The organism is Deltaproteobacteria bacterium (assembly GCA_019912665.1).
Taxonomy (GTDB): Bacteria; Desulfobacterota; GWC2-55-46; order GWC2-55-46; family GWC2-55-46; genus UBA5799.
Genome location: JAIOIE010000018.1, coordinates 458,609 through 516,153 on the forward strand (window position 1 = coordinate 458,609; position 57,545 = coordinate 516,153).

Here is a 57,545-nt window from a genome sequence, read left to right on the forward strand (position 1 = left end):
GGCCTTGTAGATGTTCTGCTCGTCGGCCTTGGCCTTCTTTTCGTCAAAGAGGTCTTTCTCTATCTGCTCGGAGGTCAGGGGATCTGCCTCACCCGGTTTCGCTGTCCCTGGATTACGCAAGCGCTCTTCAAAGAGGCCGGCCATTGAAAGCGTAAAGTGAGGGTTCTTTTTGAGCGCCTCGACAAGGAACGGCTTCATCGAGAGTAAATCGATATCCTCTGAAATCGCGGCCACGACCTCTTCCGGCCCTGTCTCGGCGAGAGACTTAAGGGTTTCGTCGTCGGTGCCCGGGTTAAGGGCGGCCATTATCCGGAGCGAATCGTCGTCCCTCAAATCGAGCACCTTCTTTATGACAAGAGGGTCGAGCTTTTGCTCAAGCGCCTTTATGAGGCCGTCTAGCGGGTACTCGCCGAGGCTCTTTTTCGCCGCATCGGACACGGCCGGGTCCTTGTCAAAGCCCAGGACAAAAAGGACCGTAACCTCGTCGGAGGGAGTTAGCGTATCGTCTCCGGCCCTTTTGGCCAGCGCGAGACGCCCCTCGGCTGGCATCTTGAAATACTTAAGCAACTCCTGACGGACCTTCATTCCCTCACTCCGACTTTTCCTTTTCCGGCCTGTGCGCGGCTATTATCTTCTGGCTCAAGTAAGTCGGCACCTCCTCGTAGTGCGAGAACTCCATCGTGAATATGCCCCTGTCGCCGGTCATGCCACGGAGGTCGGTAGCGTAGGTTATGACCTCGGCCATGGGCACGAGGGCCCTTATGGTCTGGCTCCCTGCCTTGGGTTCGGCCCCGAGTATCTTTCCGCGCCTCGAGTTCACGTCGCCGATGATATCTCCGAGCTTTTCCTCGGGCACGCTTATCTCCATCCTCATTACCGGCTCGAGGAGCACCGGGTTCGCTTCCTCAAGCCCCCTCTTGAAACCCATCGACCCGGCTATCTTGAAGGCCATCTCGGACGAATCGACCGTGTGGTACGTGCCGTCATAAAGCGCAACCCTCACGTCCACGACCGGGAACCCGGCAAGCACCCCGTGCCTCATGGCCTCGACTATACCCTTTTCGACTGCGGGTATGTATTGCCTCGGAATCGCGCCACCGGTTATCTGGTCTACGAACTCGAATCCCGTGCCCCTTGGGAGCGGGCTTATGTCGAGCCATGTGTCCCCGTACTGCCCCCTGCCGCCCGACTGCTTCTTGTATTTCCCCTGCACCTTCACATGGGACCTTATGGTCTCCTTGTAGGGCACCATCGGGGTCTTAAGCTCCACCTCGCACCCGAACTTCCTCTTTAGCTTTTCGACCGAAACCTCGATGTGCACCTGCCCCACGCCGGAAAGGAGGAACTCGTGCGTCTCCTCCTCCATCCTGAAATCCAGGCTCGGGTCCTCTTCCATAAGCTTTGCTATGGCGAGCGGCGCCTTGTCCTCGTCCGCCTTGGTCTTCGGGTGTATGGCATAGGAAAGAGATGGCACGACAGGCGGAAACTGCGGGAACCTCACGGGCTCGGCGACGTCCGATAGAGTGTCGCCTATGTGGGTGTCCTTCAATTTCGATACGGCCGCTATGTCACCGGCCTCTACCCTCCCTACCTCCTTTAGCTTCTTCCCCTCCATGAGGTACAGGTGGCTTATCTTCTCTTTGGCGTCCCTGGTGGGGTTCAGGACAGTCGAATCGGCGTGGAGAGAGCCGGAGAAGACCCTGAATATGGAGAGCTTCCCGGTGTAGGGGTCGATGAGCGACTTGAAGACGAACGCGGAAAAGGGCTCCTCGACCCTGGGCTCCCGCTCTATCTCCTCCCCTGTCCTCGGGTCTATGCCCCTTATGTGCCCCCGGATAGCCCCCTTGTCGAGCGGCGAAGGCAGGTTTCCGTTAACCGCATCCATCAATAAGTTCACGCCCATGTTCTTGAGCGCAGAGCCCAGGTAGACCGGGATGAACCTCCTTGTGAGGACCCCTTCCCTTATGGCCTTAAGTAGCTCCTCTATTGATATCTCCTCGCCGTTCAGGTACTTCTCCGTAAGCGCCTCGTCGGATTCGGCCACCGCGGCTATCATGTTCTCCCGCATGGCCGCTGCCTCGGATTCGAGTTCCGGCGGGGCGGCCCCCGTCTCGAAGCTCCCCGAACCGTCGTCCTTGTAAATGTATGCCTTCATAGATACGAGGTCCACGAGGCCCCTGAAGGCGTGCCCCTCGCCGATGGGTATCTGCATTGGCACGCCCTTGACCTTAAGTACCTTCTCCATATCGTCCACGGCGCGGAGATAGCCCGCCCTCTCGCGGTCCATCTTGTTTACGAAGGCTATCCGCGAGACCTCGAATTCGTCCGCGAACTCCCATATCTTCTCTGTCTGGACTTTCACGCCAGATATGGCGCTAAGGATGACCACGGCCCCGCCGACTACCCTGAGCGAGTCCCTGGTCTCGGTGAGGAAGTTCGAATACCCGGGGGTGTCTATTACGTTCACCCGGCAGCCGTCCCAGTCGTAATGGTGTATGGCCGCCGATATGGTGATCTTCCGTTTCTGCTCCTCGGGCTCGAAGTCAAGGTGCGATGTGGCGTCGTCCACCTTGCCTAGCCTCTCGATGGCCCCGGCGTTAAAGAGCATCGCCTCGGCCAGCGAAGTCTTTCCCGCGCCGCCGTGCGCGATAACGGATATGTTCCTCTTTTTTTCCAGCGAGACTTCCATCAAACCACCTCCTCCGGGTTGAGGGTCTCACGTCTTCCTATTTCTTCTTTTTCTTTCCCAAGAGGCCCGGTATCGTCCTCCTTAAGAGTATCCCGAGGAACTTGTTAAGCGGGTTCGACCTGTCGAGGACCGGGATTACTGGCCTGTTCCTGAACCCGAGCTGTATGAGGAGAGAGTTCATCTCCTCGTTCGCGGCGTCATACCTCAAGCCCTTCTTGAATACCTTTATGGCGCCCTTCTTATTTCCGGCGGCCATATATACCTTTCCGAGGTTCAGATAGAACTCGGCCCTGAAAAACTCCTTCTTGACGGCCCTGGTGCAGAACTCGAGGCCAAGGCCTATTTCCCCCGCCCTCATGGCCCTGACCATGCCGTAATACGACATGTACTCCGGGTTTTCCTTGTCCTCTTTCCAGGCCTTATCGAAAGACTTGAGGGCCCTGTCCAGGTTGTCTTCCTTCAAAAAGCGTTTTCCCGCGATGAAGTGTTCCCGGCCTTCAGACATCTAATCTATCTTCCCTCCGTGGATTATCCTTAAGCCCTTGAGGGTCAGGAATTCGTCTATTTCGTTAATGCGCCTCGACTCGCCCTTAAGGAGCCCCGCATGCCCGCCGGTCGCGACTACGATGGGGTCTGTCCCGGCTTCCTCGGCCATCCTCTCCAGTATGCCGTCCACCAGCCCCAGAAAACCGTAGAACAACCCGGAGCGCATGGCCTCGATCGTGTTCCTGCCGACAAGCCTCTCGGGCTTCACTGCTTCGACCCTGGGGAGCACGGCCGTCTTCGAATGGAGCGCCTCGGACAGTATGCCTATGCCCGGGGCGATTGCCCCGCCCGCGAACTCGCCTTTTCCGGTCACGTAATCGAATGTCACTGCTGTCCCGAAGTCCGCAACTATGAGCGGCTTCTTATGGGCGCTGAAAGCCGCGACCGCGTTTACGAGCCTGTCCGGGCCGACCTCAGAGGGCCTTTCCGTGAGAACCTTTATCCCGCAGTTCTCATGCGTGACGAACGTCGCACGAAGGCCCAGGTATCTCGCGAGCGCGTCCTTCAGGGCCGCGTTCATCTGCGGAACGACAGAAGAGACGATTGCGGCCTTAAGGTCCGGGGCCTTTATGCCGGAAGATGAAAGCAGGGCAAGGAGCGAGGCCCCGTACTCGTCCGCCGTCCTCCGGGCGTCCGTCGAGAGACGCCAGCTCTCTTTTAGCTCTTCGCCCCTGAAAACACCCAGGGTGATGGAGGTATTGCCTATATCAAGGGTTAAGAGCACTACCTGGATGCCGCCTCCATGTCTCCGGCCACTATCTTTTTTACGGCGCCGCCTGGTTCCCTTATAAGGAGCGCCCCGGTATCGTCAACCCCCAGGCAGACGCCTTTTACGGTATTGCCGAACGAGACGACCCGTATCTCCTTGCCTTCAAAGCCGAAATACCTCTTCCATTCCGAAAGGATGGGAATGGAACCCTCGGCTAAGTATACCTTATACCACAGCTCGACGCTCGATAAAAGGCGGCTGGCAAGGGCTCCCCTGTCAATTACTGCCCCCTTAGCCTCGCGGACGGAAGTGGCCGTATCTCCTATATATTCCGGGAACATGGACCTGGTCATATTGACGTTCACGCCGATGCCCATGACCACGAAATGCACCCTCTCGGGCTCGGAGCCCATCTCAAGGAGTATGCCTGCCGCTTTCCTTCCGTTAATGAGTATGTCGTTCGGCCATTTCACGACAGGTTTTGCCGGACAATATCCCGAAACCGCTTCTGCCGTGGCAACGGCAGCGACAAATGTGAGCCAGTGCGCCTCTTCCGGGGGTATGGGCGGCCTCAAGATTATCGACAGATAGATATTGAGCCCTGACGGCGATTCCCATCTCCTCCCGAGCCGTCCCTTTCCTCCAGTCTGGCTCTCGGCCATTACGACCGTGCCTTCTGAAGCCCCGTTCCGGGCAAGCTCGAAGGCCTCGGCGTTGGTCGAGCCGACTTCGTCATGGAAATGTAGCTCCCTTCCGATAAAGCCGGTTTCAAGGAGTGATGAGACCTCGACACCGTTAAACGGGAGAGGCCCCAGCAGCCTGTAGCCCTTTGAAGGGCTCGCCTCTATCGTATACCCCGATTTCCTAAGGGCCTCAATGTGTTTCCAAACCGCGGTCCTCGAGACCTTGAGCGCCCTGCTCAGTTTCTGCCCCGAGACATGGCCCGGCCCTGCCTTGAGGAGCCTTATTATCTCGGTTTCCGGCCCTTTGTCACGCATAAGGATACCACTTCCATGCTTATGTCGATTGCCCTCGCCGAGTGGGTAATGCTTCCGGCGGATATGAAATCGACGCCAGTTTTCGAGATGCGGCCGATCGTTTCAAGGCTCACGTTTCCGGACGCTTCCACGAGCGCCCTTTTTCCGATCATCTTCACGGCCTTCCTCATCTCGGAAGGCGCCATGTTGTCGAGCATTATGATATCCGCTCCCCCGGTCTCCAGGGCTTCCCTCGTCTCGCGGAGGTCCGTGACCTCGATTTCCACCTTTACACCGTGCTTTTTCCTTACTGCTTCCAGAGCGGAGGTTACCGAGCCCGCTGCCTTTATGTGGTTGTCCTTTATCAAGACCGCGTCGAAGAGGCCGAACCTGTGGTTCTCTCCGCCCCCGGCCTTTACGGCATACCTCTCAAGGGGCCTCATGCAAGGCGTCGTCTTCCGGGTATCGAGTAATTTCACGCGCGAATCCTTCAGCCTCCGCGCAAACTCGTTTGTCTTTGTAGCAATGCCCGAGAGGCGCTGGAGGAAGTTGAGCGCTACCCTTTCGCCCGTAAGGAGAGCGGCCAGTGTGCCCGAGACTGTCGCTATTACCTGGCCCTTCCTTACCCGGTCGCCATCCTTGAAGTTGGCCCTGAACACGGCCTTCCGGTCGAGCTTTTTAAAGACCATCTCCGGGATAAAAAGCCCGGCTATTACCATGTCTTCCTTTGCCATGAACTCCGCGGCCCCGGCCTGCCCTTTCTTAACTATCGCATCGGTCGTAAGGTCGCCCGGGCCCACGTCCTCGGCAAAAGCAGCGTCTATGAGAAGGGCCGCGTATTTTTTGAGGCGGGCCATGCCAATGTCATTGGCGCGGCCGCGTTTTTTCCGGACGATATTCTTTTTCAAGGCACCTCTATAATTTTAGATTGCAGCTTTTACGGAAGCCGGGATAAAAGCGGAGCATTTATGTCAATATGTGAGCATTTTTGTTCCCGCTAACTACGCGGTTAGGGGAAAACATCAGTTATTAGCTTGCTGAAAAACTCCGTTTTTTCAGGCTGCTAAAAAAGCTCCAGAGGCGAGGCCCTCGTTGGAATAGGGGAGCGAGAATGAGGCGTACTTTTCTTGTACGCCGGAGTGTCAAGCGACGTAGCCTTTGACGCAGATGGACTTTTTCAGCAGCCTTTCAGAGGTTGCCTCAAGCCCTTATGCTCCTTATCCGCTCGAGCCCGGCCTTGAGCTTGCCTACCTTCTCTTCTATTGATTCGAGCCTGGCCCTGTCCTTCTCGACCACCTCGGCCGGGGCCTTTTTCGTGAACTCCTCGTTCCCGAGCTTTTTGGAGAGCCCCGAGGCCTCCGCCTCGGCCTTTGAAAGCTCCTTCGTTATCCTCTTCTCCTCAAGGTCGAAGTCAACGAGCCCGCCGAGCGGCACGAAGACCTCGGCCTTCTTCTGCCCTGCCCCGGCCACGGCCGATATGGAATCCCTGGGCCTCTCACCTTTTTCGGCTATGACGAGGTCCTTTACCCTCGCGAGGAGCTTTATATACTCCGCCCCCTTTGAAAGAGTGTCCCTAAGGTCCGGATCGTCTGCAAAGCAGAAGCAATCGGCCACTGCCGACGGCGGGACGTTCATATCGGTCCGGATGTTTCTTACGGCCCTTATGACGTCCATCATATCCTCCATGCGCGCGGCCTCTTCAGGAAACGCCCTTTTCTCTTTCGGGAAATCCCCCGCCATGAGGCTCCCTTTGTATCCCGGAAGCTTCTCGGCAATCTCTTCGGTTATGAAGGGCATAAAGGGATGAAGGAGTTTCATCGTGTCCATCATTACGGCCGCGAGAGAGGCTTGCGCCTGGAGCTTCCTCTCGGGGCCGCTCTCGCCACGGAGGTCGAGCTTTATAAGCTCCACGTACCAGTCGCATAGCTCGTGCCAGACGAACCTGTAAAGGACTCTTGCGGCCTCGTCGAACCTGTAGGTGTCGACGGCCTCGGTTACCTCCCTTATGCAGGCGTTTCTCCGCTCCCATATCCACTTATCCGCCATGTTGAAGCGGGTCTCGTCCACCATGGCCTTGCCTGAAGCCATAGCCTCGAAAAAGGGCTCGTCAAGGTTCATGAGCGTGAACCTCGCGACGTTCCAGATCTTGTTGCAGAAGTTCCTGTACCCGGCTATGCGGTCCTCGGCGAGCTTTATGTCCCTGCCCTGCGCCGCGAGGACGGCCAGGGTGAACCTGAATGCGTCAGTTCCGTACTGCTCCATCATCACAAGGGGGTCTATGACGTTCCCCTTGCTCTTGCTCATCTTCTGCCCCTTGGCGTCCCTTATAAGGGCGTGGATGTAGACGTCCCTGAAGGGCGCGTCTCCCATGAACTTAAGGCCCATCATCACCATCCTGGCGACCCAGAAGAAGATGATGTCGAAGCTCGTGGAAAGGACCGATGTGGGATAGAAGGCCTTGAGGTCCGGGGTCTTTTCGGGCCAGCCGAGGGTGGAGAAGGGCCAGAGCGCCGACGAAAACCAGGTATCGAGCACGTCCGGGTCCTGCTCGATATTTCTGCCCCCGCATTTTTCGCACTTATCCGGGTCAATTGTCGAGACCGTCACCCCGCCGCAATCTTTGCAATGCCATGCCGGTATCCTGTGCCCCCACCATATCTGGCGGGAAATGCACCAGTCCCGGATGTTCCTCATCCAGTCGAAATACAGGTTCTCCCAGTTCTTCGGTACGAATTTTATGCGGCCGTCCTCGACGGCCTCTATGGCCGGGCCCGCGAGAGGCGCTACCTTCACGAACCACTGCTTGGAGAGGGTCGGCTCGACTATGGTCGAGCACCTGTAGCAGCCGCCGAGCATGAGCTTGTGCTTCTCCGTCTTTTCGAGCAGGCCCTTTTCCTCGAGCCCGGAGACCACATTTTTCCGGGCTTCGAGCCTGTCCATGCCCTTGAAGGGGCCGGCGTTCTCGTTCATCCTGGCGCTTTCGTCCATCACCTTGATGGACGGGAGCTTGTGCCTTGAGCCGACCTCGAAGTCGTTGAAGTCGTGGGCAGGGGTTATCTTGACCGCGCCGGTGCCGAACTCGATTGAGACCGTATCATCCCCTATTATGGGTATCTCGCGCTCGACGAAGGGGAGCCGGAGCATCTTCCCTATGAGGGCCTTGTATCTCTCGTCCTCCGGGTTTACGGCCACGGCGGTATCGCCCAGCATCGTCTCCGGCCTGGTGGTTGCGACCGTCAGATACTCGATACCGCCAACCGGCTCAACGAGCGGGTAGCGCATGTACCAGAGGCTGCCTTCGGTCTCGTTGAACTCGACCTCGAGGTCGGAGAGCGCGGTGTGGCACCTGGGACACCAGTTTATGATGTAGTCGCCCCTGTATATGAGCCCCTCTTTGTAGAGCGACGTAAAGACCTCGCGGACGGCCTTCGAGAGGCCCTCGTCCATGGTGAAGCGCAGCCTCGTCCAGTCGCACGAGGCCCCAAGCCTCTTAAGCTGGTTTATTATCGTGCCGCCGGACTCGTTCTTCCATTTCCAGACCCGCTCGATGAAGGCTTCCCTTCCGACCCTGTGCCTGTCGAGGCCTTCGGCGGCGAGTTGCTTCTCGACCACGTTCTGCGTCGCAATGCCAGCGTGGTCTATGCCGGGAAGCCAGAGGACGTTGAAGCCCCTCATGCGCCTGGACCTGGCGAGTATGTCCTGGAGGGTGGAATTGAGGGCGTGGCCGAGATGCAGGGCGCCGGTGATGTTAGGCGGCGGAATCACCATCGAGAAAGACGGTTTTTCCGAGCCCTCCTCAGGGGTCGCGAGCTTCTCCCGTATCCAGTAATCCGCCCACCGGCCCTCGACAGAGCCAGGCTCGTAAGTCTTTTCAAGCGTCTTCTCGCTCATCCAAACCTTCCTGATATTTTTTAAATGGCAGGGTGTTGAAAAACACCTGCCAAGCAATCCACGGATGGGGCGCCAAATTGCGAAGACTCGAAAAGTCGAGCAATTTGTGAGGCTTGGACGGATTCATTCCGGCCAAGCCGTAGTTGAAAAGTCCAGGAAGGACTTTTTCAACATCCTGATAGGGGAAAAACCGCTGCGGGCGAAACGGCCTGGGCGGGATACAAAACGGGCTCAGGTCGCTAATGAGGGGCAGAGCGCCTAAACCAAAGCCCCGGCTCGCAAGCCGTTTTGATTCTCGGACCGCCAAATTGAAATTATAATTTGGAACGGCGGTAAAAAAAACAAAAAAATTCTCTGCCGCTGGGGAAACGGCAGAGAATTTGATAAAGGCCCCTTACCTTACTTACCTGGTCTTGAGGAACGCTTCCTTGGCCTTTCTTATCTCTTCCTTTATGAGGCGCTCTGCAAGCTCGGGGACCACCTCCCATGAGACGTGCTCCACGACCTGCTTGGCGGACCTGGAGACTATGGCTTCCACCTGCTCCTTCGGTACCGAGAGCCCCTGGAGGCGCGAGACGAGCTCTCCCCGTATCTTTTCCTCCATCCGGGCGGCTGCCCTTTCGGCGGCCTCGGCAACCAGGGAATCGAGACGCGCAAGCTTCGAGGCGAGCTCATTTCTGAGCCTCTCCTCGACCCTCTCGGCTACCTTCTCGATGACTTCCGTTGCCTGTGCCTCGGCCTTCCCGAGCCTCGCTTCCAGGCTCGAGGCGACCCTCTCCTCCATGCCGGCCGCGGCGCGCTCTACCAGAGCCCTTATCTCGGCCTCAGGGACTGTAGAGCGCGGCTGGGGTGCGCGGGCAGGAGGCTCCGAAACGTCCCTTTCTTCTTTCCTTAAAAAGGGCGCCTCTGGCCTGGACTCGATTATCTCTTCCGGTATCTCCAGGAGGTCGGGCTCGGCTATCTCGCCTTCCACTTCAAAAATGTCGTCTTCTACCCTGGATATCTCCTCTACTTGGGCGGCTTCCTCCCTGAAGGGCTGGAACGAGCCGACATTTGCAGGCTCTTCCGCTTCCTCCTGTTTTGGTCCGCTCCCGAACGGTTCGATTTCGAGCGCCCCGGTTGACCTGTTATCGGCGTTATAGAAACTATCGAACGCGCCGAGGTCGAACGGCGGCTCTTCCTTCATTTCCTCGCCGGAATCGAACCCCTTCATCTCAAACGGCGATTCGGGGACCATTTCCGGGCCTTTTTCGGCCGGCCCGGAGCCGATGCCAGGTTTAAATTCGTCTTCGTTTATAACCAGGTCTGTGAAGTCCTCTGCCTTCGGCTGCCCTTTCTCCTCCTCCTCGAAAAGCCCGCCGGAGGTCAGGAAATCGAGGTCAACGCCGCCGCCCGTATCCTCCGTTTTCGCCTCGAACTCGTCCGAAGCGCTCAGGAACCCGCCGGCAGACCAGATATCCTCTGCCTGAGCGCCCTGGGCGGCGGATGCGCCGGATTGGGAAGGGGCCGTTGGGGCGGCCTGTGCCTGGCTGGACCCGGCGCTTGCAAGGAGCTCCCTTACCTTGTCAAGGAGGTCCTGGGACTCGAAGGGCTTGATGATGCTGTCGTCCGCGCCTACCCTCATCGCCTCGTTCTTGTCGAGCGGCTCGAACGTGCCAGCAAGAAGGAGGACCGGGATATTCCTAAACTCCGGGTCGGATTTGATTGCGGCCGTAAGCTCATAGCCCGACTTCCCGGGCATGGCTATGTCGGCTATGACAAGGTCCGGCTTCGTCTCCCTGGCTTTCCTCAAGGCCGTATCCCCGTCACCCGCTATGACAAGCTCATAGTCCTCAGAGGCGAAAGTAATGGATATAACCTTCTGGATGGTAATGGAATCGTCTGCCAGAAGTATCTTCCTTGCCATTATAAGGCCCCCTTTTTGTCAGCTGTTTTCAACTGGAAACTTACCCCTTGCCAGCCGGAAAGTCAAGGTAAATTTGACAGTTACGGCCCCCTGGCCGCATCCGGCAATTCCGCCGGACAGGGCGCAGGCGCCCGTCCACTACTCTTCGGCATTTACAGCGGAGATATTAAGCGTTTTATTGACCCGAAATAGGTAGGAGATGGCCCGGAGATAGCCCATCCTTTACGGCCTGGCCCCCTAATGAGAACGGCTCCAGGCGGAAAAAGGGGTGGATGGCGCCCCCCGGAGGACGGGGGGCGGAAGGCAGTCGCCAGGACTCAAGGCGAGGTGCTACGCTTCGCTGGTGTAGGCTGGCATGGTTTTACGGAGGGGGTGCACTAAGCGGAGCCTTTTGTGAACGGCCATTTCAGGGCCGGTTTCTTCATCTTTGTCTTGCGCCTTGAAGCCCGATACAAGGCTCCCGAGTTCCGCCGCAAGGGCCGCAAGTTCGCTCGTGGCCTTCGCAACCTCCCCTGTGGCGAAAACACTCTCCTTTGAGACCTCTGCTATGGATTCGACGCTCCTGGCTATTTCGTCGGTCGTGGCGCTCTGCTCCTCGGCGGAGGTCGCTATCTGCGCTATCATGTCCGTCACCAGCTCGACCCCCGAGACGATGTCATTGAGCGCCTGGCCGGCTTCGTTTGCGAGCCTCACCCCGTTTTCGACCTTCAGTGTGCCTTCTTTCATGGCCGAAACAGCCTTTGAGGTCTCCCCCTGTATGGAAGTTATCATGCCCCCTATCTCCCTCGTCGCCCGCGTGGTCCTTTCGGCAAGCTTCCTGACCTCGTCGGCGACTACCGCAAAACCGCGGCCCTGCTCGCCCGCCCTCGCGGCCTCTATGGCGGCGTTCAACGCAAGAAGGTTCGTCTGGTCCGCTATGTCATTTATGACGGAGACTATAGTCCCTATCTCCTCCGACCTGCTGCCGAGCTTCTGTATCGTCGCGGCCGAGACGGACGTGGCTTCTGCCACGTCCTGCATGGCGGAAATTGCCCCGTTCACCACCTGTCCGCCCCTCGAGGCCGTCTCGCTCGCCTTTTTCGCGTCTATCGAGGCCTGGTGGGAGTTCTTCGCGACCTCCAGGACCGTGGCGTTCATCTCATCCATTGCAGTTGCCGCGTAGGAGGTCTGGCCGGACTGCCTCATCGCGCCCTCGGATATGTGCGCGGAGGTAGCCGAGAGCTCTTCGGAAGCCGAAGCAAGATGGGTCGATGTCTCTTCTATTTTTTCTATGAGGCGCGATACCTTCTCAGCCATACTGTTCACGCTCCCGCTCAATTCCTTGAACTCGTCGTTCATCTCGATCCCCAGCACGCTTACCTTAACGGTTGACCTGCTTCTGAAGTTCCCTGCCGAAAGCCCGTTTATCGTCTTTTGAATGTCGCGCACCGGGGCGAGTATGTGCTTTCCGGCAAGGAGCATGAAGACCGCCGCCAGGCAGACGCCGAGAAATATGACCGCGAACACGGCACTCGCGCCCGGGCCGGCACCATTCCCGCTCACGGCCCAGTAGACCAGCGGGACCTCAAGCGCGAAAAGGGCCAGCAATATGCCGAAACTGCCCAAGAGACGTATTTTAAGGGACATCCAGTCCATCGGTACTCCTCTTATGTCGCCTGTGTGTTGAAAATGACCATCTTCACCATTTCAAGAAGCTGCTCCGAAGAGAACGGTGTCGCAAGCAGGCATGCGGCCCCCGCCTCCATCCATTCCATCTGCCTGTCCAGGTCGTCCCGCGAAGCCAGAAGAGCAATAATCGGCGAGCGCCTTTGCGCTGAAAGGCCGCTTATGCTCCTAATGAGGCCCCCTCCGGCGGGCCACGGGCCGCACCCGCAAACGACAAGTTCGGGCGCGAAACCGGAACTTATAACGTTAAGCGCTCCGCTTGCGTCGGACGCTTCCCTCACCTCGAAATCCTCAAGGGCCAGTGAAAAACCGACCATGGTCCTCATCATGCGGTCGTCGGAGACGACCAGTATCCTTGCGCCCTGTTTCACTCTTTCCTTTTTATCGGAGGGACGGGGACAACTGATAATCGGGACTAAACCCTATTTTGAGGGATTTAAATCGATGATTCAGGACTAATGCAAAGGGTTGAGGCTTGGCAGGCAAAAGGGTTTAGGACTTGCCGATAAAAGACCTGGCCTGGCCTGGCATCGGGCAGGCCAGCATGAGTATTTCCCGGAATCTCTTTTTGAAACCGTGGTGTTTGTGTGGTTTAGGCAGGTTGATTCCGTAAGGGGCAGGGCTTAGGGGCTATCGGTCAATCGGGATGGACCATGCCTTTCTTGATGGCGATCTTTATAAGGCTCGCCATATCGCTCACCTTTAATTTTTTCATAATGTTGTTCCTGTGGCTTTTCACGGTCGCAAGCGAAATGAAAAGCTTCTCGGCTATCTCCTTGCTGGTGGAGCCGTCCGCGATGTGCCTGAGGACCTCTTTTTCCCTCCCGGAGAGGGTGTCGAAGGGGTCGTGGCTCTGCTCCTTTTTTATGACGTCGACGAAGTCGTTCAGTATCTCCTCCGTGACGGCCGGGCTCGCGTACTTGCTCCCGGTCCTCACTTTTTCGACCGCCCTCAGTAGCTCTCCTGGTTCGGAGTCCTTGAGCACGTAGCCGAGCGCCCCTGCCCTGAAGGCCTCTATCGGGCGCGACAGGTCCGCGTGCATTGAGAGTATGATTATCCTGGTCTCCGGGAACTCCTCCACAACGCGCCTCGTCACGGCTATGCCGTCCAGGTCGGGCATTGTGATGTCAAGTATGGCTATATCAGGCCTGAGGGCGGCTATGCCCTTCAAGGCCGCCATCCCGTTGTCGGCCTCTCCCACCACCTCGTATTCATCCGGGGGGAAGATCGCCTTTATGCCGCTACGGAGGACCGGGTGGTCGTCGGCTATGAATACGGTGGTCTTTTTCATACCTGCCTGAAGGGAAAAGGGCATAGCCTCTTCGATACCGAAACCGCCGTGGGACACGTGGCCGCGGCTTCCGGAGGGTAAATGGATTAAGGAGCGGTTTATTATATTAAAGGGCGGGGGTAAAAGCAAGGGATACTCTGGCGTATGTGCTAGTTGCTTATCTTACGGAGGGGTTCTACTCCCTTCGTCCTCCTAATTATCACCTCGACGTCCTCCTTGTCGAGGGACTCGTCTTTCAAGAGCGCGGCCGCAAGCTCCTCAAGCGTCTTTCTTCCCCGGAGAAGGAGCTCGTCGGCCTTCCTCTCCGCCTCGATTATCAGGTTCCTTATCTCCTTGTCCATGAGCCAGGCCATTGATTCGCTGTACCGCTTCTGGACAGATATGTCCCTGCCGATGAACGGGTGCTCCTCGCCCCTGCCGAAGTTTATGGGCCCGACCTTGTCCGACATGCCCCACTGGGCCACCATCTTCTCCGCCAGAGCCGTGGCGTTCTTAAGGTCGTCGTTCGCGCCGCTGCTTACGTCCATGAAGACGAGCTTCTCGGCGGCCCTCCCCGCGAGCGCAACGCAGAGCCTGTTTATGAGATAGCTCTTGGGGTAATAATGCCGGTCCTCCTCGGGAAGGAACTGCGTTGCTCCCAGGGCCATGCCCCTCGGGATTATGGATACTTTGTGTATCGGGTCGGTATGCGGGAGCTCCCAGGAGACCAGCGCGTGCCCCGCCTCGTGGTATGCCGTTATTTTCTTTTCGTCCTCAGAGAAGCTCTCCTCCCTCTTGGAGCCCATTATGACCCTGTCCCTGGCCTCCTCGAAGTCCCGCATCTCTATCCGCTCCTTGCCCTTCTTCACGGCCTCAAGCGCGGCCTCGTTCACGAGGTTTTCAAGGTCGGCCCCGGTCATGCCGGGGGTGCCCTTCGCTATCCTCTCGAAATCGACCTCCGGGGCTATCCTCTTGTTCCTTGCGTGGACCTCGAGTATGGACTTCCTGTCCTTCCAGCCTGGACGGTCTATGACGATGTGCCGGTCGAAACGGCCCGGCCGGAGAAGCGCCGGGTCGAGCACGTCAGGCCTGTTCGTCGCGGCTATGACTATTATCTCCTCATGCGGCTCAAATCCGTCCATCTCGCTCAAAAGCTGGTTGAGCGTCTGCTCCCTCTCGTCGTGCCCTCCGCCCAGCCCCGCGCCCCTTACCCTTCCGACGGAATCTATCTCGTCTATGAAGATTATCGAGGGCCGGGTCTCCTTGGCCTTCTTGAACATGTCCCTCACCCTGGACGCGCCCACGCCCACGAACATCTCTACGAACTCGGACGCGCTTATGCTGAAGAAGGGGACCCCGGCCTCTCCGGCGGTGGCCCTGGCAAGGAGCGTTTTGCCGGTGCCGGGCGGCCCTATGAGGAGTATGCCCTTTGGGACCTTGGCGCCTATCGATGTGAACCGGGCCGGGTTCTTGAGGAACTCGACGGTCTCCTGGAGCTCTACTTTCGCGTTCTCAAGCCCCGCGACGTTCATGAATGTTATGCTTGGCTTACGCATGTTGTAGAGCTTGGCCTTGCTCAACCCGAAGTTGAAGAGCCCCGGCTGCCCGCCGCCCTGCGACTGCTGCACCCTCCTTATGATTAGGAACCATATGCCTATTATGAGGACCCACGGGAGGAGGAGTATCACGAACTGCCATAAAGGGGACCTGCCTTCGTCTGGCTCGACGTTCACGGCTATCCCCTTTTTTTCGAATTCCCCCAGTATCTCCGGGCCCTGGAACGCGGGAAGATAGGTCATGAAACCGGCGGCAGGGCCGGGCGCGCCCTCCGGGCCGGGGGCGCCTACCTGGACCGGGCTCTTGAACTCGCCCGTCACCTCCTGCCCCTTAAGGGTTATAGACCGGATGTTTCCGGCCTCGAGCTGCTCCTGGAACTCCGTATAGCTTATCCTCTGCTCGGTTCCGGTCCCGTCCTCGACCGACTGCCCCCATATATAGAGGAACAGCCCGAAGAGCACCAGGGCTATCAGAATCTTCCATCCTCCCCCCTTCTCGGAGTTGGGGTATTTGGAGTCCTCGGCCATATTTAGAGTCTATAAGAGATTCCGATTAAATCAATCCTTGGGGAATGAATCGGCCTGATGAGACTGGAAGGAGTGCAGGATTACAAAGCAAAATTGAGGCGGGCGGCAGGGGCTTGAATTTACGGGGGGAGTGCGGATTCAGGCAACCTTAATTATTTGCCGGCCGGAAGCCTTATTGAAACGGTCGTGCCTTTCCCGGGTTCGGATTCGAAATCCATGCTCCCTTTGTGCTCCCTTATTATCGAATAGGATATGGAAAGGCCGAGACCTGTGCCTCCGGCATCCCCCCTCGTCGTAAAGAAGGGCTCGGTTATCCTCTCCAGCACCTCTTTTGTCATCCCGGCGCCCTCGTCCCTGACCTCGATCACCACCTCGCATTTTTCCTTGTCATGGAAAGTCCTTACATGGACGCCCCTCGTCCTTTCCGGGAGCGCGTGGAGGGCGTTAAGTATAAGATTTATGAGCACCTGCTCGATCTTCTGGGAGCTCCCCCGGACGGCCGGGAGGCCCTCGGCGGTCGTGACCTCGAACCTGTCCGTGTGCTTCATTATCTGGCTGCTGAGGATCGAGACGGCCGCAAGCACCGCCCTGTTCAAGTCGAGCTCTCCATCGAAGCAGGCCTTGTCGGGCCTCGAGAAGTCCTTGAGGCTGTCGACTATCCCCTTTATCCTCCTCGACCCGTCGGTTATCCCTGAAAGGAGCTCCGGTATGACCTCGGACATCTCCGAGTAGGGGAGCCCCCCGAGCGAGAAGTCCCCGTGCTCGCGGTAATACCCGTCGAGTATCCTTACCGAATCCTTCCAGGCGTCCGCGAGGAGGGCCGAGTTAAAGAGGATGAAATTATTCGGGTTATTTATCTCGTGGGCGACCCCTGAAGCGAGCGTGCCGATGGAGGTCATCTTGTTGGCGTGGATGAGCTTGGCCTGCATCTGCCGGGCCTCCTCCTCCAGCCTTATGAACTCGGTCAGGTCCTGGACCGTGCAGAGGACCATCTTCCCGTCCCTGCCCTTGAGCTTTATTACCTGGCCCCTGGCCGAGAAGGTCACACTGGTGCCGTCCTTCCTCACGCTCTCCGACCTGTCTATAACGAACCCGGCCTCCCTGGCCGAAAGGCTCTTTATCGACTCCGATAGGCCGTGGAGGAAAGGGGGCGGGTCCGAAGCGGCGAGCTCCTCCCTCGAGTATCCGAAGAGCATTACGGCCGCCGGGTTCGCGTCGGTTATCCTGCAGCTCCCGTAGTCGATGAGCATCTGCGCGTTCTGGTTCTGCTCGAATATCTGCCTGAACCGCTCCTCGCTTTCCCTCAAGGCGTCTTCAGCGTTCTTTCTCGCGGTTATGTCCCTTTTTACCCCTAGGACGAGCTCCTTTTCGCCGACCTTGAAAGGCGTTACGGCCATGTCTACCCAGAGGACCGAGCCGTCTTTCCTCCTTAACGGCACCTCCTGCAGAAAACCACCCCTTTTCCAGAGCGACTCGTGCAGTTTCAGCCTGTCGAGCCTCTCTCCGAAAGTGAGAAGCGTCACGTCGGATGAAAGTATCTCTTCACGCGAATAGCCGACCATCAGGCAGCCCGCGAGGTTTACGTCAAGATAGCGCCCTTCCATGTCGATGACGAACATCCCGTCCATCGCGGATTCAAAGATGGTCCTCAGGCGCTCTTCGCTTTCCCTGAGGGCCTCGACGGCCTTCCTGCGCTCCGCGGCTTCCTCAAGGAGCTGGAGGGCGGACCCCACGTCCGCCGCGAGGCTCAGAAGGAGGTCCACCATCTTCTCGAAGAAGACCGAGGGGTTTTCGGAGTAGACGGTGAGGGCCCCGAAGACCGACCCCCTTACCAGGAGAGGGAAGGAAGCGCATGCCCTGTAGCCGCGGCTTATGGCCTCACCGGCCCAGGGCTTTTGGCTTTCATCGCTTCCGATATCGAGGCATACGGAGTAGGCGCCGGATTTTATGGCCCTGCCCACAGTGCCCGGCCCGGGAGGGATACTATCGCGCCTTCTTCGGGCGATCCGGAGGAAATCACTGTCGCAACCGGCCGCGGCAACGGGGACGACCTCGCCCGTCGGGAGTTCCGCTTTCGCTATCCACGCGGCCCTGAACCCGGCCTTTTCAACGAGTATGCGGCAGGTCTCGGAAAGGACCCTCCTGCCGGAGGACTCCCTTACGAGCATCTTGTCGACCTCGGTCAGTGTCTCAAGGAGCCGGTTTAGGGCACGGAGCTCCTCTTCTGCCTTCCTGTGCGCCCTTTTCGTGGCATAGTCGCGGAGCTCCCGCTCTATCGCCGGGAGGAGCCTGAAGAGCTTGTCCTTGAGGATATAATCGTCCGCCCCGGCCTTCATGGTGGTGACCGCCAGGTCCTCGCCCATGAGGCCCGACACTACTATGACCGGGACCTCGAGGCCGCGTTCCCTAACGGCCTTCACCACCTCGAGGCCGCAGAGCCTCGGCATTATATAATCGGAGATGACAAGGTCCCAGGGGCCTTTTTCGAGCGCTTCCCGCAGGTCTCTTTCATTATCCACCCTGAGAAAGGACATCTCGTAGCCGCCGCGCCTCAATTCGCGCATGAGGAATATGAGGTCGTCTTCCGAGTCTTCGGCGATAAGGACCTTGAGAGGGATGGCTTCAGGGTGCATTCGCTCTTGGGTTGGCTACGGATTTGAAAATCGTAACAATTGTAACCCACTTTCAGTTAAAGAGTAAAATAAAAAGTTGCGCCCTTGTCCCTTTCGCCTTCGGCCCAGATCCTGCCTCCGTGGCGTTGTATTATCCTCTGGACGGTGGCAAGCCCGACGCCAGTGCCAGGGAACTCGTCCTCGCCGTGGAGCCTCTGGAAAGGGTTAAAGAGCCTTTCCGCGTACTTCATCTCGAAACCGGCGCCGTTATCACTCACGAAAAAGACCCTTTTCCCTTCCTCCTCGCCGGATGAGCCGAACTCTATCCTGGCCACGTCCTTTTTCGACGTGAACTTCCAGGCGTTCCCGATAAGGTTCTCCATAACCGTCTTCAACAGCCCCGGATCGCCGTCCGCGGCCAGGTTCTCATGGATGATGAACTCGGCATTCCTCTCGGGCTGGGCCTTCCTCAAATCCGAGGCGACGGCCCTCGCCATGCCGCTCAAGTACACCCTCTCTACCGCCATCTCCGCCCTCATGACGCGCGACAGCTTAAGAAGCGCGTCTATGAGCTCGCCCATCCGCCTGCTCCCGGCCACAAGCCTTTCAAGATATTCCCTTCCCGAAGGGCCGAGCGCCTCGGAGCTGTCCTTCAAGAGTATCCGGGCGAACCCGTCTATCGTCCTCAAGGGGGTCTTCAAGTCGTGCGCGACGCTGTAGCTGAAGGCCTCGAGCTCCCGGTTCGCCGCCTCGAGCTCGGCTGTCCTTGCCGCCACCCGCTCCTCGAGCTCGATATTCAATTTCCGTATCTCGTCCTCGGTCTTCTTCCGCTCGGTTATGTCCAGGACGGTCCCGGTCATCCTTAGCGGTCTTCCGTCGTCATAGACGACCTCCCCCTGCTCGTGCACTGTCTTTTCCGTCCCGTCGCGGAGCACTACCCTGTGGTCAATTGAATACGGCGCCTTCCTGTAGAGCGCCTCGTCTACGGCCCTTATAACCTTTTCCCTGTCCTCGGGATGCACATAGTTGAGAAAGGCTTCATATGTGGCCCCGAACTCCCTGGGAGCGACCCCGAATATCCTGTATATCTCGTCCGACCAGTGGAGGTCGTTCTTTACGATGTCCCAGTCCCAGTTCCCGAGCCTCGCTATCCTCTGCGCGTTGGCGAGCCTCGATTCGCTTTTCCTCAAGGCGTCCTCGGCCGTTTTCCTGGCGGTTATGTCCCTGTCAACTCCCCTGTAGCCCCGGAAGACGCCGTTCGAGTCGAAGATGGGGGAACCGCTCGTTTCAAGGACCACAAACGAACCGTCTTTTCTCATGTTCGTGTTCTCGATCAGGCTGAAAGGCTCCCTTTTTCCGGCATAGGCCGCGAATTCCCTGCCGACCCTCTCGGCCTCTCCGGGAGGCATGAACTCGAAAGGAGTCCTGCCGATTATCTCTTCAGGCTCGTATCCCAGTATGCTCCTTACCTTCGGGCTTACATACGTGTATGCTGCATTCTCGTCCACTTCCCATACCCAGTCGCTGGTCGCTTCGACGAGCCCCCTGAACTTCTCCTCGCTCTCGGATATGGCCCGGTTCCTCTCTTCCACCTCCCCGGCCATCTTATTGAAATGGCTGGCAAGTATCCCTATCTCGTCCCCGTTCCTTACCGGCACGCGGACAGAGTAGTTTCCGGCGGCTATCTCCTTCGAGGCCGAGGCAATGGACTTGAGCTGCCTGGCCATCCTTAAGAAATAGAGCGCGAAACCGGAGACGAGGACCAGCACTATTGCTCCGGTCAGCGCGCCGTAATTCACCAGGTGCCTGACCGGCGCGAAGGCCTCGCTTCGATCCACCTCCGTCAGGAGCACCCAGCCGAATTCCGGCATGCAAATGGACGTGCCTAGTACTATCTCGCCCCTGTAGTCCTCGTAGGTGCCCAGGTGGTCCCTTCCTTCGCCCAGGCAGGCCCGCACCGCCTCGCTATCCACGGTCGTCCTGAAGGCGGTGTCCTCGATAAGCCATGAAGGGGTTATCATGAGCCTGTCCCTGTTCACGATGTACATGTCCAGTGTCCTGTAGCCTTCCAGCGCGTAGCGGGTGATGCCGATATCACGCCCCCTGCCGCGGGCCAGTATATCTCCAAGCCGCTCCTTTGGAACGAAGGCCGCGAGTACGCCTATCAGCTCTCCGTTTTCCCTGCTATGGAGCGGGACCGAGACAACGAAATCCGGCACGCCCGAGGGGCGGACCGATATCGAAGGGCCCTCACGCCCCCTCAGGAAAAATTCCTGGCCTGACCTGTTCTCCCCGATAACGGTCCGGTCTGTTGAGGAGACTACCTTTCCATCCATGCGCATTATCGAAAGCCTGTACGCGTCCTCAAGGACCGGGAGCTTGTGCTCGATCAGGTAAGCGCTGAGGGCCGGGTCCTCGGGAAGACCGTCCCTGACCGCCCTCTCGAAGCTGTCCCTTATCATCCCGTCGGTCGAAAAGTCCAGGACCCTCTGCTTAAGCGACTCAAGGTAAAAAAGGAGCTCCCCGGACCTGGCCTCGGCCGTGGACCTCAGGTTCTCATTCACCAGGGCGCCGGTGTTCCTGCTGATGCTCTTGAGGCTGAGGAGAAATATGACAAGTATAGGAAGGAGGACTACAAGGAATGCCAGCACGACTTTGTATGCGAGGGGAAAGGGCCTTTTCATTCTCTCTCTGTTGAACTGATCCGGATGAGGTTTATGGAGCGGCTTGCAAATGCCCCGTTTTGGCCGATTCTGCCATTACGACTGCGCGCCTCAGGAGCTTTCGCTTTCCCGTCCGGCCCGTTGCCTGCGGAACCGGGCCCTCGACTCGGATATCACCTTCTCTGCTGATTCCCGGCCTGCCCAGCCCTTGACGCCTGTTTTTTTCTCCTCCAGATCCTTGTATATCTCGAAGAAGTGGCCTATTTCCTTAAGGAGATGCGGCGGTACGTCCTTGAGCTCGTTTATGTAGTTCCAAAGGGGGTCCCTGAGCGGAACGCAGAGTATCTTATCGTCAGGCCCCTTCTCGTCCCACATCTTGAAAACGCCCACCGCTCTCGTATCTATATGGCAGCCAGGAAAGGTCGGCTCCCATACGAGGACAAGGGCGTCGAGCGCGTCGCCGTCCTCGGCGAGCGTGTCGGGTATGAAGCCGTAGTCGCTCGGGTAATGGACCGCCGAGAAGAGCATCCGGTCGAACCGGATGACCTTTGCCGCAGGGTCGTACTCGTACTTGTTGCGGCACCCTTTCGGTATCTCCACGACCACAGTGACGGCCTTGTCCTTCAAAGGCCCTCCTGGCTGATTGGATTGTCAGCCCCGGCAAGGCAACCGGATTCGGCCAGCTGCTTTTCTGGGGCTTGCATGGGGGCTGAAAAGGCTCTCAGGCGTTCGGAGGAATCGCTTCGCCTGACGGGCGGCTGGAAGCGTTGCCGCCTTGAAGGGATTTTATATCAGGGCACACCGGGTGTCAAACCCCTCCGTCCGTATGGACAGGCCGCAGGCTTCGTGAAATAGGGCGCGGAGACGCGGCCCGGGGTGGCCTGCAGTCCGGTCAAGCGCTCCCGGCGGCCTGGCGCTCGTTCTGGTTCCTGAGGGCGAAGGTTATGAGCTGGGGCCTGTTCTGGATATCAAGCTTGTGGAATATGCGCTGAAGGTGGGTCTTGACGGTGGGCTCGCTTATGCAGAGCTTGACGGCTATTTCCTTGTTCCTGAACCCCTGGCCCACGAGGCTCACCACCTCCCATTCCCTTTCGGAAAGAGACGGCCTTGCCGCCTTCTTCAGGGCATGGAGCCCGGTGAGTATGTTTTTCACTTCTATCTTGTCCAGCCATATCTCGCCGCAGGCGACGGCCCTTATGGCCTTTTTGAGTATAAGCGGGGTCGAGCCAGCGGCCAGCACCCCCTTGAGCCCTTTTGTGAGCACGGCCGAGACTATGTTCTCCTCGCCGCATCTGGTATCGATGAGTATGAACCTGCCAGAGGCAGGGCCGTCTTCTCCGAACCCGTTGAAGAGGGTCGTAAAATCCACCAGTACGCAGTCCGGCCTCAGTGACTCCATGGCATCCCGGGGGCCTGCCCCGGGCTCGACTATCCCGGCGACCTGTATATCACCCGTCCCTTCAAGGAGCTTCCTTATCCCTTCAGAGAAAAGGAGGTTGCTGAAGGCGATCAAAACCTTTATTGTCATTGCCCGCCCCCTTGATGGAATGCCGCGCGAGCGGTTTACTTCCTTTCAGGAGAAACCCGCGCCTCTGAAATAGCTCAGGGGCGGGGGCGGGAGACGCGCCGCCCCCGCCCGTCATCAGACCGAATCGAAGGAAACTATGTCCGACTGGCGTATTATCTTCTTGAGCTTGTCGAGGGCCTTTACCTCTATCTGACGCACGCGCTCCCTGGTGACGCCGAAGGACTTTCCGATCGATTCCAGCGTCTGGGGCTCGTCCTCCTCGAGGCCGAACCTGAGCTTAAGGATCGTCCTCTCGTTCTCGTCAAGCATCCCCAGCCAGGAGTTTATCCTCTCAACCCTCCGCGAGTCGTCGATGACCTCCATCGGGGTCGGGAACCTGTCGTCCTCCAGCCTGTCGAGGAGCGACTGGTCGGTGTCGTCCGGAAAGCTCGCCTCAAGAGAATAGCTTTTCTTGCTTATGGTGTTGAGCTTCTTCACGTACCTCCCGGAGAGGCCGGTCTTCTCCGAGAGCTCGACGAGGCTAGGCTCTCTTTTGAGGGCCCTCGTAAGCTCCCTGTTGGCCCGTGTGAGCTTGGAGATGTCGGCTGTGACGTGTATGGGGAGCCGCACTATCGATGACTGGTTGGCTATGGCGCGCTCTATCGCCTGCTTTATCCAGTAAGTGGCGTAGGTTGAGAACTTGCACCCCTTTGTCGCCTTGAACCGCTCGACTGATTTTATAAGGCCGATGTTTCCTTCCTCTATGAGGTCCTGGAGCGGAAGCCCCCGGTTAAGGTACCTTTTCGCTATGTTGACCACTAGCCGGAGGTTCGCCTCTATCATCTTCCTCCTGGCCTGGGTATCGCCTTTCGCGATCTTCCTGGCTAGCGTCTTCTCCTCGTCCGACGTAAGGAGCGCGAACCTCTTTATGCCGCTGAAATATACCTTGACCGAATCGGTCGCGGTAGTTTCCTTTTCCCTGTCCTCTTTCCTGCCGCGCCTTTTCCCGGCCGGCTTGGAGGCTGCTTCGGGCCCAAGCGCCGCCTCTTCCTTCGCGTAGTCGCGTCCGGGCCGGTCCTCATGGCCGGGGACGGCCCTTCCGCCGTCTTCATCCGCTTTATTTCTCCGGTACGGGAGCGGCCACTTCTGCTGGTTCCGGGCCGGCGCCCCGTCCGAGAGCTTTTTCATGGGCACGAACGGCTTTTCCTCGCCGTTTCCGCCAAAGCCCACGTATTTCTTGTTCTTGCCTTTGCCTTTGAACATTTGCTCCTCCTTGACGCTGATTTTCAAAGATGCTTTTGAGGAGGCCCCTCTTCCGGGCGAAAACCTTGAGCCTCGGTTCCCGTCTGCCGGGCCGCCGCGTTTACGAGTGAGGATACAGGCACCGGCTCATCCAGCCTGAGCCCCGAAACGAGGGAGCCGCCCGCCTCTGCCGACCAAGCCACAACCGCCCTTCTCCCGGTCTCGAACCCGTGGCCTACGCCGAGGCGAAGGTCGAGAACGCTCCCTGCCAGAAGAAGGGCCCTGCCCTGGTATTTCACTTTCATGCCGTTCGGGGAAATATTGACCGTGCGGGCATTTAGCCGCACGCCGCCCGTTATCAGAAGACAGTCCAGCGAGAGCTCAAGCCTCCCCTCGCCTCTTTTGCCTCCGGCAGGCCCCAAGCCCCCCAGAAGCGACTTCTCCATTAGCTCCTCTACCCTCCCGAGGAGCTCGGATATCCGGAAAGGCTTGGGAAGGCAGGAGATGCCGCTATAGGCTCCGCGGCCGAATGCCGCCTCGGGGTTGCCTGTCACGAAAAGGAACCTGTCCTTGAGCCCTGGGCTGTCCTTAACGGCGGCCCTGTAGAGTTCCATGCCGCCGAGCTCCGGCATGTTCATGTCGGAGATGACGAGGTCGTAGCCGAAGCTCGCGCTCCGGAGCCTCTCAAGGCCTTCGAGCCCGTGCCTTGCGGTGTCCACCTGGTACCCGGCGACGCGCAGCACCTCCGAGCAGAGGTCCCGTATGTTCTCGTCGTCGTCGACGACGAGGATATTCTTCGAGTTGAGCATGACCGTATCCACGAGCTGAGTTTTCCCGCTCACCCGGAGCGCCGGGTTCCTTTTAAAGCCTGCGAATCCTGAAAGCGTTCTGTCTGGGAGGTCCGGCCTTCAGAGGTTATCCTTAGGGAATCCTGAAAGGGCACTCACAAATGCGCTTGGCCGCTTGTCTCAATGCGAGAAATGTTTTGCAGAAAGCATGCCAAGGGACCGGCGCCGGATTTTGCAAACGATATCGCGTGTCAGACGCTCGCCTGCACACGGCACGGGATGCGACGGTTGTTCAAAGCTTTTATCCCTGAAAATCGAAATGGCTTGTCGGGGCAAGGGTTTCGTGAGGGTGCAAAAAGAATCGCAGGAGCAAAAAATGTCTCAGGGGTGTTTGAAGGACTCCACAGGCAACGCGGTGCACGGAAAGAGAAAACGAACAAATGAAGGAGGCCGGGTCTGGCCAGGGAGATAAAGAAAGGACTTCCTGGACGGCAAGCCCGTCGATGGGCGAATGGGCTTGGAGCCCTTAAGAGCTTGCCGAAAAACTCAAAAACATGTACAGGCTGTTCCAAAAAGTCCGGGATGCGAGGAGGCGAAAAACGAGGAATGAGTCGTACTTTTCTTGTACGCAGGAGTGTCGAATTTTGAAGACGGCAAAACAGATTCTTTGCTTCGCTCAGAATGACTAATTCCTACCAAGGGAAGATCTGATTGATACCTAATGCTTGCGGGGGTTCTTTCTCTTGAGCCTCTTATTGAGCGCCTGGCGGGTAATCCCCAGAAGGCTCGCGGCTATGCCCTGGTTCCCGTGGGAAAGCTCAAGGGCCCTGGCGATGAGGAAGTCTTCCGATTCCTTCAGGGTGGGAAAGTCTTCTGCGGAGACGGGCGGTCCGGGCTTAAGCTCTTTTTGCGGGGCTGCCGCAGTCCTCTCCCGGCCTATTATGTCCTTGAAGCTTTCCATTGAGAGCACCCCGCCCTTGTGCCTGGCGACCGCGTCATAGACCATGGCCTGGAGCTCCCTTATGTTGCCGGGGAAGTGATAGGTGGACATGAGGGTAGCTAGCTCGGGCGGCGGGGTGGGCTTTTTCTTTTTCATGGCGGCCGCGGCCTCGGCGAGGAAATGGTTCAGGAGCACCGGGATGTCCTCGGTACGCTCCCGCAGCGGAGGTATGTGGACCTGGTGAGCCCGAAGCCTGTAATAGAGGTCCTTCCTGAACCCGCCTTCGGCTATGAGCCTCTGGAAATCGTGGTTCGTCGCGACGACTATCCTCACGTCGCTCTTTTTAGGCACGTCCGAGCCCAGAGGATAATATTTCTGGTCCTGAAGGAGACGGAGGAGCTTTACCTGGGAGGACTCGTTTGTGTCTCCTATTTCATCCAGGAAAAGAGTCCCGCCGGCGGCATGGGCTATGAGCCCCTCCCTCGCCTCGTCCGCCCCTGTATACGCGCCTTTCTTATGGCCGAAAAGGGTGTCCGAGAACATGGTGTCGTCCAGCCCTGCCACGTTCACGGCCACGAACTCCCCTTTTCTGCCGCTTATGTCGTGGACCGCCCTTGCGAAGAGCTCCTTGCCCACCCCGGTCTCGCCTGTTATGAGGACCGGCTGCTGGGTGCCCGCTATGACCTCGACATACTGGAAGATGGCCCTCATCTTCTTGTTTATGGTTATTATGGAGGAGAAGGCTTCCTCGTTCTCGAGGTCGCCCATCAAGAGGCTCCGCTTGAGCGAAAGGACCTCGATTCGGAGCGAATGGAAATCGAGCGCCCTCCTCACGCTCGCCTCGAACCTGCTCCGCTCCACGGGCTTCACGAGGTAATCGAAGGCGCCAGCCTTCATGCATTCGACGGCGGTCTCGATGTCGTTTACGGCGGTGAGTATTATGACCGGGACCATCGGGTGGCTGTTGGCTATTTCATTGAGGAGCCGGGTCCCGGAGACATGGGGCATGGAAAGGTCGAGGACAATGGCCGCGACCTCCTGCTTCTCAAGGAGCGGCATCACCTGCCTGCTGTCGTCGACTGTAAGGACCTGCTTTATCCCGGCGCTACGGAGCATGACGCTGTAGCTCTTCAGAATCTGCGCCTCGTCGTCGACGAGCAGGACCGGCAGGGGCATTTTACCGGCTTTTAACGACATTCGCCTCCCTTTCAACTAAACTCTTGCGCCTGACGAGTCTGTCCGCAAATAGCCTCTTTTACTCCAGGCGGCGCACCCTTCATACAATTTGCCACGGATACCAATATCGGTCAACGCTTTCAGCGGCGGAAGGCCCCCGAAGAGAAAGAAGCCCGAAAAAAAGGAGCGGGCTTTCGGCTCCTGGCCGAAAAAGGGTCTGTTGGGGTTCAGCGCTCATTTCGGTGATTCGGTGCAGGCGGGCCATTATATAAGGGAACCTCTGAAAATTTGGATTGCACGCAGTCAAGGAAGGGCCGGGAAGGGCCGCAGGTCAAGTCACCACTCTAGATATGATACTACTGAGCTCGTCAATGGTGAAGGGCTTCTTGATTGAAGGCGCGCCCACCTTGGAAAGGAAGGCCTGCGTCTCCGGGTTTATGCTGTCTCCCGAGATGAATATCATCTTCTTGAGGGCCTCGGGCCTCAAGACCTGCACCTCGTTGTAAAACCCCTTGCCCCCGAGGCCTGGCATCTTGATGTCGCTTATTATGAGGTCGTATTCCGAGCTGGACACCTTGATAATGGCGTCCTCGGCGGATGAGCACCTGTCCACCACGAACCCGAAGCCCGTAAGCGAGTCCATGAGGAGGTCCAGGACTATCAGCTCGTCGTCTACCACGAGCGCTTTTTTCCCTTCCACCCTTATCTTCTCGGAGGACTCCTTGCCCCCGTAAAAGAGGCCTTCCGAGTCGTCGCCCGCGACCGGGAGCTCCACGATGAAAGTGGTCCCGTTTCTCCTCCGGCTCGAGGCGTATATATTGCCTCCGTGCTCGTGCACTATGCCGTACGAAATGGAAAGGCCGAGCCCGGTGCCCTTCCCGACCTCCTTTGTGGTAAAGAACGGATCGAATATCCTGTTCGCTATCTCCTCTGAAATGCCCTTTCCGGAATCCTCGACGCTTACGACTATCTTCCCGTTGCTGTGCCTGCTGCTTATCCTGATGGTGCCGCCGGAGCCGCCCTCCTTTATCGCGTCGCTCGCGTTGTTTATGAGGTTCAGGAACACCTGCTGTATCTGGTTGGAATCCAGCATGGTCCCGGGTATGGAATCGTCGAGGTCGAGGTCGATTTTTATGTTGTCGATCCTCAGCTGGTACGCCCTGAAGTCCAGGCTGTCCCTTATAATGCGGTTGACGTCGCCGTACTTCTTTTCCGGCCTCTTCCATCTGGCGAAGGTGAGAAGGTTCTCGATAATCTTTTTGCAGCGGTGCGAGGCCTCGTTGATCTTCCTTATCTTCGAGCTGGCGCTCTCGCCGAGCTTGTCCTCCAGGAGGAGCTCGGAGAAGCACATTATCCCGGTAAGCGGGTTATTGAGCTCGTGGGCAACGCCCGATACGAGCTCTCCTAACGACGAAAGCTTGTCCGACTGGAGGAGCTTCTGCGTAAGGAGCCGTTTCTCCGTCACGTCATGGACGTAGACGACGGCGCTCCCCGGCTTTGCCCCATCCAGCACCGGATAGGACTGCCAGACGAACACCTTGCCGTCCGGGGTCGTGAACTCCATCTCGGCGGGGGACGAGTTCTCTATCGACTTCTTAACGGGGCAGTTCCTGGCCGGCGGCTCAAGCCCGAACGCGGCGTACACGTTCCTTCCTACGGCCGCGCGCTCGGCAAGGCCCGTCATCTCCAGGAAGGACCTGTTCGCCTCTACTATCTTGTAATCGCTGTCCACGAGCAGTATGAAATCCCTGATGCCGTCGTAGATGAGCCGGAGCTTGTTCTTAGCCTTCTTTAGCTCCTCCTCTTCCTTGAGTATTATCCTGTTCGCCTTCTGGAGCTCCGTGTTTTTCCTGTCCAGGTCCTCGTTAAGGAGCTTCAATTCCTCGTTTATGGCGTGGAGCTCCTCTGTCTGGCTCTGTGTTTCCTCGTACGCTATCTCGAGCTCCTCGTTCGATATCCGGAGCTCCTCGTTCAAGTGGGCAAGCTCGGTGTTCTTGGCCTCTATCTCGGCAAGGTACCTGGCCTTCTCGGCTTCCCTTCCGCCCGCCTCGTCGGCCATCCTGTTGAATACCTTCGCCAGCACGGCTATTTCGTCCACCGCCTCCGCGTCCTCGACCGCTATCCTGACGCCCTGGTCGCCCCTGCCGTACGCAAGGAGCTTCTCCTTTACCTCCTTGAGGGGCCTCGTTATCCTGCTGGTCGAGACGAAGGCGGCCATGAGCGCGAAGCTGAAGCCGATGAGGGTTATTACAGCTATGACCAGCTGGTTTTCCCTCTGTATGGCCCACAGCCTTTCCTTGGAAATGCCCACGTGCAGTGAGCCGACTATATTGCCCCTCGAGTCCCTGATCGGCTCGGACATGGATATGAGCGAAAGCCCACCGACCTTCATCTCGCCGAGGAAAGGCTTTCCGGCCGAAAGCTCGGAATAGGCCGTCCCGTTTACGCGCGTGCCGCGCATGTTCCTTCCGTTCTCGTCGATTATGTTCGTCGAGATGCGCACGCCCCCCGCGGATACGGTCGTGAAGAACCCGTGGAGTTTCCTGGACACCATGTCGGGTATGAAGCTGTCGTTATTAAGCACGTCCCCGGTGATTATGGTCCCGATTACCGCGCCCCGCCCGTCCAGCACCGGGGTGACCACCATAAGGGCCAGCACGCCGGGGGGTTCGCTACCGGGAGCCTCGTTCGCGTCCGGGAACGCGTTCCGGGCAAGCTCCGGCCCCTCAAGCCTCAATGCCGGCCCGTCGAGGAGTTCTGTCGAGGTCCGGGCCTCCCTGGCCTCTACAGCCTGCCTGGTAAGGCCGCCGAGAAGGAACCGGTCCCCGTTTGAGGCGCCGTTGAGCCTTGCTATGACCCTGCCCTCCGCGTCGGTAACGGCCCAGATGTCCACATAAGGCCTGGCCTTCTTCCAGGATATCATGCTGTCCCTGAGATAGACGGCGTTTCCGGCGGAAACCGCGTCCTGTATCTCGCGCATGGCCGCGGCCTGGAGCATGCCGTAGCGCATCTGCTCGCCCCTGACATAATATTCGGTCCACGCGGCCTTTATGCCCGTTGAGACCTGCTCCAGGGCGTGCTCCATGAGCCTCGTGTCTATCACCCTGTAGGAGATATAGGCAAGGAGGAACATCGGGACAAGGACGACGGAGAGGAAGACGACCGTGAACTTGAACCCCATGGGCCGTCCGTAGAAGTACCTGAGGGGTCTCATCGGCATTTCCTGTAGATGTTCAGGCCGCGCCCGAGCGGTTCATACCTTGAGGAATACGATTGCGGCAGAACCTCCGCCTTCCCCATCACCAGTATGCCGCCGGGCCGGAGCGCATAGTCGAGCTTAGTGAAGACCTTCTCCTGGAGGGGCTTGTTGAAGTATATGAAAAGATTCCTGCAGAAAAGTACGCTCACACCCTTGATGGAAGGGCTCTGGACAATGTCGAGGGTGCCGAACCTTACGAGGCTCCTCAGGTCCATGCTCACCCTGAAGAAGCCGTCCGCGGGCACAAAGTACTTCTCCCGTAACGCCGCCGAGACGTTGGCTATCGCGTCCTCCCTGTAGACTGCCCTCCTGGCCTGGTCGAGAGCGTCGCAGTCGATATCGGTCGCGAATATCCGCGAGCCTGAAAGCGCCTCGGGGCTCATGGCCTCCGCAAAGAGCGCCCCGAGCGAATAGGCCTCCTCGCCGTAGGCGCATCCGCAGCACCAGGATTTCAGGGGCGTATCCCTGAACTCGCGCCTTATTATGCCTTCGAGCGCGGAGAAGACCTCCGGCTCCCTGAAAAACTCGCTGACCTTTATCGTGAGCGTGGAAAAGAGCCTGTGGTATTCGTAAGGGTCTTTTTTCAGGATATGGAGATAGTCTTCGCAGGAGCCCGCCCTGGCGGAATGAAGGAGTTTTGACACCCTTCGCGAGAGCGTGGATCTCTTGTAATTTCTAAAATCCCAGCCCCGCTCCTCATAGACCTTCTCCAGAAGTGAGGAAAGTCCGTCTGAGGAACCGCTCTGGCCGTGCCTATGGAGGGTCCCGTGGACAAGATTCATAGCTGTTGTTTACCAGGAAGAGTAAGGTCACCGCTTGAGTGGGAAGTGGATTGCGGGTGCCCCTCAAGTAGAACAAATAGCACAAACATAAAATTTTTGCAATGATTTGTTTAGGCGAACAAAAAGAAGCCTCTTCCCGGAGCACACCGGCAGGCAGGACCGGGTACGCTCGGGCGGGCGCGCTTTTCAAAAAACCTTGAACAAAACGCGCTTTCCGGGGTATCATAACCCTATGGGAACCAGTATGCCAGCAGCGCAGGCGCAGGCGAAAAACAGCGTCACTATCGTCCTTTTCAGCGGCGACCTCGACAAGGCTATCGCGGCATTCGTCATAGCGACCGCAGCCGCGTCCATGGGCATGAAAGTTAACATCTTTTTCACCTTCTGGGGGCTTAACGCCATCAAGAAAAAAGGCGGCCTCATAAAAGGGCAGAACTGGATGCAGAGGATGCTGAATATCGTAAATTACGGCCATGCCAGGAAGCTCGCCCTCTCGAAGCTCAATATGATGGGCATGGGCCCTGTAATGCTCAAGGCCATGATGTCGAAGAAGAGGGTGCCGAGCCTGGAGGAGTTCATAAAGACCGCTTCCGCCATGGGGGTCAAGTTCTATCCCTGCGAGATGAGCATGACGGTAATGGGCCTTCGGAAAGAGGACTTCATAGACGAGTGCCGCGACGTCATCGGGGCGGTAAGCTATCTCTCGATAGCCAGGGACTCAGACGTCAACCTTTTTATTTAAGTGCCCCGGACCTGCAGAGGACGGCGCACGGCAGTTTTCCAGGAAGGATACCAATGGAAGAGTTTGCTCCTGACAAAACGCTGGACGCAAGGGGCTTAAGCTGTCCCATGCCGTCCGTAAAGACGGCCCTTGCGCTTGAAGGGATGGTTCCTGGGCAGGTGCTGCTGGTGCTTACCGACGATCCTGTTTCCCAGAAAGAGCTGCCGCTCTGGGCGGAAGCTACCGGCAACAAGCTCCTGGCCCTCGACCGGGAGGACAAGACAATCAGGATATTCCTCAGGAAGGGATGAGCCGCCCGGGATGGCAAAGGTCTACCACCTTGACCTCGACAGAAAGGCGATAAAAGGCGCTACCATCGCCCTTCTTCCAGGCGACCCCGGGAGGTCCCGGCCCATAGCCGAGGCGGTCTCCAGGGCCTACGGCACCGAATTCTCCCTCATAGCCTCAAAACGCGAGTTCACGACCTGCCTGACAGAGGCATCAGGCAGTAAAGTGCTCGTCACCTCAACCGGCATAGGCGGCCCGTCCACATCGATTGCCGTTGACGAGCTCGCCCAATTGGGCGTCACACATTTCATCCGCGTCGGCACGACCGGGGCCATCCAGGACGATATCAGGAACGGTGACTGCGTCATAACTACAGGCTCGGTCCGCCTTGACGGCGCGTCCACGCACTATGCCCCGATCGAATACCCGGCTGTCGCGGACTTCTCCATAGTGGCGTCCCTCGTCCTCGGCGCAAAAAAGGCCGGGGTCCGCTTCCATGTGGGCGTGACCGCCTCATCCGATACCTTCTACCCCGGCGAGGAGAGGCCTGACTCCTTTATGAAGTACAAGCTCCGGAGGTTCAGGGGCGCGACAATGGAATGGAAGGCCCTCCATGTGCTCAACTACGAGATGGAGTCCTCGACTCTACTGACCGTTACCTCCGCACTGGGATTAAAGGGCGGCTGCGTAACCGGGGTTGTGAACAGGGGGAGCACCGGGAAGATAACCGCTAATGCGCTCCGGGCCGGCACCGATAACGCGGTCAGGGCGGCGGTAGCGGCCATAGGGTTTCTCCTCGAAGGAGACGGCCTCTCGTAGGACTGGTCAAGCGTCCCTGGGCCTGAGCTTGACTACAAGCCAGTTCTTCTCCATGAAACGGACCAGGGCATACCTCCCGGAAAGCTTTTTCCCGTTGAACTCGACCGTTATCCTGTCTTTTCCCCAGGACTCCTCGACGTACGTCCCGCTATCCCAGACCTCCACCTTTCCGGCCCCGTATTGCCCTTCAGGAATGGTGCCTTCGAAGCCGAAGTAGTCGAGCGAATGGTCCTCGACCCTTACGGCGAGCCTTTTTACGCCGGGGCTCTCGGGCATCCCCTTGGGAACGGCCCAGCTCTTCAAGACCCCTTCCCGCTCGAGCCGGAGGTCATAATGAAGTCGCCTTGCCTCGTGCCTGTGCACGACGAACCTTCCAGTCTCCTTCAATCCGCGCTCCTGGTTGACAGTTGCCATTAACCTGCTATTTTCAATTATAGTGGCCGCATGCCGGTTCCACAACCAGGAAGGATACTGCCCATGGCCAAGAGGTTCCTTTTGCTTTCGGCCCTCGCTTTTATTTTCATCTCCGGCTGCGCCCCGGTCATCTCGAAGGAGACGCTAGGGACCGTCAACCGGGGCCTCGAGTTCAGCGAGGTAGCATCCAGGCCAGCCGACTATGTAGGCGCATCCGTGGTCTTCGGAGGGACCATACTGGAGACGCGTAACGAGGAAGGCAGGACGGTCGTGGAGGTCCTGCAGGAGGGGCTCGATTCGAGGCTCCGGCCGGCCGAACGCGGCGAATCGGCAGGCAGGTTCCTTGTCGAGTTCGAGGGGTTCAGGGACCCGGCCGTATACTCGAGGGGCAAAAGGATAACGGTAGCGGGCGAGGTCATCGGCACCGAAAGGCTCCGCATAGGGAGAGGCACTTACGACTACCCTGTAATCCAGCCCAGGGAGCATGCCCTCCTTGACCCCCCTTCATACGACCCGGGGCCGCGCATCGGCATAGGGATAGGGCTCGGCTACACCCGCGTGAGGTGACCGGAGTCCCCGGACCTGGCGACCGTCCTCAGGAAAGCCTTCACCACCTCCGGGTCGAACTGCGTACCCGAGCACCTTTTAAGCTCCCGGACTATGTTCTCCATCGGCAGGCCCTTCCTGTACGGCCTGTCGGCGCTCATCGCGTCCACGGTATCCGCCACAGCCAGTATGCGGGCCATGAGCGGAATCTCCCTTTCCTTGAAGCCCTCGGGATAACCCGACCCGTCGTATGACTCGTGATGGTGCTTTATGGCAGGCACTATACTCTTCATCTGCCTTATGGGCGAGAGTATGTCCGCGCCCTTCTGCGGGTGCTTCCTTATGACGGCCATCTCTTCGTCGGTGAGCCTCCCTGGCTTATCCAGTATGGATTCGTATGTCCCGAGCTTCCCTATGTCGTGGAGGAGCCCCGCGAGCTCCATGTCCTTAAGCTCACCGGCGGAAAAAGACATCTCCCGTGCTATGTCCAGGGCGTATTTCGTGACCCTGTCCGAGTGGCCCTTGGTCCACGGGCTCTTCGCGTCGATAGCCTCGGAAAGGGTCTTCACTATTCCGAGGAAGAGCTCGCTTAAGTCGCTTACAAGCCGCGCGTTCTCGAGGGCGACCCCGATCTGGGAGGCGAGCTTCTCCATGACCGAAAAATCGTCTGAGGTGAAGGCCGCCTTCCTCCTTGCCCCGACCGTAAGCACCCCGACCACCTCTCCCTTGATCGCTAGAGGGACTAGCAGCTGGGAAAGGAACCCCTCCTTGAAGAGGGCCTCCTCGAGTGGCAGCCGGGCGGATTCGTTTATATCGGGCACGAACTGCGGCCTTCCGGTACTCAATAATTCGGTCGTGCTCGTATCCGAAAATGGTATAAGGCCCCCTTTTTCAAGCGATAAGCCGAAGCCCGCCTCGTATACGAAGCCGCCCTTTTCCCTGTCGACGAGGGCTACGGTTGCCCTGTCGCATGAGATTATCTTCGAGACCATCCTGGCCGCTATCTCCAGTATCTCATTGGGCTCTAGCGTGGAGAGGATGGACTTGTCTATCTCGTGCATAATGCTTATGGTCTCGACCTTCCTCGAAAGGTCAAGCGCCCTGTTTATCGAGTCCTGATAAAGCTTGGCCTCATCCAGCGCGGTCGAGACCTGGTAGGATATGCCACCGAGCACCTCCCGGTCCCTCTTCGTAAGCCCTCCGCTGTATTTGCCTGGCGGGCAGGTGTAAAGGCAAAGGAGCGCGCCCAGCCATTCGCTTTTGCGGGCAAGGGGCAGTATTATCGCGGCCTCGGCCCCGCCCGTCCATTCGAGCGCCTCTTTTCCAGCGGCATCCTCGAGGACCTCAAGATGCGGGCCGGACTCCATTGCTTTCCTGACGAACGGCAGGTCGGGCTTAAGCGGGTTTATCCTGAAGAGAGAGGCCAGATCAGGGGGGAGACCCTTCTGGACCGAGGGCTCGAAGAAGGACTTTTCCCTGTCCCAGAGGTAGGAAAGGCAGCAGTCCGCCTCCATTATGGACAGAAGACTCTCTACCACGTGCCCCATGAGCTTACCGATATCCGTCGTGTGCTCGGTGGCGAATGCTATGGCAAGGAGGTGCCTGGTTATCTCCATCTCCTCCCTCATCTTCTGCGAGGTTTCCTTAAGCTCGCTGAAGAGCTTGGCGTTCCTGATGCAGAGGGCCGCCTGGTTCGCAAGGGTCTGAAGGAACGGGACCTCGTTCTCGGGGAATTCCTCTTTTGCGGAGCATATAGTGAGCACAGCGATGGACTTCCCGGCCTCGGTTATGGGGAAAGAGGCCGCGGACCCCGGCCCGTCAACCGGTCCGCCGCCAGGAACGGTTTTCCACGGGGCCGGGATACCGTTTTGTACCTCCGGGGTCCCGTTCCTTACGGCCCTCAAGGAGGGCCCTTCGGCGCACGGGAAATCTTGGGATTCGTCCAGGGCGGATTCCGTTATGGAGGCGCCGCCCTCTCCTGCAATAGCGAGCGTCCTGGGCAGTATCTCTCCGGTATCAGGACCGAGGAGCCCCACCCAGGCCATCCTGAAACCGAAGCTTACTGCCGTGCCGCATATCCTCTTGAGCCTGAACTCGAGATCCAGGCTCCCCATGACGTCCTGCGAGAGCTCGTATACGAGCCTTTCCCTTTCGGTCCTCCTCTTCTCTTCCGTTACGTCCCGGAAGATCTGGATGGCGGTCGGCTCGTCCTTTTCAAGGAAATAGAAGCTCACATTGTAGACCCTTTCCGGGCCCGCCACCCTTATCTCCTCGGTGCAGGCGTGGGGCTCCCCCTTCCCGAGCATCCTTCTGCACGCCTCAAAAGGCCCGTCCATTTTCGGGAAGACCTCATAGTATTTTCTCCCTATTATTTCGTTAAATGGCATACCCGCCGCAGCCTGGTAGGCCCTGTTGCATTTCAATACCCTCATCCCGGAATCGTGTATGAGCATGGGGTCGAGTATGCTGTCGAAGGTGGCCTCCCATTCCCTCTTGGATTTCATGATGCCCTCGGCGATGGCGGTATTGTCCTCGAGGAGAGAGAGCATGGCCCGCCGAGTGCTTATGAACTCCTTCTCGCGCTCCCTTGCCTTTTCAAGCTCTTCCCTGAGCTTTTCCAGTTCTGCGGAGGCGCGATTGCTTGAATCCGATTTATAATGCAAGAGTTCCCTCCTCCAGCGGCCCCGCCGGATTGCAAGAGGGGCTGCCGAGCTCTCCTGGAAGACTGGATGAGGGTGGTTCCTGGATGACGGGGAGCTATAATGCGAGTACGCGCAAGGTGAGTAAGCCGGATGGTATTACGGTTTAAGCGGAAGCTATCTCTTTTTTCATGTGCGATATCGTCTTCGCGTAGTCGCGTGTGGAAAAGACCCCCGAGCCCGAGACGAAGACGTCGGCCCCGGCGGCTGCTACAGTACGGATATTCCCGGCCTTTATGCCGCCGTCCACTTCGAGCTCTATTTTCGTGCCCGTAGCCTCGATCATCCGGCGGACGGCGCTGATCTTTCCGAGTGTCGCGGGTATGAAGTCCTGGCCGCTGAAACCCGGGTTCACGGACATGACGAGGACGAGGTCCACGTCCCCGATGATCGCTTCGAGGGACGACGCCGGGGTACCCGGGTTTATCGAAACGCCCGCCCGGAGCCCGTGTCCCTTTATGGCCTGCACCGCCCTGTGGAGGTGGGTGGCGGCCTCTACGTGCACGGTTATTATCGAGCTTCCGGCCCTGGCGAAATCGTCTATGTACCTTTCCGGCTCCTCTATCATGAGGTGCACGTCAAGCGGGAGCTTCGTCCCCCTCCTTATGGCCTCGACGACGAAGGGCCCTATGGTGATATTCGGGACGAACCTGCCGTCCATGACATCTACGTGTATGTAATCGGCTCCTCCGTCTTCAAGGGCCTTCAGTTCCGAGGCGAGCCTGGTAAAGTCCGCCGAGAGTATCGAGGGGGATATCTTCATCTTTTACCGTCCGGTCACGTGGATTTTCCGCGGGCGCATGGTGCGGGGGACAACGCCTCGTCCCAATTTCTTATCAGAATCGGGGCGCTTTGTCCACCCGTACTTTCAGCAGTAAAGGGGGCTTTTGCAGGTGAGGACCTGCTCGGCCCTGGTCCCGGACCTGTAGACGGTAACGCCCTTGCAGCCGAGGCTCCATGCGGCGAGGTAGGCGGCCCTCACATCCTCGACCGAGGCGTCAGGCGGAAGGTTTATAGTCTTGGAGACGGCATTGTCGGTATATTCCTGGAAGGCGGCCTGCATCTTTATATGTGCCTCAGGCGGCAGCTCATACGCTGTGACGAATATCTCCCTTATGCGTTCAGGCACCTCGTCCCTGTCCTTAAGGTCCCCTCCCCTGGCCACGTGCTCGATAAGGCTCTCGTTATGAAAGCCTTCCTCCTTCGCGACCTCGGCGACAAGCGGGTTCACCTCCGGTATCTCGACCCCGTTAAGCACCTGCCTTATGTAGCTAAGGGAGAAGAACGGCTCAATCCCAGAAGAGCAGGCGGCTATGATGCTGAGCGTCCCGGTCGGCGCAATGGTCGTAACCGTTGCGTTCCTTACAGGAGCGGCCCCCGGCTTATCGAAGACGCTCCCCCTTATATTGGGGAAGGGGCCCCTTTCCCGTGCAAGGGCCCTGGAGGCCTCCCATGCCTTCTCGCTTATGAACTTCATGAGCTTACGCGCGAACGCCAGGCTTTCGTCGCTTCCGTACCGGAGCCTCAGGCGTACGAGGAGGTCGGCAAAGCCCATGACGCCCAGGCCTATCTTCCTATTTCCTTTAGCCATCGCGTCTATTTCGCTTGTGGGATACTTGCTCATCTCAATGACGTCGTCGAGGAGCCGTACGGAGAGCGCTACCGACTTCTCAAGCTTCTCCCAATCGAGCGCCCATGCCCCGCGCTCCTCCCTGACCATCCTCCCGAGGTTAATAGAGCCCAGGTTGCAGGGCTCGTAGGGGAGGAGCGGCTGCTCTCCGCATGGATTCGTGGCTTCGAAGGAGCCGAGGCGCGGGGTCGGGTTCACCCTGTTTATGCGGTCTATGAAGAGGACGCCGGGCTCGCCGCTCCTCCACGCGCTCCTGGCTATCAGGTCGAAGACCTCGCCTGCTGAGAGCTTTCCGACAGGAGAGCCGGTCCTCGGGTTCACCAGCTCGTATGAGCCGCCCTCCTCGATTGCGCGCATGAAGGAGTCGGTCGCCGCGACAGAGAGGTTGAAGTTCCTGAACTCGGCCGGGTCCTCCTTGACCGTTATGAACTGGATTATGTCCGGATGGTCCACGCGGAGTATCCCCATGTTCGCGCCCCTTCGCGTGCCGCCCTGCTTTATGGCCTCCGTCGCGGCGTTAAAGACCCTCATGAACGAGACGGGCCCGCTCGCGGCGCCTCCGGTCGAGCTTACGATGTCGTCCGCGGGGCGTAGCCTTGAGAAAGAAAAACCCGTGCCGCCTCCGGACTGGTGTATGAGCGCGGTATTCTTTACCGCCTTGAATATGGATTCGAGGGAATCGTCGACCGGGATGACGAAACAGGCCGCGAGCTGCTGAAGCCTCCTCCCGGCGTTCATTAGGGTCGGGGAGTTCGGAAGGAATTCGAGCCGGGACATGAGGCCGTAGAAAGCCTCCTCGTAGCGGGAGGCGTCCTCGGGCCTCCCGAAGAGGGCCTCGGCCTGCGCTATATTCCCGGCCACGCGCCTGAACATCCCGTCAGGGCTTTCAACAACGCGTCCGGATTCGTCTTTCTTAAGGTACCGCTTCTCGAGAACGGTAATCGCGCCGGGCGAGAGCCGGAGGGCCATCAGGCACCTCGTAAGGAAGTGATTTACGGCATGGTAACCGCAAACGACATGAATTGATTTTAACAGCGATGGCCGGAGGGCGCAACCGCCGGGCCGCAAGGAGGAGAACTTATGCCTTCAGGTATTCCCTGAGGAACTCGGAAAGGGTCTTCTGTGTTACCATGCCGTTAAAGACCTGCAGGACCGTGCCGTCCTTTCCAATGACGTAGGTCATGGGTATGAAGCCTATCCTGTAATCGGACATTATCCGTCCGTCGGAGTCGATGCCCGCCGGGAAGGTGACCTTGAACGCTTTTATGAACTCCCGCGCATTTGTCTCGGTATCGTCAACCGCGATGGCCACGAACTCGACCCCGCTCCCCTTGAACTCCGCCCAGGCCCGCTCAAGCTCAGGGGCCTCCATCCTGCAGGGGCCGCACCAGCTCGCGAAGAAATTGACGACAACGAGCTTGCCCTTAAGCTCCTCGAGCCCGAGCTCCCTGCCGTCGAACCCCATGACCTTGAAAGGTACCGCCTTTCGGGGGGCAGCCTCACTGGAGGCATTCGATTTCTCTTCCGCTTTCGGCCTGTCCTCGGATTTTCCGCAACCCCAGAGGCCGATTCCCAGGAACAAGAGGATTACCGCTATATTGAGCACATGGCCGCGCGGGCCCATTTTATTAGCCATTTCAGGACACCTACTTTGCTTTTTCGTGATTTTAACCTTATTGGAGGCGCTTTGCAACCGAAAGCAAAAAAGGCAGGCCTCTCGGCCTGCCTCCAGGATACCCAGACGGATTGTCCCGCTTAAAGCGCTTTTTCAATAAGCTCCTTTACCTGGTCCTTCGGCACCGCGCCGACAAGCTGGTCGACGACCTTCCCGTCCTTGAAGAGTATCAGGGTCGGGATGCCCCTTACGCCGTATTTGCCCGGAGTGGAGGGGTTGTCGTCCACGTTCATCTTCGCCACCCTCACCTTGCCGGAATAGGCCGCGGCCATCTCGTCCACAATGGGGGCGATAGCCTTGCACGGGGCGCACCAGCTCGCCCAGAAGTCCACCAGGGCCGGGATATCGGATTTCAGCACCATGGATTCGAAATTGGAATCTGATACATTTATCGTGTTCTCGCCCATCTACGACTCCTTTCAAGGCTATTATGCAGAGAAGCGGTTTTTCAAAGGGGAAACCGGGAAAATGGAAGATTCCGGGCAATTCAATACTGTATGAATATAATTCAACTACCCTGGTGTGTCAACTCATTTGTCCAGAAGCCCTACAACATCAACTTCGTGTCAGACCAGGTTCCCGGCAGCCGTATTAAAACGCGCTAATCGCAATTGCACGTCCGGCGAGGGTCTCTTTTGACTTGACACCAAAGCGCCTTTCCTGGAAAATATACCGGCAATGAAGGACGAAGCACTTCTCCAGACACTCGAAGAGACAGCCGAACGGCTCTCGATAAAGCTCTCGTATGAAGACCTCCGGAAAGGCGAAGTCACCGCCAGGGGGGGCATCTTCCAGCTTCGGGGCGAGAGGCGGATTATCATACACAAGGGCCTTCCAGTGAAGGACAGGGCCGAAGTGCTGATTGATATCCTCTCGGGGGTGGATACGTCTTCGATACACCTTCCGCCCGCTCTGAGGGAACGGCTTGAAAAAGCCAGGGAAAGGGCCCTCCCCAGGGCCGCGGAAGCCTGAGCCCAAACGGGCGGGCCAGAAAACGTCCATTTAGCATATTTAAAAGAAGGCAACCGGCTGGCCACTGCCTTCCAGGCCAAAAAAAAATCTCATATTCCCCCGTTCCAGCTCCCCTGCTCTCACCAGCGCTCCCGGTAATTTCTCCAGCTCAGTCCGGCTCGTTTCCGGGCTCAATAAAAAACGCGGCCGTTTACTTACGCTGCCGTCTGCAGTTTCTTCGACTTTCTTTAGATTGACTCCTGGATATTGCGGATGCTATCATAGGAAACGGCAGAATTTTGGCCAGGGAAAACCCCGGAGATTGCTTTATCCGGGCGGCCAATGGAATCAAGGCTCCGCCGCCAATGGACCGCGGCACCAGTCAGGCCTGAAGCGAAGCGCGCTTGAGCGTCACCTTCGAGGCCGGTTCGGAGGAATAGACGTGAAAGAATCCACCTATTTTAAAAAGCTGGTAGTGCCCGCGCTGGCGGCGCTCCTCCTTATACCTTCCTTTGCCGCCAAATCGCATGCCAAGGACCACAAAAACGCCAAGGTCAGCCTGAAAAAATCCGGGAAGGCCGGCGATTCCTATTATTTCTACATGGCCGCGCAGATGCTCAGGAATAGCGGCGACCTCGCGGGCGCTATAGACCTTTACAAGCGCTCCGTCACCCTCGACCCGGATTCCGCGATCCTGCATTCCGAGCTCGGGAGCCTGTACATGGGCGCAGCGGACCTTGAGTCCGCGAAGAAGCACCTCGAGACCGCGATAGAGAAGGACCCCGGCTACGCGCCCCCGTACGCGCTCCTTGCAGAGATACACTCGTTCCAGAAGGACCAGGCGGAAGCCGCCAGGAACTATGAGAAGGCCATCGAGCTCGACCCCTCTGACAGCAAGAGCTACCTGATGCTCGGCTCAATGTATTCCAAATCGAAGGAATATGAGAAGGCCGAAGCGGTCTTGAAGAAGCTCCTTTCCGTCAAGCCCGACTCCGCGATGGCGTACTACTACCTCGCCAAGAACGAGTTCGACAGGGCGGACTACGAAAGAGCAGCCGAGTATTACCAGAGCGCCCTGAACCTCAACTCGCGCTTCGGGACCGTGTACTTCGAGCTCGGGGTCACCTTCGAGCTCGCCAAGCAGTTCGACAAGGCGATCGAGACCTATTCACAGGGCGTACTCCTCATGCCCAACGACACGAGCATGGTAAACCGCCTGAGCACGCTCTATATACAGCAGAACAGGCTGGACGACGCCCTCGAGCAACTGAAGAAGCTCGAGAAAAGGGACGAGACGCGCCTGGACGCGATGGTCAGGACCGGGCTCATCTACTTCGAGAAAAAGAAATTCGACGAGGCGATCGCTAAATTCAACGACATACTCTCCATAAACCCCGAGTTCCACAGGGTCCGCTACTACCTCGGGACCACATACGAGGAGAAAGGGGACCTCGCCAACGCGGCTGCCGAGTTCGTGAAGATACCGGAGAAGGACACTAGCTTCATCGACTCTAAGATACACCTCGCCTACATATACGAGCGTCAGGGGAGGCTCGAGAACACCATAAAGGAGCTGAACGAGGCCATAAAGGCCCGGGGCGAAAGTGTCGAGCTCCTTAAGCTCCTCGCCACCATATACCGCGATGCAAAAAGGCATACCGAATCCATAGATACGCTCGAAGTGGCCGTGAAGCTCAAGCCCGAGGACCCGGACCTCCTCTTCCTCCTCGGGGTTCTCTACGACGAGGCGAAGATGGAGGAGAAGTTCATCCCCACCATGTACAGGGTGATAGAGATAGACCCCAAACATGCCAACGCCCTAAACTACATCGGCTACACCTACGCCGAGAGGGGCATCGAGCTCGACAAGGCCGAGGAGCTCATAAAGAGGGCGCTTGAGGCATCGCCCGACAGCGGCCACATACTCGACAGCCTCGGCTGGGTCTACTTCAAGAAAGGCGAGATAGACAAGGCCGTCGCCGAGCTCGAAAAAGCGCTCAAGCTCCTTCCGGACGACCCCGTCGTCATAGAGCACCTCGGGGAAGCGTATTCGAAAGGCAGGAACAGGGAAAAGGCGCTCACCATCTTCGAGTCCGCCCTCGGTAAAGACCCTGAAAACGCGGGCCTGAAGGAAAAAATAGACCGCCTCCGGGAAGAAATAAAGGCAGCGAAGTGAGAAGGCTTCTATTGCTTGCCGCGCTTGTCCCGCTCCTTGCAGCCGGGTGCGCGGCCAAGCGCCCTGTAACGCTCTCTCCCCCGGAGATAACCCCGGTATCGCTTCGCGCATACGGGGCCGTTGAGATGAAGCGGGTCTTCACCGTAAGCGGCAGGGCCCTGATACTCGCCAGGAGCCCCGCCTCCTTCAGGATAGAGGTCTACGGGCCCTTCGGCCAGACCGCCGCCATACTGGCGAGCGACGGAGAGACGGTTTACACCGTTACTGAAGACGGCGCCGAGACTTTCAACCGCGATGAACCCGGCGTTCCATATTCGATTAAGCCCGAGGACGTCACATCCTTCCTCCTGGGGAATCCCCGCCCGGCATACGAGCTTTCCGGAAACGAGGCCGAGACGGCAAGGGACGAGCACGGAAGACTCCGGCTCTTCTCCAGGCCGTCTGAAGACGGACAACGCGGCCTCAAGGTCCTCCTCGAGGACTACAGGGAGGTATCGGGGGCCCACATACCTTTCAGGATAATCATCGACGACGGCAAAAGGACCGTCACGATAAAATACAGCGAAGTCGAGGTAAACCCGGCACTTCCGGAGGACCTCTTCCGGGCCGGGCCGCCCGCCCGAGAGGCCGGACCATGAAGGCAAAGAAGTTGACTATAAAACACGGATATGTTATAAAGATAATACCTCTTTCCCCACATTCTAAAGGACCTTCATGTCCAAAATCGTAATAGATAACTTCAAGACCGGCGAGCTTGCCGTCTACCCTGCCCATGGCGTAGGAATGATAATGGGCATCGAGACAAGGGAAGTCTCGGGGTTAAACAAAAACTTTTACATAATCAAAATACTCGATACTGAAGCCACGATAATGGTGCCGACCGACACGGCCGCGGCGGTCGGCTTGAGAAAGATCGTAAAGAAGTCCCTTGTCCCCAAGGTGTACGAGATACTCAAGGACCGCTCCGAGGTCTGCCTCGACAACCAGACCTGGAACAGGAGATACAGGGACTACACCGACAAGATAAAAAGCGGCTGCGTGATGGAAGTCGCGCGGGTGCTGCGTGACCTCTACATCCTCAAGTACGACAAGGAACTGTCGTTCGGGGAGCGCAGGATGCTCGACACCGCCAAGAACCTCCTTGTAAAAGAGATCTCGATCGCCAAGAAGGTAAAGGAAGAGAAGGTCGAGGAAGAGCTTTTCCGCCTGATGCAGCGTTAAGGAGGCCGTCTTGTATCTCGTAATGCGCTCCCTTCTGGTGATCTTCGCCTCTGCCAGCGGGTACTACATAGTCCTCCGGATACTCGGCGGGAAGTTCGCCCTTGTGGGCCTGGTAAGCGGCCTGCTCATATCCGTCCTCGCCCTCTTTTTTGAAAAACGCGTAAAGAAGACCCCTTTAAGGATAGTCCTCGGCGGCGCCATAGGGCTCATAATAGGGCTCACCGTCGCGAACCTCCTCACCTACCCCCTCATGCTGAAATCCCAGTTCGGGAGCGAGTACTTCGAGCTCGCGGTCTACCTCCTCACCAACATAATCATCGGCTATTTGGGCCTGAGCATCGGAATGAAAAAGGGCGACGAGTTCGATTGGCACAAGACCGTCAAGCTCTTCACCGAGCACCAGAGGGCCGGAGACACGGCCGAGAAGGCCGCTATAAAGGCAAGCCCCCTCGTAATAGACACTAGCGTCATAATAGACGGCAGGATCGCCGAGGTCACGGAAACCGGCTTTCTGGAAGGCAAGCTCATAGTGCCGCAGTTCGTCCTCCAGGAGCTCCAGCACATAGCCGACTCGGCGGACCCGGTCAAAAGGGCACGCGGCAAGAGGGGGCTCGACGTCCTTAAGCAGATACAGTCCACTAACAGGACCGCCGTCGAGATAACCGGGAGGGACTTCCCTGAAATAAGGGAGGTGGACTCAAAGCTCGTGGCCCTCGCAAAGGAGCTCTCCGGGAAGATACTCACGAACGACTCCAACCTCAACAAGGTCGCGGAGCTCCACGGCGTAATCGTTCTCAACATGAACAAGCTCGCGACCGCAATGAAGCCCGTGGTGCTCCCCGGCGAGGCCCTCAATATCCTGGTCCTCAAGGAGGGCAAGGAACACGGCCAGGGCGTAGGCTATCTTGAGGACGGGACAATGGTCGTCATAGACAACGGCCGCGAGTTCGTGGGCAAATCCATTGACGTCACCATAACGAGCGTCCTTCAGACCACCGGCGGGAGGATGATCTTCTCCAAGGCCCGGGAAGATTTCAGGAAGGCCGTCTACCAGTAGGCATATCCGCCAAGGCAACTGCGCACCGCTCTCTAATCCCTGTACAATCAGACAGTGCCTTCACCTTGAAAATCCGCTTAAAATCCTTTAAATGGAGTCGAAATAATATTAAACTGTCCGATGCAGTCAGCTGGTGACGGGCATCGAATGCCTTTTGTCGCCATTTTGACGCCGCATGAACATATGAAAAATCCGCCTGAACGGTTAAAAACTCTCGCCATAATACCTTCCGCGGGCATGGGCCGCAGGATGGGGTCCGGGAAGATGAAGAACTTTCTGGACCTACTCGGGAAACCCGTGCTCGCCCGCACGATAGAGCCTTTCGAGGCTTCCGGCATGGTCGATTCAATTGTCGTAGTCGCCCCCCCGGCGGACGAAAGGTTCTGCAGGGAGCGGATAATAGAAGAATACGGCTTCCGCAAGGTCATCTGCGTGGCAGGCGGCGGGGCCGAGCGGCAGGACTCGGTCGAGAACGGCCTCAATGCCGCCGGAGATGGCTTCGGGGCCGTTATCGTGCATGACGGGGCGCGGCCCCTCGTCACCCCTGATATAATCGAGAAGACCATAAGGGCCGCGATCGAGACCGGCGCGGCAATAGCCGCGGTGCCAGTGAAGGACACGATAAAGGAGGCCGGAGACGGCTTCGTGAGGACGACCCTTAAAAGGGAGACGCTCATCGCCGTGCAGACCCCGCAGGCCTTCAGGACCGAAATACTCAAAGAGGCGTTCAGGAAGGCGAAGTCCGAAGGCTTCCTAGGGACCGACGAGAGCTCGCTTGTCGAGAGGACTGGCGCGAAGGTAAAGGTGGTCCTCGGCTCCTATGAGAACATAAAGATAACCACACCCGGCGACCTCATGCTCGCCGAATGCATACTTAGGCAGAGGGACGGAATAAAAATATGAGGATAGGTTTCGGATACGACGTCCACAGGCTCGTGGAGGGAAGAAGGCTCGTGCTCGGGGGCGTGGAGGTGCCCTACGGGAAAGGCCTTGACGGCCACTCCGACGCGGACGTCCTCCTCCATGCCGTCATAGACGCGCTCATCGGGGCGGCGGGCCTGGGCGACATCGGCAAGCACTTCCCCCCGACAGACCCGGCGTGGAAGGACGCATCGAGCCTCGACCTACTGGCCAGGGCCGCATCCCTCATAAAAGAAAAGGGCTTTACGGTGGGGAATATCGATTCGACCATCGTCTGCCAGACCCCCAAGCTACTCGGCCACATACCAGGCATGGTCAGGAACATCTCGCGCGTGCTTGGCTGCGGCGAGGAGAGGGTGAACGTAAAGGCCAAGACAGAGGAAGGGCTCGGCTTCACGGGAAGCGGCGACGGCATAAGCGCCTACGCCGTTGCCCTTCTCGAAGGGGGCCGGGGATAATGGTAAGGACCCGGTTCGCGCCTAGCCCGACTGGCGCGCTCCACCTCGGTAACGCCCGGACCGCGCTATTCAACTGGCTCTTTGCCCGCCGTCATAAAGGGAGCTTCATACTCCGGATAGAGGACACCGACACCAAGAGGTCCACTTACGAGGCCGAGGCAGGCATATACGAAGACCTTAAATGGCTCGGGCTCGGCTGGGACGAGGGGCCTGACACGGGAGGGCCGTTCGGCCCATACAGGCAGTCGGAGCGGCTCTCTCTTTACAGGGATGAGGCCGAGAGGCTCATTGACGGGGGCAAGGCGTACAGGTGCTATTGCTCGGTCGAAAGGCTTGATGCGCTCCGGGCCGAACAGGCCGCAAAAGGGCTTCCCTCGCGCTATGACGGAAGATGCAGGGAGCTTGCCCCCGAAAAGGCGCCAAAGGGCGCGCCTTCTGTCGTACGGTTCAAGATACCTGTAAAGAATGTCATGCTCATGGACGCGGTACACGGGCTTTTGAGCTTCGACTCGCGCGCCATTGGCGATTTCGTGATACTGGGCTCGGACGGCATCGCCGCCTATAATTTCGCCGCCGTGGTGGACGACTCCGAGATGAGCATATCCCATGTGATAAGGGGTGACGACCACCTCTCGAACACGCCGAGGCAGATACTCCTTTTCGAGGCCCTCGGCAGGCCTGCCCCCATATACAGCCATGTGCCGCTGGTCCTCGGGCCGGACAGGGCCCCTTTAAGCAAACGCCACGGCGATTTCTCGCTAAGAGGGCTCAGGGACGAGGGATATCTCCCCGAGGCAATTACGAACGCGATAGCCCGGCTCGGATGGAGCCCGGGCGAGGGGCTCCTTACCCTTGAAGAGATGGCCGGGACGTTCTCGATTGAACGGCTCTCGAAATCCGGCTCGGAGTTCGATATCGCGAGGCTTAAGTCCTACAGCAAGGAGGCGCTCGCCAGGAGATCCGGGGAAGAGCTCGCCTCTCTCGTTGGAATCGAGGGCGTGGATAACGATAAGCTCATAGAGTTTTCGGAGGCGCTCAAGAAAAACGCATCGACCCCTAACGAGCTACGCTCCCTTATGCGCCCCTTCCTCTCGGAACCCGCTCCAGGAGAGGCCGCTCTTTCCGAAATAAGAGAGGAGCGTAGTCTCAAGGTCATAAAGGCGTTCAGGGACGAGCTGGATAAGACGGCAGGGCCGGAAGATTACGATGCGGTAATAGAAAGGGTCAAGGCCGCTACCGGCGAAAAGGGCAGGCACCTACTCATGCCGGCGCGGCTCGCCTTGACCGGCGAGCGCGAAGGAATAGAGCTACCCGGGGTCTTAAGGCTCCTCGGAAAAAGAGAAGCGATAAGGAGGCTTGAAAAATGGCTTCGATAAGGGTCTTCAACTCCCTCACTGGCGAGAGGGAGGAGTTTAAGCCGAAGGAGCCGGGCAAGGTGACGATGTACGTATGCGGCCCTACCGTCTACGACCTGAGCCACATAGGGCACGCGAGGAGCGCGGTCTCTTTCGACGCCATACAGAAATATTTCAGGTACAGGGGATACGAGGTCAAATATGCCCGTAACTACACCGACGTGGATGACAAGATAATAAAGAGGGCGGCGGATGAGGGCATATCTTCCGAGGCTGTCGCGGAGAAGTATATAAAGGCCTTTGACGAGGACATGGCCGCATTAGGAGTGGGCCTCCCGGACCTGAGGCCCAGGGCCACGGAAAGCATAGGGAAGATAATCGAGGTCACCGACTCCCTCATAAAGAAGGGCTTCGCCTATGAGATGGAAGGCGACGTCTACTACTCGGTAAGGAAAAAAACCGACTACGGGAAGCTCTCCGGAAAGAACATAGACGAACTCGAGAGCGGGGCCAGGGTCGGGGTGGACGAGCGGAAAAAGGACCCCTTGGATTTTGCCCTCTGGAAGGCGAGCAAGCCCGGAGAGCCCTCATGGGAGAGCCCCTGGGGCAAGGGCCGCCCGGGCTGGCACATCGAGTGCAGCGCGATGGTGCTCGAATGGCTCGGCGACAGCATAGACATACACGGCGGCGGCAAGGACCTCATATTCCCGCACCACGAAAACGAGATAGCGCAGAGCGAGGCCGCTACCGGCAAAGCGCCTTATGCAAGGTATTGGCTCCACAACGGGTTCGTGAACATCGAAAAGGAGAAGATGAGCAAGTCCCTTGGGAACATCCTGAATATCCGGGACGCGCTCAGGGACCACACCGCCGAGGCCATAAGGCTATTCCTCCTTTCGAGCCACTACCGCTCTCCCATAGACTACACCGCGGAGTCGCTCCGGGAGGCCGAGAGCGCGGTAGAGAGATACTACAAGACCCTCCAGCGGGCAAGAGCCGAGTACCCCACCATACTTGAGGCCGAGCCCTGCTTAAGCTGCGTGGAGGACAGGCTCCATGACGCGTTCAAGCCCATGGACGACGACTTTAACACCGCCGAGGTCATCGGGAACCTCTTCAAGGAAATAACCCGGATGAACAAGGCCATGGACGAGGCCAGGAGCAAAGGCGAGAAGAAGGGCGTTTGGGAGGAGCTTTCGAACTCGCTCGCGGTCATACGCGAGGCGTCGAAGTTCCTGGGCGTCTTCAACCGCACCCCAGAGGAGTATTACAAAGACAGGAGCTCGCGCGTTGAGATGGAGCTTTCGGCTCAAGAGATCGAAAGGCTCATAGCCGAGAGGAACGATGCGAGAAAACGGAAAGACTTTGCCAGGGCCGACGCGATAAGGAAGGAGCTGTCTGAAAAGGGCGTCGAGCTTGAAGACACTCCAAAGGGGACGACATGGAGCGTGAAGGGGTGATGCTTGACAGAGCGTTGGGTTACGCTACGCTAACCCGACCTACACCTTTCGTCTTGCTCGGTCATCTCAGCCCTCCTGCCTCAAAAATTTATTTCGTCTTCGTATGCGCCATATCCCAAGCGAGTATATCATAGTAAATTGGTGGAACTTTGGCCTCCCCAGCAATTTTTGAAATACACTTTTGAAAAAAAATATAATCTTCTGGAGTTTGAATACACCTCATTGTGTCTGATGTGCGAATTATTCTTGTGTCTGAAAGTATCTTTTTAAGACCTACTATTGTATAGCTGTCCAGAGGAACATGCAGAAGCTTGAGAAGAGTTGTTCTGTTAGTCTTCTTGAGCTTTGAAAAACACATCAACTTCTTCATTACAAGATTAAACAATTTCAGACTCCGCCCATCGTCAAGAGATGTCTTCATTTTGCATTTCCATTCTTTACAGAGCAGCGAGGACGATCTTTTAAGATATTTGTCATACTCCCTCACACTCTTAATTGCTGTAATATCCTTGAAGGTCTTGCAAAGATGGTTTGCTGCCCATGTTCTAAATACTACTGAAGGACGCTCTGGCAAGCTTCTAAATGCACGAAAAGTGCTACCAGCAACTGCTTTCGTAACAACGTCTTCAATAGTATGTAGCTGATTGCCAAAGAAATTCTCAGCGCTTTTTTTTAATTCATTGCTGCCGAGTTTTCTTACAAGTTTTTTTCTGGAGAACTGATGCGGTCTTGGTCTTCCCATGGTCTCTTTAAAAACCTCTCAGTTTGGTAGGTTGGGTTAGCGAAGCGCAACCCAACACAAGCATTTCCATGTGACTTTATTTCTTGTTGGGTCTGCTTCGCGACCCAACCTACAAGAAATCTCAAATTGATGGTGCGCACAGCGCACCCTACGAACTGAAAGGCCTTTCAGCATGGTAGGGTGGGCACCGCCCACCATCAAAGCTAGTCTCGTAAGATGCGCTCCGCGCACAAAACATCATTTTAATACTTTTGAATCCGACAAATCTGACCCCTACGAACTGAGAGGCCTTTCAGCCTTGTAGGTTGGGTTAGTGAAACGTAACCCAACACAAGCATTTTCCATGTGACTTTTTCCTTGTTGGGTCTGCTTCGCGACCCAACCTACAAGAAATCTCAAAATAAATGGTGCGCGGAGCGTACCCTACCAATCTGAGAGGCCTTTCAGTTTGGTAGGGTGGGCACCGCCCACCAAATTGTATCGAAAGCAACACCCCACAGCCTCATAGAGTGCGCTCCGCACACCAAACCTCATTTTAATACTTTGAATCCGGCAAATCTGATTGCTGGTGCGCGAAGCGCACCCTGCGATCTGAGAGGCCTTTCAGTGCCGCGCCTTCCTCTTGTGGTAGTGCTTTGTGAGCCCCTCGTCCACGCGCGAGAACTCGACTCCCATCCCGCATTTGGTGATGTGCAACATGCCATGCGGGACCTTCTTTGCCCAGGCCACCACGCCCTCGGCCATGTAGTCAACATCGTCTATGGTAATCTTGAGATATAGCTTCGTCCCAACGCCGAAAACCTGGTTGGCCTTTATGCAGATGCCTGTCTCCGACAGGTCAGTGATGAATGCTAACTGCTCCGGCGGATTGGTCAACCCGTAACGGACGCTTGCGCGCATCTTTACTCTGGGGCTTTTTCTTTTATCGACCATCGGTTTCTTTTTTGTCCGGCGATTTCTTGCGGCTTATGGGTCTTATACATGAGGGTTAAAATGGTCGGACCGTAGCCTGGCAGGATGCGCGCCGCGCACCAAATTTCATTTTAATGATTTTGAACCGGCAGGATGATTGGTGCGCACAGCGCACCCTGCCACTTCAATTTCGTAATTTTTTCTACTGCCTGTTCAGCCACTCCTCTATCGCGTTCTTGCTCGCCTCGTCGAGGTCCAGAAATTTGATGCCCATTCCCGGCTCCTGCCTTACGAGCGAGTCGTATTCCCTCGACCAGGCGACCACGCACCTGCATTTTATGTCGAGCTCCCCGAGCTTGAACGATATCTCGAACTCCTCGCCGGCCTTCTTGGGGTTTACGGAGGCTATGAACATGCCGCCCCTGCCGACCGTCTTGGCGTACCCGAAAAAGACCCCGGCCTTGTCCTCGCCCCTGACCTTGAGGACAAGGAGCTGCTTTCGGAGGTTCTTTCTCCTGTCCGACCTCAAAACGACGTAATCGTCTTCCTGGTTCTTACCATTTCCCATGATGGATTATCTCCGAGACGGGTTTTCTGGTTTTGGCCTCTCTCTTGAGCTCATCTTTAGGATATCCTATCGCAATTACGGCGACCACCTCTATCTTTTCGGGTATTCCAAGCCTTTTCTTTACCGCTTCGGCGTCTATGGCGGCCACCCAGCAGGTGCCGAGCCCTTCGGCGGTCGCGGCCCCTATCATCTCGGTAATGGCGATCGTCGTGTCCACCCACGCATAGTTGATCTGGTCGGTCTTCCTTACCCAGGCCTGGGAAGGGTCCGCGCAAGCCACTATCAACACCGGCGCTCGCTTGAAGCCCTCCTTCGTGAAGAGGTCGTTTATCAGCCCCCTCCCCTCCTCGTCGGAAAGGACGATGAAGTGCCACGGCTGCCGGTTCGCGGCGCTCTGGGCCCTGCCGAGGGAGATTATAAGCCTCTCAAGCTTCTCGGGCTCCACGGGCCTGTCCGCGAAATCCCGTATGCTCTTCCTCCTCTCGTAGAGGTCGTAAAAATCCCTAAGCCTCTCGTCCACCTTCCCCCTCCCGCTATATGAGCGCCTCTGCGAACTCCCTGGCGTCGAATTCCTTCAAGTCCTCGACCCTCTCTCCCACGCCCACGAACCTTACAGGAATTCCGAGCTCCCTGGCTATGGCGATTATGATGCCGCCTTTAGCAGTGCCGTCGAGCTTCGTAAGCGCGATTCCCGTTACGCCCACGGCCTCGTTGAAGAGCCTGGCCTGGTTGAGGGCGTTCTGCCCGGTAGAGGCGTCGAGCACGAGGAGGTTCTCATGCGGCGCGCCGGGGAGCTCCCTTGCCGCCACACGCTTTACCTTCTTGAGCTCCTCCATGAGGTTAACCTTTGTATGGAGCCTCCCGGCGGTATCGAGGAGCACCACATCCGCCCTTCTCGCGGCGGCCGCCTTCATGGCATCGAAGACCACCGCCCCCGGGTCTCCGCCCTGGTCCTGCCTGATGACAGGGCAGCCTGTACGCTTGCCCCACCCTTCGAGCTGCTCGATTGCGGCCGCCCTGAAGGTGTCGCCTGCCGCGAGGACGACCGACCTGCCCTCGGAGGAAAGCCTGGATGCGAGCTTCCCGATGGTAGTGGTCTTGCCTACCCCGTTAACCCCGAGCACCATTATCACGAAGGGGCTTGAGGTTACTTCTAGCGGCTTCTCTACTTTCTTCAGTATTTCGTATACCGAGTCCCTGAGGTGTTTCCTGAGCTTCTCCTCGTCCTTGCCGACGAGGACCTCACGGAGCTTATCGACTATTTCGGTCGAGGCGGTGACGCCCACGTCCGAGAGGATGAGCGATTCTTCGAGCGATTCAAGGATGTCCTCCCTGGATTTTCCGGTGAACGCGGCCTCGACCCCGCCCATTATCGCGTTATGGGTCCGGGCGAGCCCGGCCTTAAGGCCCTCGAAGCCGGCCTTCAGCTTTTTAAACATCCTGTCTTCTTTACCTTTCGATTCGTTCATTTTCTTTTAGCACAAAAAACACATTATTTGAAGTTTTTTAAGCCAGTGCCGCGGAAACGCCCCTTCGTCTGATTATAACCCAAGCTGTTTCCGCTTGATTGGGCTTCCGTGAAATGTTAGATTCCATAAACAGGCAGTTACCTCACCTCGGAAACTCACCAGACCACAATCCCAGGGCTTCACCTCGACGGAGCATCCCAGTCTGGCCCCAAAAGGGCAAGGATGTCAGTACGCAAACTCACAATCATTTCCGCTTCAGGCCTCGCGCTTTCGTCGTTCCCGCTTCTTTTATACTCGGCCTGGCTGGGCGGGCATACTGTCTTCCTGGCTGTCCTTGCGGGTATTTCATTATCAGGAGTTGCTATCGCATGGTGGGCGATGCGGAGCTTATGCCGGCCGCTTCTCCTGGCCTCTTCAGGACGGCTGAATGCCCGCGCAACCGGGCTTCCGCAGGAGCTAAAAAAGATAGCGGAACGCCTTGCCGATGGATCGATGACCCGGGAGGCGATAACCAGGGAGGTGCTGGACTCCATCCCCGACCCTGTGATCGAGACCGACGGCTCGGGCCGAATAGTATTCGCCAACCGGGCCGCGCTCCTTGCGTCCGACTGCGATGCCGAAAAGGCGTTAGGGAGACGGTGCGCGGATTTCCTGTCAAACGGATTTCACTCTCATCCGGGACATGGGAAGTTCGAGGCGCCTCTTCCGATGAAGGACGGCAGCACGCGGTTTTTCGAGTTCAAGACAGTAAAGCTCGGTAGCGGCTCGATATGCATAGGAAGGGACTCGGATGAGAGAAAACGACTTTTAGATGAGCTTACCTCCGCCCGGACGCAGGAGATAGAGGCCTCTACTAAGCTCAAAAAGACCATAAGCGACCTCGAGGAGTTCGCGCTCCTTGCCATAAGGAGGGAGCTTAAGATGCAGGAGATAAGGGAGCGCTTCGTCAGGCTTAAGGAGGAGCATGAGATTAACAAGGACTTCCCGGGCTGACTCAGAAGGGGCGCGCCCCATTGAGCGCGCCTGGCCCGAGGCGATCGCGTCAAGCACGCTCCCGGCCGCGCTCCTATCCCCTGACCGCTCCATTGCAGAGTCGAGCGAGGGGCTTATTCGGCTTACGGGCTTTACCCGGAGCGAGCTGGCCGGCATGCCGCTCTTGAGGCTTTTTGAAAAGGACCAGGCCCGCACGGACGCCGGACGTTCCGGATGGCTCCTGACGAAAAGACGGGGGAAGGTCCCTGTAGCAGCGTATCTTTCGGAAGCGCCCGGACTCTCGCTCGCGGCATTCCACCCTCTCGAAAACGAGATGGCGCTCGAAAAGGAGCTAAAGGCCGCAATGGAGCGGCTTGCGGCCCGTGAGAGGTATATAGAAGACTTCAGGACCGGGGTCTTCAGGATGATAACCGACCTCGACAGGAGCGAGAGCGAGCTCAAGGGGGCGCTTGAGAGGCTCGGCGAGACCCGGATGCAGCTAATGCAGTCGAGCAAGATGACCGCGCTCGGAGAGCTCGCGGCCGGGCTCGCCCACGAAGTGAGCCAGCCGCTTACCGTAATAAAGGGTCTTTCTTTGAGCATGCTCCGCTCATTTCAGCATGGCTCTCCCTATTTCGAGAAACTGAGCCTCGTAGCAGAGGCCTCGAAGAAGATGGAATCCATAGTCAAGCACCTCCGGGCGTTCACGAGGTCAGAGCCTCCTGTAATGAAGCCGGTGGACCTGAACTCTGTCGTAAGGGACGCCTTCCTCATACTCAGCGAAACGCTCAATTCGCATTCGATAGAAACGGAAATGGAACTCAGGGAAATACCGGCCGTATCAGGGGACCCGAACCGGCTCGAACAGGTCATAATAAACCTTGTCGCGAACGCGAAGGACGCCATGCCCAGGGGAGGGACGCTCAGGGTCTCGACCGGCATGGTCGAAATCTCCGGCAGCAGGCACGCAAGGCTCATTGTCGAGGACACGGGCGAGGGCATCCCCGGGGAACTTATCGGGAAGATATTCGACCCCTTCGTCACAACCAAGGAGGCCGGAAAGGGAACAGGCCTGGGGCTATCCATAACGAGCGGGATAATAAAGGAGCACCGGGGCGAGATAAGTGTTGAAAGCGAGCGCGGCAGGGGCACAGCCTTTACCATCACCATACCCTCCGGCTGAAGGGTATTGAACTCGCCTTCCTGAAATGGTAGAAATCGCAGAAGCGTGCTGAATGCCTTACTGGACATACTGCTCCCCCGTCTCTGTCTCCTCTGCGGCGTCGATGCAGAGGACGACGGCTTCTGCCCCGGCTGCGCCGACCTCTTGAGCGAAAGCAGGATTTGCCAGCCCATGTGCAGCACATGCGGGGAGCCCTTTCCGGATTCGGCCGGGCCTGACCGCGAGTGCGGCGCGTGCATCGGAAAGGCCCCGCCTTTCATCTCGGCCCGGAGCGCTTATTTGTACGAAGAGGTTGTGCAGGACGCGGTGCACAGGTTCAAATACGCTGGAGAAGTAAGCCTCGCAAAACCGCTCGGCAGGTTGCTTTCCCGGCTCCCGATGCCGCTTGTCCCCCATAAGGTCGTGCCGGTCCCGCTCCATCCCAAAAGGCTTAAGGAACGCGGCTTCAACCAGTCGCTCCTCCTTGCAAGAGTACTCTGTAATGAACTCGGGCTCTCTCTTGCCAGGGCCGGGCTCGAAAGGACGAGGGACACGGAAAAGCAGACCGGCCTCGGGGCCGATGAAAGAAAAAAGAACGTCGCCGGCGCGTTCAGTGTGAGAAAGCCAGGCTCTTTCAAGGGGATGCGGGTGCTCCTCGTTGACGACGTATACACGACTGGCGCTACCATAAGGGAGTGCGCCAGGGCGCTCAGGAAGGACGGGGCCGAGGTCATGGCCCTGACCCTTGCGAGGGCGAGGAGGTTATGATAATCTCTTCAGGAAAAGAGGTCCGCATGGGAAAGATAATAGCGCGCTCAAGGCTCGCAAAAGAGCTTGCCGGAGCGCGAAAGAAAAAGAAAAAAATCGTATTCACGAACGGCTGCTTCGACATCATCCACGCAGGACACGTAAGGTATCTTAAAAAAGCCAGGTCCCTGGGCGACATGCTCGTCGTGGGCCTCAATAGCGACTCCTCGGTGCGTTCCATAAAAGGCGATAAGCGTCCCATAGTGCCCTGCAGGGAGCGCGCCGAGGTCCTCTCTGCGCTCGGGTGCGTCGATTATGTGGTCGTATTTAACGAAGACACCCCCTTTAAGCTCATCGAATCCATCAGGCCCGACATCCTCGCAAAAGGCGCGGACTGGGCCGCGAAAGACATAGTCGGCGGGGAAGCGGTCAGGAAAAATGGCGGGAGGGTCGCAAGGATAACGCTCTTAAAAGGCAAATCCACGACGAATATCATAAGAAGGGTGCTCGAGCTCCACAAGGGGCGCGGCCGTCAGGCATAGGGCCTCCTATTGAAACTTATCCAGTACTCGCAGGCAGCCCTTATCATCCTCGTGTACTCTTCGTAGTCGAGCGGTTTTACGAGGAAGCTGTTGGCCCCGAGCCTGTAAGCTGTCTCTATATCGCTTTTAAGCTCCGACACCGTCAGCATTACCACAGGGACCATCGAAGTAAGCCTCTCCGCACGTATCCTTTCCAGCGCCTCGAAGCCGCTCATGCCGGGAAGCCTTATGTCCATGAGCACGAGCTCCGGCCTCCGGGCCGGGTCCCTGCCCTCGTATCTGCCGGTTCCGGAGAGCCATTCAAGAGCCTCCTCGCCGTTCCTCACAACCTCCAGCTCCGCTTTCACCGGACAGCCCGAGAAGGCGCCCCTTGTCAGCGCGACCGACTCAGGGCTGTCCTCGATGAGAAGTATGGTCGGCATCAGGCATCTCCCTTCCGGAGGGTGAAATAAAAAACGGCCCCCCTGCCCGGCTCTCCTTCGGCCCAGACCCTTCCGCCGTGCCTCTGGATTATCCTCTGCACCGTGGCAAGGCCTATGCCAGTGCCCGGGAATTCATCCGATGGATGGAGCCTCTGGAAGGGATGGAAGAGCCTGTCCGCGTGCTTCATATCAAAGCCCGCACCGTTGTCCCTGACATGGAATACCGTCATCCCGTTCTCGCGGCCCGTGACTCCCAGTTCTATTCTCGGGGCCGGGGTCTTCGATGTGAACTTCCACGCGTTCCCCATTAGGTTCTCAAGGACGAGCTTAAGGAGCTTTTCGTCCCCCTTGGCCCTGAGGCCTTCTTCTATGTGGAATGACGCGACCCTCTCAGGCTCGGCCTTCACGAGGTTGCCTGCTATGGACCTGGCAAGGGCGCTCAAGTCCACGCTCTCGTATGTTATCTCCGCCCTCATAACGTACGAGAGGTTGAGGAGGTCGTCAATGAGCTCGCCCATCCGCTTAACGGCCCCCCGTATCCTCATTATCTGGTCCTGGGCGTCCTTGTCGAGCTTCTCCTTCTGCTTCTTCACAAGGAGCATGCTGAACCCGTCCACGAGCCGGAGCGGCGAGCGGAGGTCGTGGGCCACGGAATATGTGAAGGTCTCTATTTCCCTGTTGGCCGCCGAGAGCCCCTCCATCGCCCTCTTAAGCTCCGCGGTCCTCTCCTCCACCCTCCTCTCAAGCTCGACGTTCAATTTCCTTACCTCCTCCTCGGCCCTCTTCCTTTCCGTTATGTCGAGGATTATGCCCGTCATGCGGATTGGCCTGCCTTCCTTATCTATACTGCACTCCGCCTCGGAATGGACTATCCGCTCCTCGCGGTCCGGCCTCAATATCCTGTAATCAATT

At 57.8% G+C, this 57,545-nt stretch carries 51 protein-coding genes (2 of these 51 running past the window's edge); 17 read left to right on the forward strand and 34 right to left on the reverse strand.

Annotated features, from left to right (window positions below; genetic code table 11):
• From K8I01_06640 to K8I01_06740, 21 genes are all read right to left on the reverse strand, one after another.
• A protein-coding gene (locus K8I01_06640; GenBank protein ID MBZ0220092.1) for a hypothetical protein crosses the window boundary here: on the reverse strand, positions 1-585 show its 5' portion. The gene continues 396 nt to the left of window position 1, outside the view; the window shows 585 of its 981 coding nt (coding positions 1-585); it begins with the start codon at positions 583-585; its stop codon lies beyond the left edge, outside the window.
• Between the two features lie 4 nt (positions 586-589).
• Positions 590-2,689 carry an elongation factor G gene (gene fusA / locus K8I01_06645; protein ID MBZ0220093.1) on the reverse strand — a complete coding sequence of 700 codons (2,100 nt, stop codon included), beginning with the start codon at positions 2,687-2,689 and terminating at the stop codon, positions 590-592.
• 37 nt (positions 2,690-2,726) lie between these two features.
• Positions 2,727-3,194, reverse strand: a complete 468-nt coding sequence (locus K8I01_06650; GenBank protein ID MBZ0220094.1) for a tetratricopeptide repeat protein — start codon at positions 3,192-3,194, stop codon at positions 2,727-2,729.
• Positions 3,195-3,959, reverse strand: coding sequence for a type III pantothenate kinase (locus K8I01_06655; protein MBZ0220095.1), 765 nt, complete (start codon positions 3,957-3,959; stop codon positions 3,195-3,197).
• Positions 3,959-4,942: a biotin--[acetyl-CoA-carboxylase] ligase gene (locus K8I01_06660; GenBank protein ID MBZ0220096.1), complete on the reverse strand. Its 984-nt coding sequence runs from the start codon at positions 4,940-4,942 to the stop codon at positions 3,959-3,961. Before K8I01_06660 ends, K8I01_06655 begins: the two co-directional genes overlap by 1 nt.
• Positions 4,912-5,778, reverse strand: coding sequence for a carboxylating nicotinate-nucleotide diphosphorylase (nadC, locus tag K8I01_06665; protein ID MBZ0220097.1), 867 nt, complete (start codon positions 5,776-5,778; stop codon positions 4,912-4,914). Before nadC ends, K8I01_06660 begins: the two co-directional genes overlap by 31 nt.
• 343 nt (positions 5,779-6,121) lie before the next feature.
• On the reverse strand, positions 6,122-8,812 hold the full coding sequence (locus tag K8I01_06670) for a valine--tRNA ligase (protein ID MBZ0220098.1): 2,691 nt from the start codon (positions 8,810-8,812) through the stop codon (positions 6,122-6,124).
• 403 nt (positions 8,813-9,215) lie between these two features.
• On the reverse strand, positions 9,216-10,718 hold the full coding sequence (locus K8I01_06675) for a response regulator (GenBank protein ID MBZ0220099.1): 1,503 nt from the start codon (positions 10,716-10,718) through the stop codon (positions 9,216-9,218).
• 330 nt (positions 10,719-11,048) lie between these two features.
• Complete coding sequence (locus K8I01_06680) at positions 11,049-12,344, reverse strand: hypothetical protein (protein ID MBZ0220100.1); 1,296 nt, start codon at positions 12,342-12,344, stop codon at positions 11,049-11,051.
• A 20-nt stretch (positions 12,345-12,364) separates the two neighbouring features.
• Positions 12,365-12,754 (reverse strand): hypothetical protein, encoded by a 390-nt coding sequence (locus tag K8I01_06685; GenBank protein MBZ0220101.1) that lies wholly within the window; start codon positions 12,752-12,754, stop codon positions 12,365-12,367.
• Between the two features lie 266 nt (positions 12,755-13,020).
• Positions 13,021-13,674, reverse strand: coding sequence for a response regulator transcription factor (locus K8I01_06690; GenBank protein ID MBZ0220102.1), 654 nt, complete (start codon positions 13,672-13,674; stop codon positions 13,021-13,023).
• Between the two features lie 149 nt (positions 13,675-13,823).
• On the reverse strand, positions 13,824-15,737 hold the full coding sequence (gene ftsH, locus K8I01_06695) for an ATP-dependent zinc metalloprotease FtsH (GenBank protein MBZ0220103.1): 1,914 nt from the start codon (positions 15,735-15,737) through the stop codon (positions 13,824-13,826).
• A 152-nt stretch (positions 15,738-15,889) separates the two neighbouring features.
• Positions 15,890-18,370, reverse strand: coding sequence for a PAS domain S-box protein (locus K8I01_06700; protein MBZ0220104.1), 2,481 nt, complete (start codon positions 18,368-18,370; stop codon positions 15,890-15,892).
• A 56-nt stretch (positions 18,371-18,426) separates the two neighbouring features.
• A complete protein-coding gene (locus tag K8I01_06705) occupies positions 18,427-21,033 on the reverse strand; it encodes a PAS domain-containing protein (protein ID MBZ0220105.1) in 2,607 nt (868 codons plus the stop codon).
• Positions 21,034-21,123: 90 nt separating this feature from the next.
• Positions 21,124-21,639, reverse strand: coding sequence for an inorganic diphosphatase (locus K8I01_06710; GenBank protein ID MBZ0220106.1), 516 nt, complete (start codon positions 21,637-21,639; stop codon positions 21,124-21,126).
• Between the two features lie 265 nt (positions 21,640-21,904).
• Positions 21,905-22,540: a response regulator transcription factor gene (locus tag K8I01_06715; protein ID MBZ0220107.1), complete on the reverse strand. Its 636-nt coding sequence runs from the start codon at positions 22,538-22,540 to the stop codon at positions 21,905-21,907.
• A gap of 114 nt (positions 22,541-22,654) precedes the next feature.
• A complete protein-coding gene (locus tag K8I01_06720) occupies positions 22,655-23,707 on the reverse strand; it encodes a sigma-70 family RNA polymerase sigma factor (protein MBZ0220108.1) in 1,053 nt (350 codons plus the stop codon).
• A gap of 98 nt (positions 23,708-23,805) precedes the next feature.
• On the reverse strand, positions 23,806-24,603 hold the full coding sequence (locus K8I01_06725; protein MBZ0220109.1) for a response regulator: 798 nt from the start codon (positions 24,601-24,603) through the stop codon (positions 23,806-23,808).
• A gap of 664 nt (positions 24,604-25,267) precedes the next feature.
• Positions 25,268-26,686: a sigma-54 dependent transcriptional regulator gene (locus K8I01_06730; protein ID MBZ0220110.1), complete on the reverse strand. Its 1,419-nt coding sequence runs from the start codon at positions 26,684-26,686 to the stop codon at positions 25,268-25,270.
• A gap of 310 nt (positions 26,687-26,996) precedes the next feature.
• Complete coding sequence (locus tag K8I01_06735; GenBank protein ID MBZ0220111.1) at positions 26,997-29,879, reverse strand: cache domain-containing protein; 2,883 nt, start codon at positions 29,877-29,879, stop codon at positions 26,997-26,999.
• Positions 29,876-30,706: a protein-glutamate O-methyltransferase CheR gene (locus K8I01_06740; protein MBZ0220112.1), complete on the reverse strand. Its 831-nt coding sequence runs from the start codon at positions 30,704-30,706 to the stop codon at positions 29,876-29,878. Before K8I01_06740 ends, K8I01_06735 begins: the two co-directional genes overlap by 4 nt.
• Positions 30,707-30,950: 244 nt before the next feature.
• Here K8I01_06740 and K8I01_06745 point away from each other — a divergent pair, with 244 nt between their 5' ends.
• From K8I01_06745 to udp, 3 genes are read left to right on the forward strand one after another with little or no spacing between them, the layout of a single operon-like run.
• On the forward strand, positions 30,951-31,448 hold the full coding sequence (locus K8I01_06745; protein ID MBZ0220113.1) for a DsrE/DsrF/DrsH-like family protein: 498 nt from the start codon (positions 30,951-30,953) through the stop codon (positions 31,446-31,448).
• A 53-nt stretch (positions 31,449-31,501) separates the two neighbouring features.
• Positions 31,502-31,738, forward strand: a complete 237-nt coding sequence (locus K8I01_06750; GenBank protein MBZ0220114.1) for a sulfurtransferase TusA family protein — start codon at positions 31,502-31,504, stop codon at positions 31,736-31,738.
• Between the two features lie 10 nt (positions 31,739-31,748).
• The gene (gene udp, locus K8I01_06755; protein ID MBZ0220115.1) at positions 31,749-32,534 is read left to right on the forward strand and encodes a uridine phosphorylase; all 786 of its coding nucleotides are present in this window, start codon (positions 31,749-31,751) and stop codon (positions 32,532-32,534) included.
• 6 nt (positions 32,535-32,540) lie between these two features.
• Here udp and K8I01_06760 read toward each other — a convergent pair whose 3' ends face one another.
• Positions 32,541-32,948 carry an ATP-dependent DNA ligase gene (locus K8I01_06760; protein ID MBZ0220116.1) on the reverse strand — a complete coding sequence of 136 codons (408 nt, stop codon included), beginning with the start codon at positions 32,946-32,948 and terminating at the stop codon, positions 32,541-32,543.
• Between the two features lie 63 nt (positions 32,949-33,011).
• Between K8I01_06760 and K8I01_06765 the strand changes: the two genes are divergently transcribed.
• Positions 33,012-33,515 (forward strand): Slp family lipoprotein, encoded by a 504-nt coding sequence (locus K8I01_06765; GenBank protein ID MBZ0220117.1) that lies wholly within the window; start codon positions 33,012-33,014, stop codon positions 33,513-33,515.
• Here K8I01_06765 and K8I01_06770 read toward each other — a convergent pair.
• The 5 genes from K8I01_06770 to trxA all read right to left on the reverse strand — a co-directional run bounded on the left by K8I01_06770 (position 33,497) and on the right by trxA (position 39,905).
• Entirely contained in the window at positions 33,497-36,157 is a 2,661-nt protein-coding gene (locus K8I01_06770) for a GAF domain-containing protein (protein MBZ0220118.1), read from the reverse strand. The two genes, K8I01_06765 and K8I01_06770, sit on opposite strands and share 19 nt — an antisense overlap.
• Positions 36,158-36,299: 142 nt before the next feature.
• The gene (gene rpe, locus K8I01_06775; GenBank protein ID MBZ0220119.1) at positions 36,300-36,956 is read right to left on the reverse strand and encodes a ribulose-phosphate 3-epimerase; all 657 of its coding nucleotides are present in this window, start codon (positions 36,954-36,956) and stop codon (positions 36,300-36,302) included.
• Between the two features lie 105 nt (positions 36,957-37,061).
• Positions 37,062-38,792 (reverse strand): adenosylcobalamin-dependent ribonucleoside-diphosphate reductase, encoded by a 1,731-nt coding sequence (locus K8I01_06780; protein ID MBZ0220120.1) that lies wholly within the window; start codon positions 38,790-38,792, stop codon positions 37,062-37,064.
• 109 nt (positions 38,793-38,901) lie between these two features.
• Complete coding sequence (locus tag K8I01_06785; GenBank protein ID MBZ0220121.1) at positions 38,902-39,459, reverse strand: TlpA family protein disulfide reductase; 558 nt, start codon at positions 39,457-39,459, stop codon at positions 38,902-38,904.
• A gap of 119 nt (positions 39,460-39,578) precedes the next feature.
• Positions 39,579-39,905 carry a thioredoxin gene (gene trxA / locus K8I01_06790; GenBank protein ID MBZ0220122.1) on the reverse strand — a complete coding sequence of 109 codons (327 nt, stop codon included), beginning with the start codon at positions 39,903-39,905 and terminating at the stop codon, positions 39,579-39,581.
• Between the two features lie 271 nt (positions 39,906-40,176).
• Between trxA and K8I01_06795 the strand changes: the two genes are divergently transcribed.
• From K8I01_06795 to cysS, 9 genes are all read left to right on the forward strand, one after another.
• Complete coding sequence (locus K8I01_06795) at positions 40,177-40,470, forward strand: hypothetical protein (protein ID MBZ0220123.1); 294 nt, start codon at positions 40,177-40,179, stop codon at positions 40,468-40,470.
• Positions 40,471-40,891: 421 nt separating this feature from the next.
• Complete coding sequence (locus K8I01_06800; protein ID MBZ0220124.1) at positions 40,892-42,625, forward strand: tetratricopeptide repeat protein; 1,734 nt, start codon at positions 40,892-40,894, stop codon at positions 42,623-42,625.
• Entirely contained in the window at positions 42,622-43,263 is a 642-nt protein-coding gene (locus tag K8I01_06805) for an outer membrane lipoprotein LolB (GenBank protein MBZ0220125.1), read from the forward strand. The genes K8I01_06800 and K8I01_06805 overlap by 4 nt, the downstream gene beginning before the upstream one ends.
• Positions 43,264-43,339: 76 nt before the next feature.
• Positions 43,340-43,846 carry a CarD family transcriptional regulator gene (locus K8I01_06810; protein ID MBZ0220126.1) on the forward strand — a complete coding sequence of 169 codons (507 nt, stop codon included), beginning with the start codon at positions 43,340-43,342 and terminating at the stop codon, positions 43,844-43,846.
• 22 nt (positions 43,847-43,868) lie between these two features.
• On the forward strand, positions 43,869-44,903 hold the full coding sequence (locus K8I01_06815) for a PIN domain-containing protein (GenBank protein ID MBZ0220127.1): 1,035 nt from the start codon (positions 43,869-43,871) through the stop codon (positions 44,901-44,903).
• Between the two features lie 183 nt (positions 44,904-45,086).
• Positions 45,087-45,806, forward strand: coding sequence for a 2-C-methyl-D-erythritol 4-phosphate cytidylyltransferase (ispD, locus tag K8I01_06820; GenBank protein ID MBZ0220128.1), 720 nt, complete (start codon positions 45,087-45,089; stop codon positions 45,804-45,806).
• On the forward strand, positions 45,803-46,282 hold the full coding sequence (ispF, locus tag K8I01_06825) for a 2-C-methyl-D-erythritol 2,4-cyclodiphosphate synthase (GenBank protein MBZ0220129.1): 480 nt from the start codon (positions 45,803-45,805) through the stop codon (positions 46,280-46,282). Before ispD ends, ispF begins: the two co-directional genes overlap by 4 nt.
• Positions 46,282-47,658 carry a glutamate--tRNA ligase gene (gltX, locus tag K8I01_06830; GenBank protein ID MBZ0220130.1) on the forward strand — a complete coding sequence of 459 codons (1,377 nt, stop codon included), beginning with the start codon at positions 46,282-46,284 and terminating at the stop codon, positions 47,656-47,658. Before ispF ends, gltX begins: the two co-directional genes overlap by 1 nt.
• Positions 47,646-49,097 (forward strand): cysteine--tRNA ligase, encoded by a 1,452-nt coding sequence (gene cysS, locus K8I01_06835; protein ID MBZ0220131.1) that lies wholly within the window; start codon positions 47,646-47,648, stop codon positions 49,095-49,097. The genes gltX and cysS overlap by 13 nt, the downstream gene beginning before the upstream one ends.
• An 88-nt stretch (positions 49,098-49,185) precedes the next feature.
• Here cysS and K8I01_06840 read toward each other — a convergent pair whose 3' ends face one another.
• The 5 genes from K8I01_06840 to ftsY all read right to left on the reverse strand — a co-directional run bounded on the left by K8I01_06840 (position 49,186) and on the right by ftsY (position 52,788).
• The gene (locus tag K8I01_06840) at positions 49,186-49,839 is read right to left on the reverse strand and encodes a hypothetical protein (GenBank protein MBZ0220132.1); all 654 of its coding nucleotides are present in this window, start codon (positions 49,837-49,839) and stop codon (positions 49,186-49,188) included.
• Positions 49,840-50,442: 603 nt separating this feature from the next.
• Entirely contained in the window at positions 50,443-50,772 is a 330-nt protein-coding gene (locus K8I01_06845) for a PilZ domain-containing protein (protein ID MBZ0220133.1), read from the reverse strand.
• A gap of 181 nt (positions 50,773-50,953) precedes the next feature.
• Entirely contained in the window at positions 50,954-51,319 is a 366-nt protein-coding gene (locus tag K8I01_06850) for a PilZ domain-containing protein (protein ID MBZ0220134.1), read from the reverse strand.
• On the reverse strand, positions 51,306-51,839 hold the full coding sequence (locus K8I01_06855; protein ID MBZ0220135.1) for a nitroreductase family protein: 534 nt from the start codon (positions 51,837-51,839) through the stop codon (positions 51,306-51,308). Before K8I01_06855 ends, K8I01_06850 begins: the two co-directional genes overlap by 14 nt.
• A 13-nt stretch (positions 51,840-51,852) precedes the next feature.
• On the reverse strand, positions 51,853-52,788 hold the full coding sequence (ftsY, locus tag K8I01_06860) for a signal recognition particle-docking protein FtsY (GenBank protein ID MBZ0220136.1): 936 nt from the start codon (positions 52,786-52,788) through the stop codon (positions 51,853-51,855).
• Between the two features lie 222 nt (positions 52,789-53,010).
• On the opposite strand from ftsY, the gene K8I01_06865 reads away from it, so the two are divergent.
• The 4 genes from K8I01_06865 to rfaE2 are packed head-to-tail and all read left to right on the forward strand — an operon-like array spanning position 53,011 to position 56,211.
• Complete coding sequence (locus K8I01_06865) at positions 53,011-53,781, forward strand: PAS domain-containing protein (protein MBZ0220137.1); 771 nt, start codon at positions 53,011-53,013, stop codon at positions 53,779-53,781.
• Complete coding sequence (locus tag K8I01_06870) at positions 53,753-54,943, forward strand: hypothetical protein (protein MBZ0220138.1); 1,191 nt, start codon at positions 53,753-53,755, stop codon at positions 54,941-54,943. The genes K8I01_06865 and K8I01_06870 overlap by 29 nt, the downstream gene beginning before the upstream one ends.
• 45 nt (positions 54,944-54,988) lie before the next feature.
• Positions 54,989-55,690 carry a ComF family protein gene (locus K8I01_06875; GenBank protein ID MBZ0220139.1) on the forward strand — a complete coding sequence of 234 codons (702 nt, stop codon included), beginning with the start codon at positions 54,989-54,991 and terminating at the stop codon, positions 55,688-55,690.
• 26 nt (positions 55,691-55,716) lie between these two features.
• Positions 55,717-56,211, forward strand: a complete 495-nt coding sequence (gene rfaE2 / locus K8I01_06880) for a D-glycero-beta-D-manno-heptose 1-phosphate adenylyltransferase (GenBank protein MBZ0220140.1) — start codon at positions 55,717-55,719, stop codon at positions 56,209-56,211.
• On the opposite strand, the gene K8I01_06885 is transcribed toward rfaE2, so the two are convergent.
• The gene (locus tag K8I01_06885) at positions 56,202-56,633 is read right to left on the reverse strand and encodes a response regulator (protein ID MBZ0220141.1); all 432 of its coding nucleotides are present in this window, start codon (positions 56,631-56,633) and stop codon (positions 56,202-56,204) included. The two genes, rfaE2 and K8I01_06885, sit on opposite strands and share 10 nt — an antisense overlap.
• Positions 56,633-57,545, reverse strand: the 3' portion of a protein-coding gene (locus K8I01_06890) for a PAS domain S-box protein (GenBank protein ID MBZ0220142.1). 2,498 nt of this gene lie beyond the right edge of the window; 913 of the gene's 3,411 nt are visible here — the last part of the coding sequence; its start codon lies off the right edge, out of view; it ends in the stop codon at positions 56,633-56,635. The genes K8I01_06885 and K8I01_06890 overlap by 1 nt, the downstream gene beginning before the upstream one ends.

Excerpts from the sequence above, each read along its gene's own strand:
- fusA (MBZ0220093.1), bottom strand. The coding sequence starts at position 2,689 with ATGGAAGTCTCGCTGGAAAAAAAGAGGAACATATCCGTTATCGCGCAC.
- K8I01_06650 (MBZ0220094.1), bottom strand. The coding sequence starts at position 3,194 with ATGTCTGAAGGCCGGGAACACTTCATCGCGGGAAAACGCTTTTTGAAG.
- K8I01_06660 (MBZ0220096.1), bottom strand. The coding sequence starts at position 4,942 with ATGCGTGACAAAGGGCCGGAAACCGAGATAATAAGGCTCCTCAAGGCA.
- nadC (MBZ0220097.1), bottom strand. The coding sequence starts at position 5,778 with ATGGCCCGCCTCAAAAAATACGCGGCCCTTCTCATAGACGCTGCTTTT.
- K8I01_06670 (MBZ0220098.1), bottom strand. The coding sequence starts at position 8,812 with ATGAGCGAGAAGACGCTTGAAAAGACTTACGAGCCTGGCTCTGTCGAG.
- K8I01_06675 (MBZ0220099.1), bottom strand. The coding sequence starts at position 10,718 with ATGGCAAGGAAGATACTTCTGGCAGACGATTCCATTACCATCCAGAAG.
- K8I01_06680 (MBZ0220100.1), bottom strand. The coding sequence starts at position 12,344 with ATGTCCCTTAAAATACGTCTCTTGGGCAGTTTCGGCATATTGCTGGCC.
- K8I01_06690 (MBZ0220102.1), bottom strand. The coding sequence starts at position 13,674 with ATGAAAAAGACCACCGTATTCATAGCCGACGACCACCCGGTCCTCCGT.
- ftsH (MBZ0220103.1), bottom strand. The coding sequence starts at position 15,737 with ATGGCCGAGGACTCCAAATACCCCAACTCCGAGAAGGGGGGAGGATGG.
- K8I01_06700 (MBZ0220104.1), bottom strand. The coding sequence starts at position 18,370 with ATGCACCCTGAAGCCATCCCTCTCAAGGTCCTTATCGCCGAAGACTCG.
- K8I01_06705 (MBZ0220105.1), bottom strand. The coding sequence starts at position 21,033 with ATGAAAAGGCCCTTTCCCCTCGCATACAAAGTCGTGCTGGCATTCCTT.
- K8I01_06715 (MBZ0220107.1), bottom strand. The coding sequence starts at position 22,540 with ATGACAATAAAGGTTTTGATCGCCTTCAGCAACCTCCTTTTCTCTGAA.
- K8I01_06720 (MBZ0220108.1), bottom strand. The coding sequence starts at position 23,707 with ATGAAAAAGCTCTCGGACGGGGCGCCGGCCCGGAACCAGCAGAAGTGG.
- K8I01_06730 (MBZ0220110.1), bottom strand. The coding sequence starts at position 26,686 with ATGTCGTTAAAAGCCGGTAAAATGCCCCTGCCGGTCCTGCTCGTCGAC.
- K8I01_06735 (MBZ0220111.1), bottom strand. The coding sequence starts at position 29,879 with ATGAGACCCCTCAGGTACTTCTACGGACGGCCCATGGGGTTCAAGTTC.
- K8I01_06740 (MBZ0220112.1), bottom strand. The coding sequence starts at position 30,706 with ATGAATCTTGTCCACGGGACCCTCCATAGGCACGGCCAGAGCGGTTCC.
- K8I01_06745 (MBZ0220113.1), top strand. The coding sequence starts at position 30,951 with ATGCCAGCAGCGCAGGCGCAGGCGAAAAACAGCGTCACTATCGTCCTT.
- K8I01_06750 (MBZ0220114.1), top strand. The coding sequence starts at position 31,502 with ATGGAAGAGTTTGCTCCTGACAAAACGCTGGACGCAAGGGGCTTAAGC.
- udp (MBZ0220115.1), top strand. The coding sequence starts at position 31,749 with ATGGCAAAGGTCTACCACCTTGACCTCGACAGAAAGGCGATAAAAGGC.
- K8I01_06760 (MBZ0220116.1), bottom strand. The coding sequence starts at position 32,948 with ATGGCAACTGTCAACCAGGAGCGCGGATTGAAGGAGACTGGAAGGTTC.
- K8I01_06765 (MBZ0220117.1), top strand. The coding sequence starts at position 33,012 with ATGGCCAAGAGGTTCCTTTTGCTTTCGGCCCTCGCTTTTATTTTCATC.
- rpe (MBZ0220119.1), bottom strand. The coding sequence starts at position 36,956 with ATGAAGATATCCCCCTCGATACTCTCGGCGGACTTTACCAGGCTCGCC.
- K8I01_06780 (MBZ0220120.1), bottom strand. The coding sequence starts at position 38,792 with ATGGCCCTCCGGCTCTCGCCCGGCGCGATTACCGTTCTCGAGAAGCGG.
- K8I01_06785 (MBZ0220121.1), bottom strand. The coding sequence starts at position 39,459 with ATGGCTAATAAAATGGGCCCGCGCGGCCATGTGCTCAATATAGCGGTA.
- trxA (MBZ0220122.1), bottom strand. The coding sequence starts at position 39,905 with ATGGGCGAGAACACGATAAATGTATCAGATTCCAATTTCGAATCCATG.
- K8I01_06795 (MBZ0220123.1), top strand. The coding sequence starts at position 40,177 with ATGAAGGACGAAGCACTTCTCCAGACACTCGAAGAGACAGCCGAACGG.
- K8I01_06810 (MBZ0220126.1), top strand. The coding sequence starts at position 43,340 with ATGTCCAAAATCGTAATAGATAACTTCAAGACCGGCGAGCTTGCCGTC.
- K8I01_06815 (MBZ0220127.1), top strand. The coding sequence starts at position 43,869 with ATGCGCTCCCTTCTGGTGATCTTCGCCTCTGCCAGCGGGTACTACATA.
- ispD (MBZ0220128.1), top strand. The coding sequence starts at position 45,087 with ATGAAAAATCCGCCTGAACGGTTAAAAACTCTCGCCATAATACCTTCC.
- ispF (MBZ0220129.1), top strand. The coding sequence starts at position 45,803 with ATGAGGATAGGTTTCGGATACGACGTCCACAGGCTCGTGGAGGGAAGA.
- gltX (MBZ0220130.1), top strand. The coding sequence starts at position 46,282 with ATGGTAAGGACCCGGTTCGCGCCTAGCCCGACTGGCGCGCTCCACCTC.
- cysS (MBZ0220131.1), top strand. The coding sequence starts at position 47,646 with ATGGCTTCGATAAGGGTCTTCAACTCCCTCACTGGCGAGAGGGAGGAG.
- K8I01_06840 (MBZ0220132.1), bottom strand. The coding sequence starts at position 49,839 with ATGGGAAGACCAAGACCGCATCAGTTCTCCAGAAAAAAACTTGTAAGA.
- K8I01_06845 (MBZ0220133.1), bottom strand. The coding sequence starts at position 50,772 with ATGGTCGATAAAAGAAAAAGCCCCAGAGTAAAGATGCGCGCAAGCGTC.
- K8I01_06850 (MBZ0220134.1), bottom strand. The coding sequence starts at position 51,319 with ATGGGAAATGGTAAGAACCAGGAAGACGATTACGTCGTTTTGAGGTCG.
- ftsY (MBZ0220136.1), bottom strand. The coding sequence starts at position 52,788 with ATGAACGAATCGAAAGGTAAAGAAGACAGGATGTTTAAAAAGCTGAAG.
- K8I01_06865 (MBZ0220137.1), top strand. The coding sequence starts at position 53,011 with ATGTCAGTACGCAAACTCACAATCATTTCCGCTTCAGGCCTCGCGCTT.
- K8I01_06870 (MBZ0220138.1), top strand. The coding sequence starts at position 53,753 with ATGAGATTAACAAGGACTTCCCGGGCTGACTCAGAAGGGGCGCGCCCC.
- rfaE2 (MBZ0220140.1), top strand. The coding sequence starts at position 55,717 with ATGGGAAAGATAATAGCGCGCTCAAGGCTCGCAAAAGAGCTTGCCGGA.
- K8I01_06885 (MBZ0220141.1), bottom strand. The coding sequence starts at position 56,633 with ATGCCGACCATACTTCTCATCGAGGACAGCCCTGAGTCGGTCGCGCTG.